Origin of the sequence: Candidatus Pelagibacter sp. HIMB1587 (genome assembly GCF_052047775.1) — a bacterium.
Lineage (GTDB): Bacteria > Pseudomonadota > Alphaproteobacteria > Pelagibacterales > Pelagibacteraceae > Pelagibacter.
Genome location: NZ_JBNAJJ010000002.1, coordinates 295,771 through 353,441, shown reverse-complemented (window position 1 = coordinate 353,441; position 57,671 = coordinate 295,771). Strand labels below are relative to the sequence as shown.

Genomic DNA, 57,671 nt, shown 5'->3' with positions numbered 1-57,671 from the left:
CAACACTTAATCCTAACTTAGGTGTTGCTAGCTATGATGATAAAGAAATCACAATAGCCGATATACCAGGATTAGTAGAAGGTGCCCATGAAGGTGTTGGACTTGGGATACAGTTTTTAAAACATATAGAAAGATGCAAATCTTTATTACATTTAATTGATATTACTAATCTTGATCTTAAGGAATCTTATGATCAGGTTAAAAATGAACTTAAAAATTACAGTTCTAAAATGCTTGAAAAGAGAGAGTTAATTGTGTTTAACAAAATAGATTTAATTGATGAAGACACAGCTAAAGATGTAATTGATGATTTCTCTAAAGATAAAAATTGTGAAATAATGACTATGACAACTTTAAATAAAGAGTCGGTTTCAAAAATTAAGGCAAAATTATTATCCTATGTATCTTAAAAACTCGAAAATTATTGTTATTAAAATTGGTTCATCTTTATTAGTTGATGAAAATAAAAAAATTAGAAAAAAATGGCTTTCAAGCTTTGCGAGGGACATCAAAAAACTAAAAGATAAAAATCAAAAAATAGTCATTGTTAGTTCAGGTGCTATCGCTCTTGGATGTAAAAAAATGAATTTTAACAAAAAAAATATTAAGTTAGATAAAAGTCAAGCAATTGCCTCTATTGGCCAAATTGAACTAATGAATTTATTCTCTCAGACCTTCTCAAAATTCAAATTAAATATTTCACAAATTTTGTTAACTCTAGAAGATACGGAGGAACGAAGAAGATCCTTAAATGCCAAAAGAACATTCGAAAATTTATTCGAACTTGGATTTATCCCAGTTGTTAATGAGAATGATACAATTGCAACAACTGAAATAAAATATGGAGATAATGATAGATTGGCATCTAGAGTAGCTCAAATTACAAACGCCGATACATTAATTTTACTTTCAGATGTAGATGGCCTTTTTACAAAAAATCCAAAAATAAATAAAGACGCTAAACTAATAAAAATAGTAAATGATATAAACAAAGACTTAAAAGAAATTAATATCAAAGGAATTAATGAATATGGAAGTGGAGGAATGCAAACAAAAATTGAAGCTGCTAAAATTTGTCAATTAGCTGGCAGCAGTATGATTATTGCAAACGGACTGTATTCAAATCCTATTTCAAAAATTATTGAAAAAAATAATTGTACATGGTTCAGCCCAAAGGTCTCTAAACTTCATGCTAGAAAAAAATGGATAATTAGCTCAATTGCACCTAAAGGAAATATTGTAATTGATGATGGAGCCAAAAAAGCGTTAAAGCTTGGAAAAAGTTTACTAGCCGCAGGTATTAAAAATGTATCAGGAAGATTTAACAAAGGTGATCATATAAAAGTTTTAGATAAAAAAAATAATGAATGTGCTAGGGGTTTAAGTTCTTTTTCTTCTGATGAAGTAAAAAAAATTATGGGACACCATTCAAATGAAATTCAAAAATTACTTGGGTATGTTGCAAAATCTGAAGTTATTCATAAAGATGATATGGTAGAAGTATAAATGAATAATTATATGAATTTAATCGGTAAAAGAGCAAGAAAAGCAAGTCAATATAAAATAGACACAAAAGTTAAAAATAGTGTTTTAGCCTACTATGCTAAAATGCTTAACGAAAACAAAGGTTTAATAATTAAAGAAAATACTAAAGATATTAATTACGCAAAAAAAATAGGATTAAAAGAAAATTTAATTAATAGACTTCATTTAAATGAGAAAAAAATAAACGACATCAGAAATTCTATTATTAGTATTATTAAATTTAAAGATCCCATTAATCATGTTCTAGAAAAGTGGAAAAGACCTAATGGATTAAATATTAGTAGAGTATCAATTCCAATAGGAGTTATTGGTGTAATTTATGAAAGTAGGCCAAATGTTACATCAGATGTTGCGGGTTTATGTTTCAAATCAGGTAATGCAGTAATCTTAAGAGGAGGTTCTGAGGCAATTAATTCAAATAGAATTTTATCAAAACTTTTTAGAAAAGCGCTCAAAAAAAATAAAGTAGATGAAAACTTTATACAATTTATAGACTCTAAAAACAGAAAGATGGTTGATGTAATGCTTTCCAAAATGAAAGAATATATTGATGTTATAATCCCACGTGGTGGAAAAAATCTTGTAAGAAAAGTTCAAGAACTTTCTAAGGTTCCTATAATTGGTCATCTTGAGGGTATTTGTCATACATATGTCGACAAAGACGCTGAATTAAAGATGGCAAATAGAGTTGTTACTAACGCAAAATTAAGAAACACCAGCATATGTGGGGCGACCGAAACCATTATTCTACATAAAAATATTGTTAAAAAATTTAGCAATACAATCCTGGGTAATTTAGAAAAAAATGGTTGTAAAATTTATGGAGAAAAGACTTTGGCTAAATTTTATAAAGGTAAAATTTTTAAAGCTACTGAAAAAGATTGGTCTACAGAATATTTAAGCTCAGCAATTTCTGTTAAAATAGTAAACAACCTCAATGAAGCTATAAGTCATATTAATAAGTATGGAACAATGCATACAGACTCAATAATTACAAAAAACAAAAAAACAGCTAATCAATTTTTAAAAGAAGTCAAAAGCTCTATTGCTATGCATAACACTTCAACTCAATTTGCAGATGGAGGTGAATTTGGGTTCGGAGGAGAAGTTGGAATTTCTACCAATGTACTACCACCAAGAGGGCCTGTAGGACTTAATCAACTTGTTTCATACAAATATCAAATTACAAGTAACGGTAAAATAAGAAATTAATTTGAAATCAAATAAGACAAAAATAGGAATTTTAGGAGGATCATTTGATCCTGCTCACAGAGGTCATCTAGCAATTTCAAAAGAAGCAAAAAAAAGATTTGAGCTTAAAAACATTATTTGGGCAATCACAAAAAAAAATCCTTTTAAAAACCAGAGCAAAACCTCAGTTACTGAAAGAATAAAATTCTGTAAAAAAATTATTGGTAAAAATTCATTTATAAAAGTGAGATTTTACGAAAATAAAATTAATTCAAATAAAACAATCGATTTAATTAATCATTTGAAAAAAAATAAAAATATTGAAATCTATTTTTTAATGGGAGCAGATAACTTAATAAATTTTCACAAATGGTATAAATCAAAATCTATTTCACAAAAGTGCAATATTTTAGTTTTCGATAGACATGGCTATAAAAAAAACTCATTAAAATCAAAGACATTTAAGGCTCTCAGTAATACTACCCTCAAATTCGTAGAGTTTAATAAAGTCAACATTTCATCTTCTCAATTAAGAAAAATTTGATAGTCTAAATTTAATTAATGGATAAAATTTCAGATCTCAAAAAAATTGTAATTACCACATTAGATCTTAACAAAGCTGAGGACATAGTAACTATTGATCTTAAAGATAAAAGTTCGATGGCAGATTATATGATAATAGCAAGCGGTACATCATCTAGACATATACAATCTTTATCTGAACAAGTTTTAGAAAAGCTTAAAGATAATGGAATTAAAGACTCTAAAATTGAAGGTAAAGAAAGTGGTGAATGGAAATTGGTAGACGGTATAGATCTAATTGTTCATATTTTTCATCCAGAGAAAAGAAAATTTTATGAATTAGAAAAAATCTGGTCAGAATTTATTCCTAAAGAAAAAGTAATGATATGAAAATAATTAAATATTACTCAATTATTTTTTTATCATTTTTTTATTTGAGTTCAGCAAACTCTTCTGAAGTAGATATTTACAAAAAGATAGATTTATTTGGTGAGGTTTTAGAAAAAATAAATAGAGAATATATTGATGAGATCAACCAATCTGAGAGTATGGACTCTGCTATCAATGGCTTACTTCAATCTTTAGACCCTTATTCATCTTATATGTCTCCAGAAATTCTGGAGGAGATGCAAACTGAAACTAGCGGTGAATTTGGTGGCCTTGGAATTGAGGTAAGTATGGAAGCAGGAGTTGTTAAAGTTATTTCACCTATTGACGACACACCAGCGTCAAAAGCTGGATTAAAAGCTGGTGATTACATTGTGAAAATTAATGATACTCAAGTTCAAGGAAAATCTCTAAGTGAAGCTGTTGATTTAATGCGAGGCCCAGTGGGTTCAAGTATAGAATTAACAGTTAGACGAAGGGGAGAAAAAAAAGCATTAACATTTAATATCACTAGGGAAATAATTGAAATTCAATCAGTAAAGTCAGAGCTATTAGAAGAAAATATTGGCTATATTAGATTAACTTCATTTAATGAAAACAGTGGTGATCAAATAGAAAAGCAAATAAAGAAATTAAAAAAAAATAAAAATCTTAATTCGTTTATTTTGGATTTAAGAAATAATCCAGGTGGGTTACTAAACCAAGCAATAAGAATATCTGATTTCTTTTTAGAAGATGGTGAAATTGTCTCCACAAAAAGTAGAAAAAAATCTGATAATAGAAAATGGTTTGCAAAAAAAGGAGACATAACTGATGGAAAAACATTATTGGTACTGATAAATTATGGATCAGCTTCAGCATCAGAAATTGTTGCAGGAGCTTTAAAAGACCACAAAAGAGCAATTGTTGTAGGTGAGAACAGTTATGGCAAAGGTTCAGTTCAATCTATTATTCCTCTTAAAAATAGAGGTGCAATACGTTTAACTGTTGCAAAATATTATCTTCCATCCGGAAAATCTATATCTGAAGTTGGTGTACGTCCAGACATTGAAGTGAATGAAGAAGGTGATGATTTTAAAATAAGAACCGACACTGATAATCAACTAAATTACGCAATTAAATTACTCAACGGATAAAATGAAAAAAGATTTACATAATCTTCCACTAAGAAGTGGGGTAGGAATTGTTGTGTTAAATAAAGAGAACAAAGTATTTGTTGCTAAAAGAATAGATAACCCTAAAAATTTTTGGCAAATGCCTCAAGGCGGTGTAGATGAGGGTGAGGATTTTTTAAAAGCTGCTTACAGAGAACTTGAAGAAGAGACCAGTATTAAAAATGTTGAATTAATAAAAGAATTAGATGGGACTATAACTTATGAACTTCCAGATAGATTACTTGGTTTGATTTGGAAAGGAAAGTACAGAGGTCAAAAACAAAAATGGTTTTTAATGAAATTTGTCGGGTCAGATAGTGAAATAAATATCAAAACTAAACACCCTGAGTTTTTAGAGTGGAAATGGGTAGAGCTAGACAAAATCACAGACTTAGTGGTTGATTTTAAACTACACGTTTACAAAGAAGTTAAAGATAAAGTAAAAAAAATTCTTAATTAAGAGTTTTTAAAACTTCAATTTTTTGATCTACTAAATATTTAGCTTGATCATTAATATCTGATTTTCCTGCCTCTTCTTCAGCTTTTTTCAGTAAATCCTGTTGAACAGATTTATCCATATCAGACAAATTATAAATTGAGCTTGTTAGAATAGATAAATTATTATTTTTAAACTCTACTATACCATCCTCAACGTAATAATTTTCATCACCAGATTTTGAACTTACTTTAATAATACCTGGTTTTAAAAATGAGATAATTGAAATGTGATCTTTTAATATCCCCATTTCTCCCTCAAAAGCAGGTACTACTACTTCCGATACATCTTCTTTGACCAAAAAAGATTTTTCGGGATTTACTATCTCAATTTTAAATTCTTCGCTCATTAAGCTGCAGCTTCTTTTTCCATTTTTTGAGCTTTTTCAATAGCCTCTTCAATTGTACCGACCATATAAAAAGCTGCTTCTGGCAAGTGATCATATTCACCCTTACAGATTGCATCAAATCCTTTGATTGTGGATTCAAGATCAACTAATTTTCCTGGTGAACCTGTAAATACTTCCGCAACAAAGAATGGTTGAGATAAAAATCTTTGAATCTTTCTTGCTCTTGCTACAACTAATTTATCTTCCTCAGATAATTCATCCATACCAAGGATAGCAATAATATCCTGAAGTGATTTATAAGATTGTAAAATTCTTTGTACATCTCTCGCAACTCTATAGTGCTCATCACCAACTATTCTTGGATCTAAAATTCTTGAAGTAGAATCTAATGGGTCTACTGCAGGATAAATACCAATTTCAGCTATTTGCCTTGAAAGTACAGTGGTAGCATCCAAGTGAGCAAATGATGTTGCGGGTGCTGGATCAGTTAAGTCATCAGCTGGAACATAAATCGCTTGCACTGAAGTAATTGATCCTTTGTTTGTTGTTGTAATTCTTTCTTGAAGATTACCCATATCAGTAGCTAATGTAGGCTGATATCCTACAGCTGATGGAATTCTACCTAATAAAGCAGATACCTCTGAACCAGCTTGAGTAAATCTAAAAATATTATCAACGAAGAATAAAACGTCTTGTCCTTCTTGATCTCTAAAATATTCTGCAACTGTTAATCCAGTTAAAGCAACCCTTGCTCTTGCTCCTGGGGGTTCGTTCATTTGTCCATAAACCAATGCAGCTTTAGAACCAGGGCCATCTTGCTTGATTACTCCAGATTCCATCATCTCATGGTAAAGATCATTTCCTTCTCTAGTTCTTTCTCCAACTCCAGCAAAAACTGAAAATCCACCATGTGCTTTCGCAACGTTGTTAATCAATTCCATAATTAAAACTGTCTTACCAACACCAGCACCTCCAAATAGTCCAATTTTTCCTCCTTTGGCATATGGTGCTAATAAGTCGATAACTTTAATACCAGTAACTAATATTTCAGTTTCAGTTGATTGATCATTAAATTCAGGCGCAGCTCTGTGAATAGGCCAGCTTTCTTTAGTTTTAACCTCACCTCTTTCGTCAATTGGCTCACCAATTACATTAATAATTCTACCTAGTGTTTCTGGTCCAACAGGTACCTGGATAGGAGCATTCGTATTTACAACTTCATCTCCTCTTTTTAATCCTTCAGTAGCATCCATTGCAATAGTTCTTACAGTTGTTTCTCCTAAGTGCTGAGCAACCTCTAAAACCAATCTATTGTCACCATTTTTACATTCTAATGCTGTTAAAATTTCCGGTAATTCTCCTTCAAATTTTACGTCTACTACCGCTCCAATAACTTGTGTGATTATTCCTTTGCTCATAATTATAAACTTTCTGCTCCTGATATGATTTCTATTAGTTCTTTAGTAATTGCTGCCTGACGACTTCTATTATATTCGATAGTAAGTTTGTCAACCATTTCACCTGCGTTTCGGGTTGCATTATCCATTGCACTCATTCTGGATCCTTGTTCGCTAGCTGAATTCTCTAACATTGCCTTAAATATTTGTGTTGAAATATTTTTTGGCAACAAATTGCTTAAAATTTCGTCTTCATCTGGTTCAAATTCGTAACTTTCATCTGAACTATTTTCGTTACCCTCATCATTTAAAGGAATTATTTGTTGAGCCTGTGGGATTTGTGTAATTACATTTTTAAATTTATTGAAAAAAATTGTACAAACATCAAATTCACCTGCTTCAAATTTTTCAATAATAATTTTTCCTACTTTATCTGCATCAAAATAATTTGCATTTTTCGACTCTTTAAAAGAAATATTTTCAATTATTTTATCACCATAAATTCTCTTAAGCTGGTCATTGCCCTTTGAACCTACAGTGATAATTTTAAGCTCTTTATTCTCATCTAAAATTTTAGAAAAGTAACTTTTTGCTTTCTTAATTATGTTGGAATTAAACCCACCACATAGACCTCTATCTGATGTCATAACAACACAAAGATGAACTTTGTCTTCTCCTGTACCAGCTAATAACTTTGGTGCATTTTCTTTATCTGAAATTCCACTAGAAAGGTTTAAAATTACATTGTTCATTTTTTCTGAATAAGGTCGTCCTTTTTCAGCACTTTCTTGTGCTTTTCTTAATTTTGCAGCTGCAACCATTTTCATAGCCTTAGTAATCTTTTGTGTAGATTTTACACTGGCTATTCTTTTTTTTAGGTCGTCTAAACTTGCCATATCAAATTAAGATTTAAGGGTTTCCTTTAATTGAGTAATCAGTTCAACTAACAACTTTTCTTTATCCTCTTCAATTTTTCCTGAACTTTGTATCGACTCGATAATCTCAGGTTTTTCTGATTTACATTTTTCAATGATTTTACTTTCAAAACCTGCGACATCCTTTAAATCAATATCATCAAGATATCCTTTAACACCACAGAAAACCGAAATTACTTGTTCAGCAACTGTCATTGGAGAATATTGCTTTTGTTTTAGAAGCTCAGTTAATTTTGATCCTCTATTCAATAACTGTTGAGTAGAAGCATCTAAATCTGAACCAAATTGAGCAAATGCTGCCATTTCTCTATATTGAGCAAGCTCAAGTTTCATAGATCCTGAAACTTTTTTCATCGCCTTAGTTTGTGCGGATGAACCTACCCTTGAAACTGATAAACCAACATTAATTGCAGGTCGTATTCCTTGGTTGAATAATTCAGTTTCTAAGAAAATCTGACCATCCGTAATTGAAATTACGTTTGTTGGAATAAATGCAGATACGTCTCCACCTTGAGTTTCAATAATTGGAAGTGCTGTTAAAGATCCTCCACCATGTTCATTACTCAATTTCGCAGCTCTTTCTAGTAATCTACTATGTAAATAGAATACATCTCCTGGATAAGCTTCACGTCCTGGAGGTCTTCTAAGTAAAAGTGACATTTGTCTGTAAGCAACTGCTTGTTTTGATAAATCATCGTAAATAATCAATGCGTGCATTCCATTATCTCTGAAATATTCACCCATAGCACAACCAGTATACGGAGCTAAAAACTGAAGTGGTGCTGAGTCAGATGCTGTCGCTGCAACAATTGTTGTATATTCCATTGCACCAGCTTCCTCTAAAGTTTTTTGAATTTGTCTAACAGTTGATCTTTTCTGACCTACAGCAACATAAATACAATATAATTTTTGTTTTTCGTCACCTGATTCATTGATTTTTTTTTGATTTATGATCGCGTCGACTGCAACAGCAGTTTTTCCAGTCTGTCTATCACCAATAATTAATTCCCTTTGCCCTCTTCCTATTGGAACCAAACTATCAATTGATTTTAAACCTGTTTGCATTGGTTCATTAACTGATTGTCTAGGGATAATTCCAGGAGCCTTAACCTCTACTCTGCTCTTTTGTACACTTTTATCTAATGCACCCTTGCCATCAATTGGATTTCCCAAACCATCTACTACTCTACCTAGTAACTCTTTTCCAACTGGCGTATCAACAATTTTTCCAGTTCTTTTTACAACATCACCTTCTTTAACATTTCTGTCATCACCAAAAATTACAACACCAACATTTTCGCTCTCTAAGTTTAGGGCCATACCTTTAGAGCCATCAGAAAATTCAACCATCTCTCCAGCCTGAACATTGTCAAGACCGTAAATTCTAGCGATACCATCACCAACTGATAAAACTTGACCTACCTCAGTAACCTCTGCTTTATCTCCAAAATTTTTTATTTGTTCTTTTAATATTTTTGTAACTTCTGAAGGATTTATTTCCATTTATGCCTCTATCATTCTATTTTCGATTTGTTGTAATTTACTTTTAATTGAGGTGTCAACCATAGTACTCCCTACCTGTACTACTAAACCTCCTATTAAACTTTCATCATGTTTGTAGTTTAATTTTATTTTTGAACTAAAATTTTTAGTTAATTCTTCCGTAATTTGTTTAATTTCTTCATTAGATAATTGTTTAGCAGATCTTAATTCAGCTTTTAGCTCACCTCTTTTTTCTGAACAGATCTCGATGAAACTTTTAAGAATTCTTTCTACAAAAAAGAACCTTCTTTTTTGAATTAAAAAACTTAAGAAGTTTTTTAACAATTGATCAAATTTATAATTTTCTGAGATTGTATTAACTACTTTTAATAAATCATCTTGGCTTGTAGTTGGATCTTTTATTAAATTGGAAAAATCTTGGCTTTCTTCTAGCAATTTTAGAACTGAGAGTGACTGCTCTTCTATTTGGGATGTAACATTACTTTCAGTAGATAATTCATAAAGCGCAAGTGAATACCTTTCTGCTGAAGTAATTGAAAATCCTGTGTCTTTGCTCAACTTGATACCTCTAAAATGTTGAAGATTATTTAAAAATCACGCTCTAATTAGCATATGACCTTTATGTCTTCAAGTGACTGATTAACGAAAAAGTCCTCTTTTTTGGGCCTAATTGAAGTTAATTGGATCAACATCAACTGAAAGTTTTATTCCTTTAGAAAATTTGTATTTTGGAACTGATTTTGCAATAGCATTTTGTAGTTTCATAGATTTTGAGCCTCTAATTAAAAATCTGACCCTAAAATTTCTTTTTAGTCTAAATATAGGTGCTTCAACTGGACCTAGTATATTTCCCTCAATATTATTTTCTAAATATTTTTTAAATTCATAAGCTTCTTTTTCTAATTTTTTTTGATTTTCACCAGTCATAATCAAGGAAATAAATCTTTGATAAGGTGGAAGTTTATTTTTTTTTCTAATTTCTAGTTCTCTTTTTAAAAATATATCAGGATTATTATTTGTAATTTCTAAAATCATATTCTTATTATTGTTATAGGTTTGAAAATATACTGTTGCAGGTTTTCCTGTTCTTCCAGCTCGTCCTGATAATTGATGATATAACTGCAAATTTTTTTCTGCACCTCTCAAATCATTCCCATTAGATGACAAGTCAATATCAACAACAACAATACAATTTAAACTTGGAAAATGAAATCCTTTAGAAATTAATTGTGTACCAACTAATATCTCAGTTTGATTATTTATAATTCTTTCTAATTTATTTGACGAGTCTTTTTTATTCATTGTATCACTCGAGAAAATTTCAACTTCCTTATTAGGGAATTTTTTTTTAACTTCCTCAGATATCCTCTCTACACCAGGTCCGCTAAATACAAAATTACACTCACCCTCTTTTGAACAATCTCTTTTTAAATCAGTTTTAAAACCACAATAGTGGCATAATAAATTATTTTTATTTTTATGATAAACAAGGTTGATAGTACAATTTGGACAAGAATAGCTAGTTAAACAATTTTTGCACAACGCATGAGGTGAAAAACCTCTTCTATTTAAAAAAAATAAAACCTGATCTTTTCTTTCAAGGTGAAAATTTACTTTTTCAATTATTTTATCTGATAACCATGATTGTTTTTCAAGTTTAGTTTTATTAAGATCTATAATTTCATAATTAGGTAATGAAGCATTCTTATATCTCTCTGTAAGTCTTGATAAGGAATATTTTCCTTTTTGAATATTTTCAAAAGTTTCAATTGATGGAACAGCTGTTACTAAATTAACTGGTATATTTTCAAATGAAGCTCTAGAGATTGCCATATCTCGTGCATTATAAGTTACACCTTCATCTTGTTTAAACGATTGATCGTGTTCTTCATCTACAATTATAATACCTAGATTTTTAAAAGGTAAAAATAATGATGATCTTGCTCCTATAATTACTTTAACTTCTCCATTTGATATTCCGCTCCAAATTAATTCTTTCTTTTTTTTTGAAACTCCTGAGTGCCACACTGCTGCGTTAAAACCAAAATATTCATTAAATTTTTTTTCAAATTGACCTGTTAAACCTATTTCAGGTAACAAAATTAACCCCTGATATCCTTGTTTTATAAGGTTTTTTAAAGCCTCAAAATATACAAGAGTTTTACCTGATCCTGTTGTTCCTTGTAACACGTGCACTCTAAAATTTTGGTTAGTACGTTCCATTTCTTCATAAGCTTTGATTTGATCTTTTGTTAATTTTATAGACGTATTTTTGATTTCACTTTTAAAATTATTATAAGAACTTAGTTCCTTATTTTCTATCGCATGATTACTTAATAAAATAAGCTTTAGCGCCATTCCTTTAGGAATAATATTGTAATCTGAAAACCAATTTAAAAATTTAATGGTATTTTTTTTTAGGGGTGTCACATCTAACTTTCTCAAAACTTTTTTTATTTTAAATGTTTTTTTGCTATTTTTTTCAAATTCATCCCAAACGACACCTGTAATATTTGATTTACCAAAAGGGACTTCTACGTAGTCTCCTAATTTAAGATCAATACTACTTTCGTAAGTAAATGGATGATTAAAAATATTTGGTAAAAGAATCGGAAATTTCATTTTTTAATAATATGAAAAAAAACTAATGGTGTATCTATATTTTTTAGTTCTTTTTAAAAAATAATATCAAATTATAGAGCAAAAAAATAATACTTAGCATAAAGGACATAAAACTAATATAATCAGAAATAGTTTGAAATGTATTTTTATTAAAATTCATTTGTTTATAATTTAATAAATTAATTAAATTTTCTTTATTATTTTTTTTAAAATTTTTATTAATCTTACAATCATTATTTTCTGGGAAAAGTAAGCAAGATGGGTTTATGAAATTGTAATTACCATCGTTATCTAAATGAAGTGGATCACCAATTTGTAGAAATTGAGTATTCGCAATTTGCAGTGTTCTAGAGAAAAATAAATCCTTTTGAGGTCTAGTTTCCAACTCATAACCATATATCGGCTGGTAACATGCAAACGATGAAAGATTTAAATTAAAATAATCATTTCTTTGTATCATTATTGATTTATTTTCTTCGTTGATAATCATTGATTTAAAAATTATTTCATTATTTTTATCTGTGACTGCAGCAAAACTCTTTATTTCTAAATCTTTATCATCATTATTTTCAATTTTGTAATATAAAACTCTCATATTATGAGGATTGAAATTTTGATTACTGTAATACTCTTCAGTATAAAAATTATATAATTTTGATTGAACAATTATTATGAACATCAAAAATACATAAAGATATTTGATTTTACGTGATATTTTAATCGAATTTAATATTGATACTGAAAAGAGAATGATAGGAATTATGTAAATTATATTCCATCTAATATGAAGCCAAGAGTTTCCAATTAAAGGAAAATCATTCCAAAATTTGTTAATTGAGAATAGATTTGCATTTAGAATAAAAGGAATTATTAAAATCAGAATTAAAGAAACTAGAGTCGACTTATTAAATTTAAAATTTAGATAATTTTTAAAATTAAAAAGAAAAATTAGGATACAAAATAAAGGAATTATAGAGATTCCTACTTCAATTTCATGAACTCCAATAGCACCATCAGAATCATCAAATAATATAGAATTATTAAAAAATTCTGCATCTGAAAATAAAAAGAAAGATTTAATTGTGTGTAATATGTAACTTAAAGAATTTTCGAAATAAACAGGCTCTAGTTTCCTGCTAAAATTTTTTAAAAAATAGAATGATGCAGATATCTTTGATATTGAAATTAAAAAAGCTAACGAGGAAGATATTAAAAAATGACGAAAAGTAATGAAAAATTTTTCAAATTTTAGATTAAATATAAGCAATATAGAAATTATACTAATTACAATCATTACAATTGTGTAAGAAGCGCCTGAATAAATTATTGAAGCTAAAGTCAAACTAGAAAGAACAAGATGAACTATACTTAAATTCTTTTTTTTATTTTTTAAACTTGATAATAAAAAAAAACAATACAATGGTACAAAAGCTAAACCTGCATATCCTATATGCCCAACAATCAGTCTGTATGTTATAAATCCATTAAATAAAAATATAGTTGAACCAACAAGAGAAGAATAACTATCAAATTCGAAATTTTTTCTTAAAAGAAAAAACATTCCAAGATAAGAAATTAATGAATAATATAAAAATAATACTTGGGTAGCAAAGACTGGTTCAAAAATAATATAAAAAATTTGCTGAATAGAAAAAAACATTGTTTGGGGATCGGGATAAAATGGTATACCGCAACAAAAACTTGGCGAAAACCATGGAATATTTAAAAAATTTTTTTCAAACCAGATTTTTCCAAATATAAAATTTGGCATAAAATATTCAAAGTCATGACCCAATAAACCATTTTCATTTGGAAAAAAATTTAAATAAGTATTTTGATAAATGAAAAAAATAAAAAATAATAGAAAGTAAATAAAATTTTTTTTTATAATTTTTAACATTTTGTAGAATTTAATATTTTATTAACTATAAAATATTAAATTATGAATATTAATCAATATGATGGTTGGGAATTAGAAAATTTTGACAAGGCATATAACTTCAGAAAATTACAAATTAATAAAATTAAAAAATATATAAAAAATTCAAAAATCCTTGATGTTGGATCTGGCACTGGTGGATTAATTGCTTACTATTTAAAAGAGACAGAGGATTTATCTATTATAGAGCCTTCAGAGAAACTATTAAATAAAATAAAAGATAAGTACGATACATTTCCTTTAAAAGTTTATAGTCACAAAAAAAACATAAATGAAAAATTTGATGCAATCTTATACATGGATGTTATCGAACATATAGAAAATTACAATCTAGAAATAAAAGAAATTTTAAAATATTTAAAAAAAGATGGTGTATTGATTTTAAATGTACCAGCATTTAATTTCCTTTTTACTCAATTTGATAAAGATGTTGGGCACACTAAAAGATTTGAGAAAAAAGACTTAATAAAACTATCTCTAGAACATGAATTGAAAATACAAAAAATTGAATATTATGATTCAATTGGTTTCATATTAATATTTTTTTCAAAATATATTTTTAAATTTTACCTAAAATCTAAAAATGTCACGAATAATATAAGAATTTGGAATTTTCTAATACCATTATCTAAGTTCATAGATAGAATTACATTTAATTTTTTTGGCAAATCTTTAATTTGTGTTTTAAAAAAAAATTAAGAGTGTATTGCTCTTTTATCTACTGATAATGCAGCTTCTTTTACTGCTTCTGAAAAAGTTGGGTGTGCATGACATGTCCTTGCTATATCTTCTGAACTTGCACCAAATTCCATAGCGACACCAATTTCTGCGATTAATTCTCCTGCATGAGGACCTATAATATGAGCTCCTAATACTTTGTCTGTTTGCTCATCAGCTAATATCTTTACAAATCCCTCGGCATCATCAATTGCTTTAGCTCTTGAATTTGCCATAAATGAAAACTTACCAACTTTATATTTTTGATTGAGTTCTTTTAATTGTTCTTCTGTTTTTCCTATAGATGCAACTTCTGGAGTTGTAAACACAACACCTGGAATTGTATCATAGTTAACATGTCCAGATTGCCCTGCAATATTTTCAGCAACTGCAATTCCTTCATCTTCAGCTTTATGAGCAAGCATTGGTCCTACTATTACATCACCAATAGCAAAAATATTTTCGACATTTGTTTTAAAAGTTTTATCAGTTTTTATTCTCTTTCTTTCATCTAAATCAATTCCTACTGTATCTAAATTTAATCCATCAGTATTTGGCTTTCTTCCAACTGAAATTAATACCACATCACATTCAAAATTGTTTTTATTGCCATCTTTATCTACTGTTGAAACAACTGTACCGTTGCTATTTTTCTGAATTGTTTCAACTTTGTTTTGCATATTAAATTTAATGCCTTGTTTTTTTAAAATTTTCATAAACTCAGATGAAATTTCTTTATCCATTCCAGGTGTAATATGATCTAAAAATTCTACAACCTGAACTTCTGAACCTAATCTTGACCAAACTGAACCCATCTCTAAACCAATGTAGCCACCTCCAACCACAACCATTTTATTTGGTACTTTTTCTAATTTTAAGGCCCCTGTAGAAGAAACAATTACTTTTTCATCAATATCAATTCCAGGTAATGAAACTGGCACAGAACCAGTTGCAATTACCGTTTTTTCTGACTCAATAATTGTCTCATTATTCTTATCATCTTTAATTAAGATTTGATTTTTTGATTTAAAACTTCCGTGACCTTTAAAATAAGTAACTTTGTTTTTTTTTAAAAGAAATTCAACACCTTTGGTCAATATTGTTACAGCTTTATCTTTGCTTTTCATCATCTTTTCAAGATTAAGTTTCACCTCACCTATCTCGATACCCTTATTGGATAAATTTTTTACTTTATGAAATTCTTCAGAAAGATTTAATAAACTTTTTGAAGGTATGCAGCCAACATTTAAGCAAGTTCCTCCTAGTGAACCCCTAGACTCTATACAAGCTGTTTTTAAACCTAATTGTGCAAGCCTAATTGCACAAACATAACCACCAGGCCCTCCTCCAATAACTACAGCTTGAAATTTTTCTGACATTTAAATATCCAAAAATAATCTTCTAGGATCTTCTAGATTTTCTTTAATCATTTTTAAGAAAGAAACAGATTCTTTACCATCAATAATTCTGTGATCATAAGAAAGAGCTAAATACATGATAGGTCTTATTTTTATTTCACCTTCTACTACCACTGGTCGCTCTACAATGTTGTGCATGCCTAGAACACCAGATTGGGGTAAGTTTAGAATTGGAGTTGATAACATTGAACCATACACTCCACCATTACTGATGGTAAATGTTCCTCCTTGTAGATCTTCAATTGTTAGTTTTCCATCTCTAGCCTTTTCAGAAATATCTTTGATATTTTTTTCAATATCTGCAAATGAAAGCTCATCTGCATTCCTTAAAACTGGAACAACTAAACCTTTATCCGTACCTACAGCAAAACTAATATTATAATAGTTTTTATATATAATTTCATCGCCATCAATTTCAGCATTAACAGCAGGGAAATGTTTCAAGGCCACTACACATGCTTTAACAAAGAATGACATGAAGCCTAATTTAATTCCATATCTACTTTGAAAGTCTTGTTGATTTTCTTTTCTCATTTCCATTATATTTGTCATGTCAACTTCATTAAAAGTTGTAAGTAATGCAGCATTTTCTTGAGCTTGTTTTAATCTCTTAGCAATTGTCTGTCTTAGTCTGGTCATTTTAATTCGTTCTTCTTGACCATATTGAATTTTTCTCTCTGATGGTTTTGGATTTGCTCCCATTAGACCAATTAAATCTCCTTTTAAAACCTGACCATTTTTTCCTGAACCTTGAACTGAATTAACATCAATATTATTTTCAGTAACAATTTTTCTGACAGCAGGAGACAAAGTATCATTTTTATTATCTATTACTGGCGCTGGTTTTGGTGCTACTTCCTCAGTTAAAACTAAGGGCTTAGGTTTTTGAATTTCTGTTTTTTTATCTTCAAAAATTTCTGGTTCTTTTTTATTTGTATCTAATTTTATTACATTGTTTTCAGGAGGAGCTTCTTCAACTTGTTTGGGTTCCTCTTTTTTTTCAGTTGGTATCACTTTTGCTGAACCATTTTCTGAAACAGAACCTAATAAAGCCCCAACTTCCACTGTGGAGCCATCTTGTGAATTAATTTCTGTTAAAACACCAGTTATTGGTGATGGGACTTCTAAATTAACTTTGTCAGTTTCAAGTTCAACAATTGGTTCATCAGCTTCAACTGCATCTCCAGTTTTTTTTAACCATTTTGCAACCGTTGCTTCTGTAATACTCTCACCAAGTACTGGAACTACTATTTTTTCACTCATTATAATTTAATCAAACACCTTATTAATTATTTCTTGTTGCTGAGAATTATGCCTCTTTGCATATCCAGTTGCTGGAGTTGCATCAGGGCTTCTTCCTATATAAGAAATTTCATTATATTTAGCCTTTAAAGTATCTAATGTCCATTGAATATAATCTCTCACTGAAAACCATGCTCCCATATTCTTTGGCTCTTCTTGACACCAAAAAAATTCAGCATTTTTGGCATAAGGTTTAAGTTCGTTTACTAAAGCTTTTGCTGGGAAAGGATAAAGTTGTTCTATTCTAAACATAATTACATCATCTCTTTTTAATTTTTCTCTAGCGTCAAGTAAGTCAAAGTAAACTTTGCCTGAGCACAAAATAACTTTTTTAATCTCAGAGCTTTCTTTAAGTTTAATAAAACCATTTGATTTTGGATCGATCGCATGATCCCACAAAACTCTATGGAAAGTATTTTGTTTGTTAAAATCCTCTAAGTTAGAAACACAGTATTTATTTCTGAGTAATGACTTTGGAGTCATTATAATTAGTGGTTTTCTAAAATCTCTATGCATTTGACGTCTTAATGCATGATAATAATTGGCTGGAGTTGTACAATTCATAACTTGCATATTGTCGTTTGAACATAACTGTAAAAATCTTTCTAATCTAGCAGATGAATGTTCAGGGCCTTGACCTTCGTATCCATGAGGTAACAACATTACAAGGCCTGATGCTCTATTCCATTTTCTCTCACCTGATGCTATAAACTGATCAATCACAACTTGAGCTCCATTTGCAAAATCTCCAAATTGAGCTTCCCAAATCGTTAGAGTGTTTGGTTCAACTAAACTGTAACCATATTCGAAACCTAAAACTGCAAGTTCAGATAAAAAACTATCTACTACTTCAAATTGTTTTTGACCTTTGACAATATTATTTAATGGAATATATCTCGAATTATCAATTTGATTTCTTAGTACAGAATGTCTTTGACTAAAAGTTCCTCTACCGGAGTCTTGTCCAACTAAACGAACTGGATATCCTTCAACTAACAAAGATCCAAACGCAAGAGCTTCTGCTGAAGACCAATCAATTCCCACTCCTTTTTCAATCGAGTCTCTTCTCGCATTTAATATTTTACTAATAGTTTTATGAATATTTTTTTCTGATGGTACTGTATTTATTTTTTTTGAAATTATTTTTAATTTCTCCTCATCAAAACCTGATATTCCTCTTTTATCTTTTCCTTTCTCAGGTTTATATCTTGACCATGTACCCTCAAACCATTCTATTTTAGGCTTGTAGTCTTTTGCACTTTTATATTGATCATCTAATAAATCTTTAAATGATTTAACATTTTGATTTAATAATTCTTGAGTAATTGATTTTTCATTAACCAGTTTATTCCCATAAATTTTATATACACTTGGGTGAGATTTAATTTTTTGATACATCAATGGCTGAGTAAACGATGGCTCATCTCCCTCATTATGACCAAACCTTCTGTAACAAATTAAATCTACTACAACGTCTCTATTAAATTTTAATCTGAATTCTGTAGCTATTCTGGTAGCATAAACAACTGCCTCTGGATCGTCTCCATTAACATGTAAAATTGGAGCCTCAACCATTTTTGCAACATCAGAAGGATAAGGTGACGATCTTGCAAATCGAGGACTCGTTGTAAAACCAATTTGATTATTTACAATTATATGAATAGTTCCACCAGTGTTATGTCCTGGTAGACCTGACATAGCAAAACATTCTGCTACCACGCCCTGTCCAGCAAATGCTGCATCACCATGAATTAGTATTGGGATAACTTTGTTTCTTTCTTTATCTTTATGAAAAAATTGTTTTGCTCTAGTTTGTCCTAAAACGACAGGATTTACTGCTTCAAGGTGAGATGGATTATCTGTCAAACTAACATGAACAGAATTTCCATCAAATTGTCTGTCAGAAGATGCACCAAGATGATATTTTACATCTCCAGCACTATCCTCAGAGTCATCACTATATTCACCAGCAAATTCATTAAATATTCTTTTATAAGATTTTTGTAAAACGTTAGCCAAAACATTTAATCTGCCTCTATGAGACATTCCAATTTTAACCTCTTTAATTTGTTGTTGACCACCAATTTTAATTATTTGTTCAAGTGCAGGAATTAAACTTTCTCCTCCATCTAATCCAAATCTTTTTGTACCAACATACTTGGTTGCTAAAAATTTTTCAAAACCTTCTGCCTGAACTAATTTATTTAGAATTGCTTCCTTACCATTTTTAGTAAACTGAAGAGCTTTATCGTCTTGCTCAATTCTATCTCTAAACCATTTTCTTTCGTCGGGATTAGAAATATGCATAAACTCATAACCTATTTTTCCACAATAGGTTTTTTTCATAAATTTTAAAATTTCTTTAATATTGGCATACTTTTTATTAATCACGCCATTTAAGAAAATTTTTCTTTCATAGTTTTCTTTCTTAAAACCATAAAACTCTGGATGAAGTTCATCTAAATATTCAGACTCTCTCATTCCCAAAGGATCAAGATCAGCTAGCAAATGCCCCCTTAATCTGTAGGCTCTGATTAACGCAACAGCACTTATTGAATCTTTGTTAGAGTCTGCAAGTAATTGAAAATTAAATTTTTCTGAAGTATCTATTTTTTCATTATTTAAATTAGTAATTTCATTTTCATCTATTTTCTTTTGAAGCTCATCAATATTTATTTTTGTTTTTTCTGGTCCCCATGATGGTCCATTTATTTCATTAGCAATAACTTTTATTTCATCACCAATTCCTTCAAAATAATTTAACCAACTTTCAGGGAGATCTTTATCTTTGTTGATGAATTTTAAGTACATTTGTTCAATAAATGCACTATTTGATTTATGTAAAAATGAATTTTTTTCGAAATCGAGATTTTTTGATGATGACATCTTTTTTATTTAATATATCCCTCTAAAAAATATTTTTCAATTAGACAGTTTATCAAATAAAGTTTTACCAATTATTGATGGTGATTTTGCGACTGTAATTCCACATTCTTCCATTTTTTTTATTTTATCTTCTGCACCACCTTTGCCTCCAGAAATAATTGCACCTGCGTGCCCCATTCTTCTACCTGGTGGCGCAGTAATTCCAGCTATAAATCCAACTGTTGGTTTTTTAATTTTATGGTTTTTCAAAAATTCTGCCGCTTCTTCCTCTGCAGAGCCCCCTATCTCGCCAATCATTAAAATTGATTGTGTCTCTTCATCATTTAAAAATAGATCTAAACAATCTATGAAATTTGTACCATTTATTGGATCTCCTCCAATTCCAATGCATGTTGATTGCCCTAATCCATTTTCAGTTGTTTGAGCAACTGCTTCATAGGTTAAAGTTCCAGATCTAGATACAATTCCAACTGAACCTCTTTTATGAATATTACCAGGCATAATTCCAATTTTACATTCATCAGGAGTTATAATTCCTGGACAATTTGGACCTATAAGTCTGCTATTAGACCCATCTAATTTTTTTCTAACCTTAAGCATATCTTGAATTGGGATACCTTCAGTAATGCAAACGATCAATTCAACAGATGCATCGATAGCTTCTATAATTGCTGCGGCAGCAAATTTTGCAGGCACATAAATCATAGTGGCATCTGCCCCAACTGCATCTTTAGCTTCAGCTACAGAATTAAATACAGGTCTGTCTAAATGCTTTTGACCTCCTTTTTTAGGAGTAACACCTCCTACTAAATTTGTTCCATATTTTATTGCTTGCTCTGAATGGAAAGTTCCATGTGCACCTGTAAAACCCTGACAAATTACTTTAGTTTCTTTATTAACTAAAACTGACATTTATTTAATAGCCTCAACAATTTTCTTAGCAGCATCATCTAAGTTCTCTGCTGAAATTAATTTTAAACCTGAATTATCTAAAATTTCTTTTCCTTCTTTAAAATTTGTCCCTGCAAGTCGAACTACTAAAGGTACACTAATATTAATTTCTTTTGCAGCGTCCACTACTCCTTGTGCAAGCACATCACATCTCATTATTCCCCCAAAAATATTTATCAAAATTCCCTTCACATTTTTATCTGAAAGAATAATTTTAAATGCTGCAGAAACTTTTTCTTTTGAGGCTCCACCTCCTACATCTAAGAAATTAGCTGGCTCTTTACCATATAATTTGATTATATCCATAGTTGCCATTGCTAACCCTGCACCATTAACCATACATCCAATACTTCCATCTAACTTGATATAAGCTAAATCATGTTTGCTAGCTTCAATCTCAGTTGGATCTTCTTCATTTAGATCTCTTAATTCTAAAATTTCAGGGTGTCTAAATAATGCATTAGAGTCGAAATTAACTTTCGCATCTAAACAAACAATCATTCCCTCTTTTGTTAAAATTAAAGGATTTACCTCAACCATATTAGCATCTGTACTAATAAACATTTTATAAATCGATTTGATTAGTAAAATTGCTTGATCTTTTGCATCACTGTTTAAATCAAAAATTTTAATTACTGACTCACAATCTGCATCTGATATTTCTTCAGCTATATCAACTTTAGTTGTAATAATTTTTTCTGGATTTGAGCTTGCTACTTCTTCAATATCCATTCCACCTTGGTCACTTGAAATAAATGCGATCTTTGAGCTCGCTCTATCAACTAAACATGATAAATAGAATTCTTTTTCTATATTAGAGGATTCTTCAACATATAATCGCTTAACTTCTCTTCCTTCTGGTCCAGTTTGATGAGTTACAAGTGTTTTTCCAAGCAACTCATTTGCTGAATTTTTTAATTCCTCAAGTGTATTAAGAATTTTAACTCCTCCAGCTTTACCTCTACCACCAGCATGAATTTGAGCCTTTAAAACATACTTTTCAGTTTTTAAATTTTTTGCTTTTTCAATCAAGTCATCAACATTTGTTGAAAAAAATCCTGCTGGAACTATTGCTCCATATTTCTTTAAAATTTCTTTCGCTTGGTGCTCGTGAATATTCATTATTATTTTGAAAGATCTGGATCTATTTTAGAGGCAGCTTCCCAAAGAGCTTTTACAGCATCAATAGAGTGCATAAACTCTTTATTCTCTTTTTCATCTAAATCCACTACTTCAATTTTCTCAACTCCATCCTTACCAATTACAACTGGTACTCCAGCATAAACATTTTCTACTCCGTACTCACCATTTAACTGTACTGCGCAAGGTAATAATTTTTTTTCATCTTTTAAATATGATTCAGCCATTTGAACTCCCGATGCTGCAGGTGCATAAAAAGCAGAACCTTTTTCTAAATACTTAACGATTTCTGCTCCACCGTCTCTAGTTCTTTGATTAATTTCTTCAACTCTCTCTTGAGAAATCTTTCCCTCTTTCACAAGATCCAATAAAGGTTTGCCAGATACTTTTGTAAATCTTGGCATTGGAACCATAGTATCTCCATGACCACCCATAACCATTGCTTCAATCTCTCTCACAGGCACACCAAACTCTAATGATAAAAATAGTTTAAATCTTGAGCTATCTAAAATTCCTGCCATGCCGACAACTTTATTTGCTGGCAAACCTGAAAACTTTTGAAAAGCCATAACCATTACGTCTAAAGGGTTGGTGATACAAATTACGAAGGCGTTTGGAGCGTTTTCTTTTACTCCTTGAGCTACCTGCTTAATAATTTTTAAATTTATACCAAGAAGATCATCTCTACTCATTCCTGGCTTTCTAGGAACTCCTGCTGTAATTATAATAACATCAGAATCTTTAATATCTTTATAATCGTCTGTACCTGACAATTTTACATTAAATCCATCAACAGATGATGATTGAGCTATATCTAAAGCCTTTCCTTTAGCTATTCCACTTGCAACGTCAAATAAAACAACTTCATCAACAAGCTCCTTTATTCCGATTAAATGTGCTAATGTTCCACCTATTTGGCCTGCGCCAATTAAAGATATTTTTTTCATTTATTTCCTCTTATTTCATTGTTGGCATTACAAATTCTGCGTTTGTACGCACACCTGAAGGCCATCGTGATGTTACAGTTTTAAGTTTAGTATAAAATTTTATTCCTTCCATGCCATGCATGCCACTATCTCCAAATAATGATCTTTTCCAACCACCAAAACTATGAAAGGCCATAGGAACTGGAATTGGAACATTGATACCAACCATTCCTACTTGAATTTTACTAGCAAATGTTCTGCCTGCATCACCATCTCTAGTATAAATACTTACTCCGTTTCCGTATTCATGATCATTGATTAGTTTTGCAGCCTCTTCAAAAGTTTTAACTCTAACTACAGATAGAACTGGACCAAAAATTTCTTCTTTATAAATTCTCATGTCTTTATTAACGTGATCAAATAAACAACCACCTATATAAAATCCGTTTTCATAACCTTGGAGTTTTAAGTTTCTTCCATCGACAACTAATTTAGCACCTTCTTGAACTCCTAAATCAACATAACTTTTTACTTTTTCTAAATGTTCTTTTGTAACCAGAGGTCCCATCTCTGAAGTTTTATCCATACCAGGTCCTACTTTTAAGGCCTCTGCTTTTTTTGAAAGTCTTGAAACTAGTTCATCACCAATATCTCCAACAGCAACAGCAACAGATTGAGCCATACATCTCTCACCTGCAGATCCGTAAGCTGCACCCATCAATCCATTTACTGCACCATCCAAATCACAATCTGGCATGACTACTAAGTGATTTTTTGCACCTCCAAGTGCTTGTACTCTTTTTTCATTTTTAGCTGAATTTTCGTAGATATATTTTGCAATTGGAGTGGATCCGACAAAGCTTACAGCTTTAATATCTTTATTTTCTAAAATTGCATCAACAGCTTCTTTATCACCATTAACTACGTTAAATACTCCCTCAGGCAATCCAGCTTCACTAAGTAACTCTGCTAATCTAAGTGGACATGAAGGATCTTTTTCTGAAGGTTTTAATATAAATGTATTTCCACAAGCAATTGCTATTGGAAACATCCACATTGGTACCATTGCTGGAAAATTAAATGGAGTAATTCCAGCTACCACCCCCAGAGGTTGTCTCATTGACCAACTGTCAACATTTGTTCCAACATTTTCTGAATATTCACCTTTTAACAAATGAGGAATTCCACAAGCAAACTCAACTACCTCAAGCCCTCTTGTTAAAGATCCTCTAGCATCCTCAAAAACTTTTCCATGTTCTGATACTATTAGCTTTGTTAACTCATCAGAATTTTTTTCTATTAATTCCTTAAATTTAAATATTATCCTTGCTCTTTGTAAAGGAGGTTTTGCAGACCAAGTTTCAAATGCTTTTTTGGCTGCTTCTACAGCTTGATCTAAATCAGATTTACTTGCGAGTCTTACCTCGGACTCCTGTTCTCCAGTTGCAGGATTGAATACTTTTCCTTTTCTATCAGATGAACCTGGAATTATTTTTCCATTAACGAAGTGCTCTATTAATTTCATGAATACGGTCTTTTAAATCAAAAAAACTTAATAGTCTATTTAAACATTAGCCGTAGCTAACATTTTTTTAATTTCTGCAATTGCTTTTGCTGGATTTAGGCCTTTGGGACAAGCATTTGTACAATTTAAAATAGCATGACATCTGTAAAGTTTTAATTCATCAGCAACTTTTTTTAATCTTGCTTTTCTTTCTTCATCTCTACTATCAACGATCCATCTGTAAGCTTGTAGAAGGACTGCTGGACCTAAATATTTATCTCCATTCCACCAATAACTTGGGCAAGATGTTGAACAACATGCACACATAATACATTCATAAGCGCCATCAAGTTTTGCTCTATCTTCTTGAGATTGATAAATTTCTTTTGTTTCTACTTTTGAATTATTTTTTAACCAAGGTTCAATAGATTGATACTGTTTATACAAACCATCTAAATCACCAATTAAATCTCTTTTAACTTTCAAGTGCGGCAGTGGATATATGTCTATATCTCCATCAATTTCCGAATGTGGAGTTGTGCACGCTAAACCATTTTTGCCACCTATGTTCATAGCACAAGAACCACAAACTCCATGAGCACAAGATCTTCTATAAGCTAATGTTGGGTCAATTTCGTTTTTAATTTTATTTAAAATATCTAAAACTTTTGAAGGACAATTATCCATATCAACTTCATAAGTATCAATTCTTGGATTTTCTTCAGTAGAAGGGTCCCATCTATAAACATTTACTCTTCTAAGATTTTTAGAGCCTGTTTTATCTTTAAAATATTTACCTTTTTTGACTTCAGAATTTTTTGGTAAATTCAATTGTACCATTAGTATACCCGCTCTTGTGGTGGGAAGTATTGAACTTCATTAGTCAAAGTTGACTTGTGGACTGGCCTATAACTAATTTTTGTATTTTTTCCATCACACCAAGCAAGAGTATGTTGCATAAATTTATCATCATCTCTTTTTGGATAATCATCTCTTGCATGAGCTCCTCTGCTTTCTTTTCTGTGATATGCAGATTCTACTGTTGTTACTGCTTGTCTAATTAAATTATCAAATTCTAAAGTTTCAACTAAATCAGTATTAAATACTAAAGATCTGTCTTTAACAGAAATGGAGTCCATTCCATCATAAGTTTTTCTAATATCATCAACACCTTCTTTTAAATTTTTTTCTGTTCTAAATACTGCACATTTAGATTGCATTGTTTTTTGCATTGAAAGTCTAAGTTCTGCAGTACTATTATTTCCATCTGCATTTCTTAACTTATCAAATCTATCTAAACATTTTTGTGTCTCTGACTCAGGTAGCTCTTCATGAGGAGTTCCGGGTTTAACTAATTCTGCTGCTCTTTTTGCTGCTGCTCTTCCGAATACTACTAAATCAATTAATGAATTAGAGCCAAGTCTATTCGCACCATGAACAGATACACATGCTGCTTCTCCTATAGCCATCAGACCTGGAACAGTTTTTTCTGAACCATTAACAGTTAAAACTTCTGCTTTGTAATTTGTTGGAATGCCACCCATATTATAATGAACTGTTGGGACAACAGGTATAGGCTCTTTAGTTACATCTACATTTGCAAATAATCTTGCAGCATCAGTAATTCCTGGAAGTCTACTTTCAATAATATCTTTATCTAAATGACTTAAGTTTAAATGAACATGATCTTGATCTTTTCCAACTCCTCTTCCTTCATTTATTTCAATAGACATTGATCTACTAACAACATCTCTTGATGCTAAATCTTTTGCATTTGGAGCATATCTTTCCATAAATCTTTCGCCCTTAGAGTTAGTTAGATAACCACCCTCACCTCTAGCACCTTCTGTTATTAACGTACCATGACCATAAATTCCTGTTGGATGAAATTGAACAAACTCCATGTCTTGAAGAGGCAATCCAGCTCTTAATACCATTGCATTTCCATCTCCAGTACAAGTATGCGCAGATGTAGCTGAATAATAGACTTTCCCATATCCACCTGTAGCTATAATTACAGTGTGTGCTCTAAATCTATGGATTGTTCCATCATTTAAATTCCATGCAATTAATCCCTTGCACGCTCCATCTTTCATTAAAAGATCTAATGCAAAATATTCTATAAAAAACTCAGTGTTATGTTTTAAGGCTTGTCCATAAAGCGTGTGAAGAATTGCATGACCAGTTCTATCCGCAGCAGCACATGTTCTTTGTACAATTCCATTTCCATAATTTTTTGTCATTCCACCAAAAGGTCTTTGATATATTTTTCCCTCTTCAGTTCTGCTAAATGGAACTCCATATTTTTCTAATTCTAAAACAGCTTTTGGAGCTTCTTTACATAAATACTCAATACTATCTTGATCACCTAACCAATCTGCACCTTTAACCGTATCATACATGTGCCATCTCCAGTCATCTTCTCCCATGTTACCAAGTGCAGCTGAAATACCTCCTTGTGCAGCAGATGTGTGGCTTCTAGTTGGAAATACTTTTGAAATACAGGCTGTTTTCAATCCAGCTTCGCTTAATCCAACAGCGGCTCTCAAGCCAGATCCACCAGCTCCTAGAACAACTACATCATATTCATGATCTATAATATTATAAGCGCTCATTATTTTAGATTAAGTAAAATTATTATTGTTAATAATGGAATGATTATAGCAGAAATATAGAGAAGTCTGTTTGCGACATATTTGGTTTTTTCATTAGAAATATAGTCCTCAAAAACCTCACTAATACTTAGGGCAGAAAAAAAATAAGCAAAAATTAAAAACATACTAAATAAAAACTTATTTGTTTTGTTTGAAAAAAAACTAACTACTTCAGAATAATCTCCATCATAAACTGATATGAAATTAATTATAAACCAAAACATTAAAGGGACTAAAATTATTGATGATAATTTTAAAAACACCCATTTTTTTGTAGCTAAATTCATATTAAAAAAAGTTTTTTCCAATTAAGTAAAATAAAATAGTTAAAATCAATGAACCAAAGATCACTATCAAACCTGTTAGACGTGTAGTCTTCAGTTCATAACCATAACCCATATCCATTATTATATGTCGGATTTCACTAAGTATCTGAAAACTAAAAGACCACGTTAAACCTATTGCAACAAATTTTCCAAGAAATGAATTAAAAAAAAAGTTTATCAAATCATATTTTGGTTCTCCTAAAATTAGCCATGAAACCCAAACGCAAACTAAAGTTATTGCCAAGATATTTATTATTCCAGTTATTCTATGAGAAATAGATACTAGTGAGGATATGTGCCATCTATAAATTTGTATGTGAGGAGAAAGAGGTCTTTTACTTTCCATAAAGATTATTTTTTATTAATGTTTCTGCAATTTCAACTGCATTTAAAGCTGCACCTCTAAGTAAATTGTCTGAGACAATCCACATATTTAAGCAATTCTTTTTAGTCTTATCTTCTCTAATTCTTGAAATGAATGTCTCATCTTTTCCAGCCGCTTCAAGTGGTGTTGAATATCCACCATCTTGTCTCTCATCAATAACTTTACAGCCTTCCATTTTCTCAAGACATTCTTTAATTTGATCAATTGTAAATTCTTTTTCTAATTCTAAATTTACCGCTTCAGAATGAGAAACTAAAACTGGTACTCTTACACAAGTTGCTGATAATTCAATATTTTGATCTAGAATTTTTTTAGTCTCATTGGTCATTTTTAATTCCTCTTTTGTGTATCCGTCATCAGCAAATACATCAATATGTGGAATTAAATTAAATGAAATTTGTTTTGTAAAATTTTTTGATTCAATTGCTTTGTTTTCTAGTGCTAACTTAGTCTGTTCTACTAATTCATCCATTGGTGCTTTACCACCACCAGATACTGATTGATATGTAGCTACAACTACTCTTTTTATTTTAAATAAATCATGGATTGGTTTTAATGGTAAGACTAATTGTGCAGTTGAGCAATTAGGATTAGCAATAATATTTTTTTTTATATTTTTTAAGTCATCCGCATTTACTTGAGGAACAATTAAAGGAACATCAGGGTCCATTCTATAAAAACTAGAATTATCTATTACAATACTGTGACTTGCTGCTTTTGAGGCATAAGCTTCTGAAATTTTTCCACCCGCTGCAAAAAAAGTAATTTTTGCTTTTGAAAAATCAAAAGTTTCTAAATTTTCAACTTCTATGTCTTTACCTTTAAAATTAATTTTTGAACCAGCACTTCTTGCAGATGCAACAAAAAAAATTTCTGTAATAGGCAAATTTTTCCTCTCAAGTACTTCTAGTACTTTTCTTCCAACATTGCCTGTGGCTCCGACTATAGCTATATTCATGATGGGGTTGTTATACTAAATGAAAGGTAAATCGCAAACTTTTCCAGCGCAATTATGTCCATTTACAACAACTTTTACATTTTGCTCAGAATTCCAGTATCCTTTTTGCATCATAGCTATACCAATTACTTTTTTGAAGTGAGGTGAATAGCAAGCAGATCTTAATTCTCCAATTAAGTTGTTATTTTCGTCTGTCAAATCTAGAGAACCTGTTACACTGATTTCATTAATATCAATTTTTATACCCATCAATTTTTTGGTAATTCCGTCCTCTTTTATTTTTATTAATTTTTCCTTACCCAAAAACTTTGCATCACTATCTAAGTTAACATACTTGTCAAAACCACACTCAAACGGGTTATCATTGTTATCCATATCGTTTCCAAATGATAAAAGAGCACTTTCAATTCTCTCTATTAAATTAGGGCATCCAGGCTTAACATTAAATTCTTTACCAGCTTCAAATAAATGATCATATAACTTTTGACCAGACTCAGTATTTTGAACATAAATTTCATAGCCACCTTGCTTAGACCAACCTGATTGTGCAATTAAATGGTCAATTCCTTCAAAATTAAAATAATCAAATCCAAAAAATTTCAATTTAGTTATTTTTTCACCAAATACTTTTTCCATTAACTTAAATGATTTTGGACCTTGAACAGCCATGATGTCTACATTTGGTTCAAAGATTTTAACATCAAATTTATTTCCAATTGCTAATCCTTTTGCAAATAAAATTACATCAGAGTCTGCAATGGATATCCACCATTTCTCCTGACTTAATCTCAGCACTACAGGATCATTAATTAATCCACCCTGGTCATCTATAATAGGACAATAATAACATCTACCATCTTTAGATTTAGATAAATCTCTACAAGTCATTAATTGAACTAATTTAGCTGAGTCTTTTCCTGAAATTTCAACTTGCCTTTCTGCTGCAACATCCCAAATTTGAACATGTTCTTTTAAGTGATGATAAGAATCTTCTACGGATCCAAATGCTGCTGGAAGCAACATATGATTATAAATTGTATAAGCTGTTACACCTTGTTTTTCTATTCTTGATGTATATGGTGTACTTCTAAGTCTTCTAGATTTTGCTATTGAATAATTTTTCATTTATTTAAAAATTCTAAAACCTTGTCTCGCATTTCAAATGCTTTTTCAATCATAATCATATGCCCACATCCTTCTATTACATGAATAGTTGAATTTTTGATTAATTGAGAGAATTTTTTTCCAGATTCTAAATTAACCATTTTATCTAAAGAACCAAAAACAAACATTGATGGAACCTCGATGGATACAGCTGCAGTTGAGCCATTTTTGTAATTATTACAAGCTATAAGATCTACAGCAAGTATTTCACTAATATCTTTTGGAGATTGAATAATTCTTTCAACTGGATTTCCACCTATAAATTTTTTTGAGCCTTCATATCCCCACTTCATCATTAACTTTACTGCATCAGAATCTCCATTTTCCGCAAGTTCAATCAAATCAGGATGAACAGGCATTTTATTAGATCCACCTACAAAGATTATTTTTTTTAGTCTATCTTTGTATCTATGGGAATACTCAAGTATTTCTAAACATCCTTGTGAATGACCAACTAAAATTAAATTTTGAAGATCTAAGGCATCAAATACAAGTTCCAACCATTCTGCTATTTCCTCAATAGTTTTTAAACATGGTCCCTCAGAATTTCCATGTCCTGGTAAATCAATAGATAATACATTGAAATTATTATTTGAAAAAAATTGCTCACTTAATGACCAAACAATATGGGATAAGCCACTTCCATGAAGAAAAACAATGGTATCCTTGTTTTTATCTATACCTTTGCCATTGTCTGAAGCAAAAATACTTTTATTTTCGATTTCAAAATTCAATTATATACCTAAACTTTTTTTCTCAGTTCGAACTTCTGTATTTTTCCAGTTGATGTCTTAGGTAGTTCGCAAAAAACGACCTTTTTGGGAACTTTAAATCCAGCCAAAGTTTCTTTACAAAAATCAATTAATTCTTTTTCAGTAACAGGCTTATCTTGAACCATCTCGATGAAAGCACAAGGTACTTCTCCCCATTTTTCATCTGGTTTAGCAACTACTGCTGCTATTGAAACTGAAGGATGTTTAGATAAGGTATTTTCAATTTCTATTGATGAAATATTTTCTCCCCCTGAGATAATAATATCCTTAGATCTATCTTGAATTTTTACATATCCATCAGGAAACATAACTGCCAAGTCGCCACTATGAAACCATCCATCTTTCATTGCTTTATCGGTAGCTTCTTTGTCTTTAAAGTAACCTTTCATTACTACGTTTCCTCTAATCATGATCTCACCGATGGTTTTTCCATCTTTAGGAACTTCTTTCATCGTTTCTGGATCTAAAACTGTTACTCCTTCTGTATTAGGATACCTTACTCCTTGTCTTGCTTTAATCTCATTTTGTTTATCTTCATCTAAATCATTCCATCCATCATTCCACGCACATTGTGTAACATGACCATATGTTTCTGTAAGACCGTAAACATGCATAACTTCAAATCCAAGAGATTTCATTTTTTTAAAAATAATACTTGGCGGAGGTGCTCCAGCAGTTAAGACATAAACTTTATGCTTTAATTTTTTTCTATCACTTTCGGGAGCTCCGGTTATCATATTTAAAACTATTGGTGCTCCTCCAAAATGAGTAATGTCATATTTATCAATAAGCTCAAAAATTTTCTTAACATCAATATTTCTTAAGCAAATTGTTCTTCCATTTAACATTGGAACTGTCCATGGATAGCACCAGCCATTACAATGAAACATAGGCACAACTGTTAAAAAGTTTAAACGATTAGGCATGTTCCAGGCAACAGTACTTCCCGTAGACATTAAATACGCACCTCTATGGTGGTAAACAACACCTTTAGGATTGCCAGTTGTACCTGAAGTATAACTTAAAGATATTGCCTGCCATTCATCATCAGGCATTTTCCAATCAAAATTCTCATCTCCAGTATTTAAAAAACTTTCGTATTCTAAATCTCCAATTTTTTCCAATTTCGATTGATCAGCATGTTTGTCGTTAATATCTATAACAGTGATTTTTTTATTTAAATTTTTTAAAGCTTTTTTTACTTCTACATGTAATTGTCTATCTACAACCAATACCTTCGCATCACTGTGATTTAAAATATAATTAATTGTATTAGCATCTAATCTTATATTAATTGTGTTTAAAACAGCTCCTGTCATTGGAACTGAGTAGTGTGCCTCAAAAATTTCAGGAGTATTAAAAGCTAAAAAAGATACTGTATCTCCTTTTTGAATACCAATTTTAGAAAGTGCACTGGCAAATTTTACTGCTCTTTTATAAACTTCATCCCAAGTATAGCTTCTATCCTCATAAACTATAGCCTCATAATCAGGATAAATATCTTTAGCTCTTTGTAAAAATGTTAGAGGTGTTAATGGAACATAATTTGCATTATTTCTATCCAGATTAATATCGTAATGATTCATTATTAATTAAATTTAAATTTCATTATATTTGAGCTACCTGAAACTGCAGATTTATAATGATATTCTGCTCTTGGTAACACTTTTTCAAAGTAGAATGTAGCTGTATTAATTTTGTCTGAATAAAACTCTTTATTTTCTTCATAATCTTTAAAACTAATTTCTAAGATTTTTATCCATGAAAAAGCAATTGAAACATAACCAAGTGTTTTTAAATAGTCATTTGCAGCTGCAGACACATCATCTTTTTCGATTTTACTTTTATCTACAATCCAACCAGTGAACTTTGACAAAATATCAAGATAATATGTAAGATTTTTTGTAAAAGATTTTACCTTTTCATGTTTGTTTTCACATTCAGATTTTATCATTTCTAAATATTTAGAAATTACATCTCCATTTCTGTTTATTAATTTTCTAAATACTAAATCAGCGGCTTGAACTGAATTGGTTCCTTCATATATCGGTGTTATTCTATTATCTCTATATAACTGTTCAATACCTTGGTCTTTAGTGTAACCGTACCCTCCATGAATCTGCATAGCATCGCTCGTAATCTCCATGGCTAAATCGGTAAATAAAGATTTAACTACAGGTGTCATCAAAGAAACATAATCAGAAGCTTCCTGTTTAATTTTTTCATCTGGATGATGAAGACTAACTTCAGTTTGTTGAGACAACCAAAAGCATAAAGCTCTTTCTCCCTCAATTATTGATTTCATGTTTAATAAAGTTCTTCTTATGTCTGCATGATCAATAATAAAATTTGCACCATTTGTAGATTTAGAATTATTAGTTTTTCCTTGTTTTCTCTCTTTTGCATAAGCAAGTGAATTTTGGTAAGCAATTTCTGAAATACCCAATCCCTGAATACCGACTACAATTCTCTCAAGATTCATCATGGTAAACATTGCATTTAAACCTTTGTCCTTAGGACCAATCATGTATCCTGTTGCATCATCAAAGTTTAAGACACAAGTTGCCGAACCTTTAATTCCCATTTTTGTTTCAATAGATCCTGTTGAAATACCATTTCTTTGTCCAACCGATCCATCTTGATTTACTAAAAACTTGGGTACTAAAAATAAACTTATTCCTTTTGTTCCAGGAGGAGAGTCGGTAGATCTTGCTAGGACTAAATGGACAATATTTTCTGTTAAGTCATGATCACCTGATGTGATAAAAATTTTTTGGCCAGTTATTTTATAAGTTCCATCAGATTGACTAACTGCTTTTGTTTTAAGTAAACCTAAATCGGTACCACAAACAGGTTCTGTTAAGCACATCGTGCCACTCCATTTACCTTCTACAATTTTAGGTAAATATTTATCTTTTATTTCATCAGTAGCGTGATGATTAATACAATTGTATGCTCCAATACTTAATTCGCTATAAAGTTTAAAAGATAAACTAGCTGAAGACAGCATTTCGTCAAAAAAAGCACTAACTGTTTTTGGCATTCCTTGACCACCATATTTTGGATCGCATGATAATGAAGTCCATCCATCCTCAATATATTTCTGATAAGCTTCTTTGTATCCTGGTGGTGTTCTAACTACACCATTTTCTAAAATTGCCGGATTTTCATCGCCAGCTTTAGCAAGTGGTAAAATTAAATTTTGATTAATTTTAGCTGCTTCTTCTAAAATATCTTTAACCAAATCTGAGCTAACTTCATTATATCTTTCAAGATCATTATAATTTTTATTATCTCTTAATTTTTCATAGAGAAACATCATATCTTTAACAGGTGCAGAATAACTTGGCATTTGAAAAGCTTAGAATACTTAGAGGTTTATTGCAATTTTGAAATTATCGCGTCGCCCATTTGCGAAGTAGATACTTCTTTCATACCCTCAGAAAGGATATCTTTCGTTCTTAGACCATCATTTAACACAGCTTGTACTGCATTTTCTAAAGCATCAGCTTCATTATCAAGATCTAAAGAATATCTTAAAGCCATTGCAAAACTTAATACTGTTGCTATTGGATTTGCTAGCCCTTTTCCTGCAATATCAGGAGCTGAACCATGTATGGGTTCATACATTGCTCTCATTTCACCATCTTTATTTTTTGCACCTAAAGATGCAGAAGGTAATAATCCTAAAGATCCTGTTAACATTGAAGCTTGATCTGAAAGCATATCACCAAATAAATTATCAGTAACAATTACGTCAAATTGTTTTGGATTTCTAAGTAATTGCATTGCACAGTTATCTGCAAGCATATGGCTTAGCTCAACATCTTTGTATTCTTTTTCATGAAGTTCCTGAATTTCTTCTTTCCATAGTTGTCCAGCTTCCATTACATTAGATTTCTCACAAGAGGTAACTTTGTTTGATCTTTTTCTAGCAAGATCAAAAGCAACTCTTGCAACTCTAGTAATTTCACTAGTAGTATAAGTATGAGTGTTTATTCCTTTTCTTTCACCATTTTCTATTGGTTTAATACCTCTTGGTTCACCAAAATAAATTCCACCTGTTAATTCTCTTACAATCATTATATCTAAACCAGAAACCACCTCTGGTTTAAGTGTTGATGCGCCAACTAATTGTTCAAAACATATTGCAGGTCTCAAATTTGCAAATAATTTTAATTCTTTTCTTAATTTTAATAAAGCTCTCTCAGGTTTTTTTGAAAACTCAATATTATCCCACTTGGGACCTCCCACTGCACCAAGCATAACAACTTCACTCTCTAAAGCTTTATAAAAAACTTCATCTGTTATTGGTGTACCGTGTTTATCGTAAGAACATCCACCAGCAAGATCTTCATCTATTTCAAAGTCTAAGGATTTTTTATCATTGAACCAGTTAATTATTTTTTTAACTTCTCCAATTACTTCAGGTCCAATACCATCTCCTGGTAATAATAGAATTTTTCTTTTTTTAACTTTAATCATTAAAAATCCAAGGTTTTTTATCTTTTAATTGATTTTCAAAATTTTCAATTTTGTCAGATTTTTTTAAAGAAAGAGCAATGTCATCTAATCCTTCTAGCAAACATTTTTTCTTAAATGGATCTATTTCAAATTTAATTTCATTGTTTCCATAAATAATTTTTTGATCATTTAAGTCTACAGAAATTTCCTCTTTTCTATTTGCGTATTCAGAAAGTTCTTTTATTTTTTCTTCTTCGAGAATTATTGGTAAAATTCCATTTTTAAAACAATTACTATAAAAAATATCAGCATAACTTGAACTAATCACACAAGTAATTCCAAAATCTAACAATGCCCATGGAGCATGCTCTCTTGATGAACCACATCCAAAATTGTTTCCTGCAATTAAAATTTTTGAGTTATTAAATGGTTCCTGATTTAATACAAAATCATTAATTTCTTTTCCATTATCGTCATATCTCATTTCAAAAAACAAATTTTTTCCAAGTCCAGTTCTTTTTATTGTTTTTAAAAATTGCTTAGGAATAATCATATCTGTATCGATATTTACGATTGGTAAATAAGCTGGAATACTTTTTAATGTATTAAATTTTTGCATTTAATTTTGATACTTTCTTACATCATCTAAATTACCAGAGATTGCAGCTGCAGCTGCCATCCCAGGGCTTACTAGATGCGTTCTGCCGCCTCTTCCCTGTCTTCCTTCAAAGTTTCTGTTTGAAGTAGATGCGCATCTTTCCTCTGGTTTTAATTTATCTGCATTCATTGCTAAACACATAGAACAGCCTGGCTCTCTCCATTCAAATCCTGAATTTACAAATATTTTATCTAAACCTTCTTGCTCAGCTTGTTCTTTAACTAATCCTGACCCGGGAACTACAATAGCATTTACATGGGATGATATTTTTTTGTCCTTTAAGATTTTGGCAGCTTCCCTTAAATCTTCAATTCTTCCATTTGTACAGCTTCCAATAAATACTTTATCTATCTTGATATCAGTTGCGGCCATATCAGGTGTTAATCCCATATATTTTAGTGCTCTTTCAATTGAGTTCTTTTTATCCTCATCTTTTTCATTTTGAGGATTAGGTACTTTTCCATCAATTGTAATTACGTCTTGAGGTGATGTCCCCCAAGTAATCATTGGTAAAATCTCATTTGCATTAAGATTTATTTCTTTGTCAAAACTTGCATCAGCATCTGTTTTTAAACTGTTCCAATATACCAATGCGTTTTCCCAATTTTCTCCTTTTGGAGACATGGGTTTACCTTTTAAATATTCAAATATTTTTTCATCTGGAGCAATTAATCCAGCTCTTGCACCACCCTCAATAGTCATATTGCAAATGGTCATTCTCTGTTCAACACTTAAAGATGTTATTAAATCTCCAGCATATTCAACTACACAACCTGTTCCGCCTGCTGTACCAATCTTGCCAATGATTTGAAGAATTACATCTTTGGATGTTACTCCTAATGGAAGTGTTCCATTAACATTAATTCTAAAATTTTTTGCTTTCTTTTGGACGAGTGTTTGTGTCGCTAAAACATGTTCAACTTCAGATGTTCCAATACCAAAAGCTAATGATCCAAAAGCACCATGAGTTGCAGTATGACTATCTCCACATACAATAACTGTTCCTGGTTGAGTAAAACCTTGTTCTGGTCCAATAATATGAACAATTCCTTGTCGTTTATCATCCATACCAAAAAGCTGTACACCAAATTCCTTACAATTTGATTCTAATGTATCAACTTGTATTTTTGATTCCTGATCTGATATCCCTTTAGTTCTATCTGTCGTTGGAACATTATGATCAGCAACAGCTAAAGTTAAATTAGGATGACGAACTTTTCTATTTGAATTTCTTAAACCTTCAAAAGCTTGTGGACTAGTAACTTCATGAATTAAATGTCTATCGACAAACAATAAAGCTGTTCCGTCTTCTTGCTGATCTACTAAATGATCATTCCAAATTTTATCGTAAAGAGTAGTGGACATTGAAAAAAAAATTATTTTTTTTCTGAAGTACTTTCTGTTGATTGTTCAGCAGTAGCTTCTTCTGTCTTAGGGGCTTCTTCTTTTGGAGCTTCTGCAGCTGGTGCTGCTTCTACTTTAGGAGCCTCTTCTTTTGGAGCTTCTGTTGGTGGTGCTACATTTTCTTCAGTAACTGTTTCAGGTTTTGCATCAACATCAATACCAATTTTTTTTCTGATTTTTTCTGCAATCCTTGCTGATTTACCTGTTCTATCTCTTAGATAGTATAATTTTGCTCTTCTTACTTTTCCTGATCTAATAACTTTAATTGAGTCAATTAGAGTTCCATAAAGTGGAAATGTTCTTTCAACACCTTCACCAAAAGAAATTTTTCTGACTGTGAAAGACGAGTTTAAATCTCTGCTTTTTTTTGCAATACAAACGCCTTCAAAATATTGAATTCTCTCTTTTTTTCCCTCTGTAATTCTAACACCTACTTTAACTACATCTCCAGGGTAGAATTCAGGTATCTTTTTTTCTGAAAGTATTTTTTTAACGTTATGTTGATTTATCTCTTCAATTGTTTTCATAGTTATATTTATCAAATTAATTCTTCTTATATTTTTCCCATAAATCTGGTCTTCGGACGCGTGTTATAGCCTCAGATTGAGATAAACGCCAGTGTTTAATTTTACTGTGATCTCCTGACAAAAGTACTTCTGGAACCGCTTTTTCCTCCCAAATTTGAGGTTTTGTGAACTGAGGATACTCTAATAATCCATTTTCAAAACTTTCGTTTACTGTAGAATTCTCATTTCCCAGAACACCGGGTAAAAGTCTCAAAATACTATCAATCACCACAAATGCTGCTGACTCTCCTCCTGATAAAATAAAGTCTCCAATACTAACTTCTTCTATATTTCTCGTGCTTAACACTCTTTCATCAACTCCTTCGAAGTGTCCACAAATTATCGAAACCGATTTTTCCTTTGATAGTTCTTTGGCATAATTTTGATCAAATTTTTTTCCTCTTGGAGATAAATATAATATTTTTTCTCCCTCATTTTTATTTTGATCTAATGATTTTGCTAATACATCAGCTTTCATCAACATTCCTGAACCACCTCCATAAGGAGTATCATCTACAGTTTTGTGTTTATCCTCAGCAGCATCTCTAATGTTTACTACTTTTAAATTCCAAATATTTTTAGACATTGCTTTTCCATATAGACCTTTAGACAAAGGACCAGGAAAAATATCTGGATAAAGTGTAAACACTTGAGCTTGCCACATAGATTATCTTTAGTTTATTTTTTTTCCTCAGCTGGAGCTGCTTCTGCTTTAGGAGCTTCTTCTTTAGGAGCTTCTGCTGCTGGAGCTTCTGCTGCTGGAGCTGCTTCTGCTTTAGGAGCTTCTTCTTTAGGAGCTTCTGCTGCTGGAGCTGCTTCTGCTGCTGGAGCTTTAGGAGCTTCTGCACCATCTTCCTCTTTTTTATTTCTTTCTTTCTTAGGGACAGCTTTATTTGGATTATTTCCAGCTGCTGGCATAGGGATTAAATCATTTTCACCTAAAATTCTTGCAACTCTTGTTGTTGGTTTAGCACCTTGACCTAGCCAATATTTAATTCTTTCAGCTTCAAGACCTACTCTTTCTTTTTTATCTTTAGGAAGTAGTGGGTTAAAAAAACCAACTTTTTCTATAAATCTTCCATCTCTTGGGAAACGACTGTCAGCTACAACAACTTTGTAAACTGGTCTCTTTTTAGAGCCTCCCCTTGATAATCTAAGTTTTAACATTTGTTCTCCTTATTTTATTATTTTAGTTTATTAAATAGCTCTGGTGGTATCCCTTGATCAGACATACCTTTCAGATTTCCTTTTGACATCTTTTTCATCATTTCAGACATCATTTTAAATTGCTTAAGCAATTTATTGATAGTGGCTGGATCTGTGCCAGAGCCATTAGCAATTCTTTTTTTTCTTGAACCATCAATTACTTTTGGATTTTCTCTCTCTTTTTTTGTCATTGATAAAATGATAGCTTCGTTTTTTGTTATAATACTTTCGTCAATCCCTGCTGAATCCATTTGAGATTTAATTTTAGATACTCCTGGCATAAAAGACATGATCCCCTCAATGCCTCCCATTTTTTTCATTTGTCTTAATTGAGAAAGGTAATCTTCCATAGAAAATTGACCCTTTTTTAAATTTTCTTCAGCTTTTTTAATGTTCTCTTCGCCTAAATCTTGAGCAGCTTTTTCTACAAGAGAAACAATGTCTCCCATTCCTAAAATTCTATTTGCTATTCTATCTGGATGAAATACCTCAAAATTTTCTATTTTTTCACCTATACCCAAAAATTTTATTGGAACATTTGATACATATTTCATACTCACTGCAGCTCCACCTCTGGCATCACCGTCAGCTCTAGTTAATATTATTCCAGATAAGTTAACTGTGTTTTTGAACTCTTTTGCAACTGAAGCAGCCACTTGACCTGTAAGAGAGTCCGCTACAAGAAAAGTTTCTGCTGGATTAATAATGCTCTCAATTTGTTTGATCTCGCTCATCATTTGTAAATCAATTTGAGTTCTCCCAGCTGTATCAAACAAAATTATATCTGCTCCATTTAGATTTGCTGCACTCATGGCTCTTTGGCAAATATCAGTTGGTTGTTGACCTTCAATAATTGGAAGTGTCAAAATATTATTCTGTTCACCTAAAGATCTAAGCTGTTCTTGTGCTGCTGGCCTATAAATGTCCAAACTGACCATCATCACTTTTTTCTTTTTATTATCTTCTAAATATTTAGCTAATTTTGCAGTAGAAGTTGTCTTACCCGAACCCTGCAAACCAACCATCATCATAGGAACTGGTGGTACAGCATTTAAATTTATGTCTGCATTGCTAGAACCTAGTAAGTTTACTAGCTCATCGTAGACAATTTTTACAACCATATCTCCAGGAGAAGTTGATCTTATAATTTCTTGTCCTAAAGCTTTAGGTTTTACGTTTTCAACAAATTCTTTTGCAACATCTAAAGAAACATCTGCCTCAAGTAATGCTTGTCTAATACTTCTCAAACCCTCATCTACCTGAGCTTCATTCAGAGAGGGTGCTTTTTTTAAAGAAGAAAAAATTTCTTCAAATTTATTTGTTAAATTTTCAAACATATATTTTTTTATTACGCATAGCAGTAACGCACTAGTGGGCGAACTCTCGCTGACTAGTGTCGATCTCTTTGTTTCCAAAGACACCGCAAAGTTAATGTTTTTGCGGAAACGGCAACAACCTATAATAGAGGTTCAAAAAGTCAATAAATAAGTTAAATATCTAATTATGAATATTAAAGCATTTAAAATGGACGGTTTAGGCAATGATTTTGTAATTATTGATAATAGAGAAAAAGTTACAAATCTTACCAAAGACCAAATAATTAAAATTTGTGACAGAAACTTTATAGGATGCGACCAACTTATATTAATTAATAAAGACCAAGATTACGATGCTTCAATAGAATTTTTTAACTCTGATGGCGGGGTTTCTGGTGCATGTGGAAATGGTACAAGGTGTGTGGCTGAGCTATTAGGAAAAGAAAAAAATAAAGACACGATTATTTTAACAACTTTATCTGGCCATTTAAAATCTCATATTTTAGGAGAAAAATTAGTATCTACTGAAATTGGTTTGGGCAGAACTAAATGGAATGAAATTCCATTATCTCAAGAATTAGAAACTAAAAACTTAAATATTAAAATTGTTGATTCAAATAATAATGAATTTTTTGGAGGAACGGCCGTCAATGTGGGAAATCCTCATATAATTTTTTTTGTGGAAGACAACGAACAATTCAAAATAGAAAAAGTTGGCCCAGAAATAGAAAACCACAAACTGTTTCCAGAAAAATGTAATGTCACAATAGCCACAATAGTAAACAAAGAGTTAATAAAGGTAAAAGTTTGGGAAAGAGGAGCTGGTTTGACAAAAGCATGTGGAACTGCAGCTTGTGCTACTGCCTTTGCTGCTAAGCAGGCAGGACTTGCTAGCGATAAAGTTAACATCGAATTTTCTACTGGAAGATTGACGATATCTATAGATGAAAACAATAGTATACACATGAAAGGTCCTGTTTCTGATATAAAAGAAATCGATATAGAAATTTAATGGGAATTTTCGAAAAATTTAAATCAGGATTTAAAAAAAGTGCTTCAGCTTTTACATCGGGCCTAAGAGATATAGTTGTCAAAAAAGAAATTGATGACAAAACTTTAGACAGAATTGAAGATTATTTAATTCAATCAGATGTTGGGGTAGCTTCTGCCTCAGAAATTAGAGAAATAATCTCAAAAACAAAAATAGATCCAAACAAAGATTTAACTGCTGAGATAAATAATATTCTTAAAGACTACATTATCTCAGTTATGAAACCTCTAGAAAATAATGAATTTTTTAAAAATAAAGAAAAACTTAATGCCATTTTAGTTTCTGGAGTTAACGGCGTTGGTAAAACAACAACTATTGGGAAAATTAGTAAAATATTAAAAGAAAATGGTAATAAAGTTATGTTGGCAGCATCAGATACATTTAGAGCTGCTGCTATAGAGCAATTAGAAAATTGGGCAAAAAAAATTAATGTTGAAATTACAAAATCTTCACAAGGATCTGATCCTGCATCTGTAGCTTATAAGGCAATAGAAACTTCTATATCAAACAATTTTAATCAAGTTTTAATTGATACTGCTGGAAGACTGCAAAATAAAAAAAACCTAATGGAAGAATATAAAAAAATAGCAAACGTTACAAAAAAAATAGATGAAAGTGCACCTCATGATGTGATTTTAGTTTTAGATGCAACTTCAGGTCAAAACGTTTTAAATCAAGTTGAAGAATTTAATAAAATTATCCCAATTACAGGCTTAGTGATGACAAAATTAGATGGAACAGCTAAGGGAGGAATACTTCTGGCTGTAGCCAAAAAGTATAAAATACCAATTATTGCACTTGGTTTAGGTGAAAAGGAAGATGATCTGCAAATTTTTGAAGCTAAAAAATTTGCTGATGCGTTTACACAAATTACTTAATTAAATTACTAGATATTAAAGGTTTATAGAAACTACATCTGTAATTATCCTTAAATTTGTAGTGTCCGCAGTCCTTTGCAATAGAGGAAATAATGAAATCAAACTTTCCATTAGTTGGATATAAATCTAATTTCTTTTCAACAATATCGTATTTGAAATTTACTTTTAAACTTTTAACAGCACTAATCATTACCAATGTTTTGTTATCCTTTAATAGATAATAAGCAAAATCATCTGGAAAAACTGGAAAATTATATTCCTTTAAAAAATTTTTTGCTTTTCTTGGAAACCATTCATAAGAAATCAATGGTGATGATACTTCTGTTTTATAATCATATATATAAAGATCTTTAGGGTAATCATTGATGTAATTACTTACTTCCCCTTTTGCTAATATAGCCTTTTCTCTTGGTTTAAAATACAAAGCAAAATTTTCATCATGCGAGTTCATTTGATCAATAAAAAATAAATTTTCAATTGAAGACAAATTTTCTTTAGAAAAAGAAGTTCCTGAAATAAGAAAAGTCAAAAAAATATAAATGAATAATTTCTTCATGATTAGAAATTAATTAGAATTTTTGGAATAAAATTGTTTTGATTGTGGCTTAATTTAAACTTTTTATAAATGAACCTAGTTGGAAAACCATATTATTATCAAATTCCATCATATGATCGTCATGTTTGGTAAAATAAGAGGACTTTGGATCATTTGCTAAATCAAACATCTTCTTTCCCATTGAAAAAGGAACAATTTGATCTTTTTCGCCATGCATAACTAAAACTGGAATATTAATATTTTTTATTTTTTCATCATTTTTATATTTATCTTTCAATATTAGAGAGACAGGAATGTATGGATAAAAATTCTTAGCTGCAGCAATCATTGAAGTGAAAGGTGTTTCTAAAATTAAACCAGCATATCTTTTATTTTGAGAAACTTCAGTTGCAATTCCTGTGCCAAGTGACTCTCCATAAATGATTAAATCACTGTCACTCAAACCTTTATTTTTAAGCCAGTTAATTGCACTTTTTCCATCCTCATATAAAGCATTTTCAGATGGTTTTCCTAAATTTCCACTAAATCCACGCCAAGCGATTATTAAAAAATTTACATCCATATTTTTAAAATGATTTAATTTATGAATTCTATTTTCTAGGCTTCCTGCATTTCCATGAAAATAAACAACAGTCTTAAATTTTTTCAAATCTTTTTCATGAAACCATCCTAAAAGGCTAATGTTATCTGCTGTTTGAATTTGAACTTTTTCTATTTCTACTTCTATTTTATCTCCTGAATAATTATTTTCCTGGGGATGATACATTAGATTTCTTTGAAATATAAAAAGATAAGCTAGTAAAATAAAATATATAACTAAGATCCAAAATATAATTTGCAAAATTAATTTCCTAGGTTTTGGTATCATAATTTTTCTTTGCTAAGTAAACTCCAACAAAAACAAGTGCAGTACCAATATAATGAAATGTTTCTAAATTTTCATCAAACAATATAAATCCGTAAATTGCTGCATAGATAGTAAATACATATAAGGTAAAGCCAGTAAGTGAAGCTCCTAAGCTTTCTTGAGCTTTAGTATATAAAGTAAATGCTATAATTCCTGGTGAAACGGCTGCAAATATAGTCCACAATAAAAAATCAGAATTAAATATAGTTTGTTCAAAATAAATTTCTTCCGCCAAATAAAATGGAAATAAACTTACTGCACCAAAAAACGATATCATAGAAAATCTAGTAAAAATCGATAATTGAGATTTCCAGTAAAATAAATAAATCGAATATAAGGCCCAGCCAATCGCAGCTGCTAACATCCATAAATCTCCAATGGTGAAATTTAAATTTAAAAGTAAATTTAAATCTCCTTTAATAATAATTGCTAAAACTCCAACTAAACACGAAATCAAACCAATAATTTTTAATAAATTAATTTTCTCTTTAAAAAATATTGCAGAAATTATAATTATAAAAATAGGAGATGAGGTATAAATAATTCCCATATTTGTAACAGTCGTTGTTTTACCTGCTAAAAAAGGAAAAGCCCCACAAACTCCACATCCCATTGCTCCTAGAAAAAATAATTTTGAATATTCATTTTTAATAACTTTGAAATTTTTTTTTAATGATGAATATGTGAAAGGTAAAAGAAGTAAAAATACAAACGTCCACCTCCAAAAAGCTAATGAAATTGGGGGCACAAACTCAACACCACCTCTAGCAACAATTAAATTAGATGCCATAAATATTGGTTGAATAAATAAAAGAGATAAAGCTAATAAATTTTTATTTTGACTAGACAATTGTATATTAAGAAAAATTATTTTTTATCGAAAAACGCTTCGTAAACCATCATAAAAATTGCTCCACCCATTAAAATATAAACAGGAAGAACATCAAAAAATCCAATCATCGATGATCTAGTCAACGTTGTTGCAAGTCCTACTAAAAAAGCAATTGCGAGAAGAGAACCTAAAAATGTTGTAAATTTTTGCATTTAATTATTACATTCCTTTTCTAACCAATTAGCAACACCTAAAAATCTTTGATCATCATATTTTGCGCCAATTAATTGTACACCTAAAGGTAAATTGTTTTCACCTTGAAGTATAGGTAATGATATACAAGGTGTACCTAAATAAGACCATACTTTATTAAATTCTGCCGTTCCTGTGCTTTTTAAACCTTTCAGTGCAACTCCAGGGCTAGATGGGGATAAAACTCCATGATAATCCTCAAAAACTTCCTTATAAGATTCATAACTTCTTTTCATAAAATCTATAGCTTCTGCATATTCTTTTGCAGAATGTTTGTTACCTTTTGAAATTGCATCTTGCATATACTTGGATAATTTTTTCTTATACTTTTTATAATAGAGTGAAAAATTATTAGCTAAATCTGTCTCATGAATTATTTGATGGTATTTATGAATATCTTTAAAGTACGAAGGAGTATCAAAAACTTCGATATTATTTTTGAATGATTTTATGAAGTAATCAAATGCTTCTCTTGATTTTTTTCCAAGAAGCTTCCAATGATCAGTTTTGTAAAAAATAAATTTAGGATCAAACAAAGGTCCTTTTTTTGTTTCTGCTAACATTTCATCACTAGAGTAATGAACTGTTGCTGTATCATAATTATCTTTTTTGATTAAAATTTTAGCAAGAAGAGCAACATCTTCTACCGATCTTCCAAAAACACCAATGTGATCTAATTTTTCAGAGGTTTTTAGAACACCATTTCTACTAATCAAACCATAACTAGGCTTATAACCAACAACTCCACAATAAGATGCAGGTCTTATAACTGAACCTCCTGTTTGAGATCCAATTGCAAGCGGAGCCATAAAAGAAGCTACTGCTGCTGCAGATCCACTAGATGATCCGCCTGGGGTTCTGGAATAATCATGAGGATTTGTAGTTTTTGAAGGACCTAAAAATGCCAATTCCGATGTTGCTGTTTTACCCATTATAATTGCTCCAGCAGATATTAATAGATCAACTATTTCAGCATTCTGAGAATATGATTTCCCTTTTCTTATTGATGTTCCACATTCTGTAGGCATATCGACAGTTCCAACAATATCTTTTACCGCAACAGGTATTCCATGAAGTGGACCGAGTGGTTTGCCTGATTTCCTATGTTCATCAGCTTCTGATGCCTTTTCTAATAAAAGTTTTTTATCTAAATGCGCCCATGCTTTTACGTCTTTTTCAAATTTATTTACTCTGTCTATATAAATTTTACATAACTCTACTGATGTAATTTGTGCTTCTTTAATTTTTACAGCAAGTTCTTCAACTTTTAATGAAAAAACATCTGTCATTTTCTTTTATTGTGCAAATAAAGTTTCCGGTAACCAAAGCGCTATTCCTGGGAACATATACATTAAAAACATCGCAAATATTACAATTGCTAAAAATGGCATTATTCCTCTGAATATATCCATAAGTTCAACATTAGATTTTTGAACTCCTTTTAAATAATAAGCCGACATAGCCATGGGTGGGGTTAAAAACGATGTTTGTAAATTTAAAGCAATTAACATTGCAAAGAAATATGGATTAACACCAAATACTTCTAACAAGGGTAAAAATATTGGAACAAAAATAATTAAAATTTCAGTCCATTCTAAAGGCCATCCTAGAAGAAAAATAATTATTTGAGTGATAATTAAAAACTGCCAAGTCGTAATATTTATAGAAGTAAAGAAGTGTTCAAAAACCTCGTGTCCTCCCAAATAAGAAAACACCGATGAAAAAGTCCAGGAACCAATAAACAGCCACATGATCATTGCAGTTGTTTTAGCTGTTAAAAAAACAGACTCTTTAAAGTTTTGCCATTTAAGTGTTTTATAAAACCAAGATAAAAGTATTGCCCCAAAAGCTCCTGCTGCAGCTGCTTCTGCTGGAGTTGCAATACCTGCCAAAATAGTACCTAATACAAGCATAATTAAACCAAACAGTGGAACGAAAGAAACCAAAACTTCTTTTAAAATTTCACCAGTTGGTGGAATATCTTCTTTTGGAGGTCTAGGTGCAATAGATGGATTTAACCATGCTCTAAATACTGCATATGCAATGTAAAGACCTGCTAAAAGTAGACCTGGAAATATTGCTGCTGCAAAAAGTCTTAATGGTGATAGTTGGGCTATTACTGAATAAACAATAAGCATGATACTCGGTGGAATTAAAATTCCTAAACATCCACCAGCGCAAATAATTCCTGACGCAAATTTTTTATCATAACCTGCTTTAACCATTGCAGGCCATGCTAACAGTCCCATCAAAGTTACAACAGCACCAATAATTCCTGTAGCTGTCGAAAATAATGTACACGTAATTAATGCAGCCACCGCCATTGAAGCTGGAAGTCTATGTGCGGCCAATCTAATTGCAAAAAATAGTTTAGCTACGATCCCTGCTCTTTCAACTAGATATCCCATGAATAAAAATAAAGGCACAGCCGTAAGAACGTTGTTGTCCATAACAGTATAAGTATTTTGAACAAACAATTGGAATATACGATTATCAAAAATGTGCTCCATCATTGTTGCATCGTAATAAGCAAAATATCCAAAGCCTATTCCCATAGCCATTAAAGTGAAAGCAATCGGGAAACCTAAAAGAACTGCAAACAAAAACATACCCATCATTAAAATTGCAATTTCTGGATTTGTTAAACTAAATAACATTTTTTTTGTCCTCTTCTTGAGCTGTTCTCATTAAAACTTGTTCTGTTTCTTCAGCAACGACCATTCGTGCTGGCCATTGTCCTGTTTGAATACATATAATAGATCTAAATACTTCACTGATGCCTTGAATAATTAATAAAACACCTGCAGCTGGTATCATCGATTTAACCATATAAATTTGGATTTGAGCTGGACTACTCCAACTAGTCTCTTTTATTTTCCAAGCAAGCGCAGCATATTCATATCCATAAAAAGCTAACGCGATCACACCTGGAAAAAAGAAAATAAAGTATAAAACTAAATCAATCCAAGCCTGAGTTTTTTGACTAAATAATCTGTAAATAACGTCACCTCTAACATGTGATTCTGTTGCTAAACAATATGCTCCTGACATCATTAAAATTGCACCATACATCTGCATACTAAAATCAAAGTTCCAAAGTGTAGGTGAATTAAAAACATAGGCCATAACTACTTCATAAACAGTTCCTCCCATTAAAACTACTATGCACCAAGAAAAAGCTTTCCCCATTGATGTGCTGAGAGTATCTGCAAATTGTATAAATGGCTTCATATCAAAGAAATATATTAAAATACGTGTAAAAAAAAGGGGGTTTTTCAACCCCCTTTTAAATTTATTTTAAAGTTAATTAGATTTTAACTTTTTCGATTGGACCAAACTCATTTTCATAAGCTAATTTGTAGTTCGGTTGATTCATCAACAGATACTTCATAGTTCTCTTAGCGTATGCTTTTTGTGAGTCTACTACTTTTTTGAAGAAAGCATCTTTAGCAGAAAACTCTCCTACAACTTTATCCCAACCTTTTAATTGTTCTGCTAGGATAGCATCAGACGTTTGGTAAACATTAACCTTATGCTCATTCATCAACTTAGCAAGGTCAGTTGAATATCTAACCAATGCTTTAAAGTAGTTATCTGAGTTTGCAGCATAAGCAGCATTTCTCAAGATAGCTTGATGTTCAGGTGAAAGGCTGTTTAGTCTCTTAGTGTTCATAGGAATTTCAAACATTTCCTGAGATTGGTGGAAACTTCCTAAGTGATAGTGTTTAGAGACGTCTTGCATTCCAAACTGTGAGTCTGATGTTGGGTTGTTAAACTCAGCAGCATCAATCAAACCAGTTTTCATTGCTGGTTGGATTTCACCACCTGGTAACTGTCTTACAACCATTCCCATAGCAGTTAAAACGTTAGTCGCTAGACCAACAGTTCTATACTTCATACCTTTAACATCAGATACTTTAGTTACGTTCTTTTTGAACCAACCAAAAGGCTGTGCAGGCATTGGCATATGGAAGAAACCTGTGTAATTAAATCCTACACTTTTTACAGCTTCTTCATATAATGCTCTTCCTCCACCATACTCCATCCATCCCATAACTTCTTGAGACGACATTCCGTATGAGGGACCTGTTCCAAAAAGAGATGCAGCAGGGTTTTTTCCGTACCAGTATGCTGTCACCCAGTGACCCATATCTACTACTCCAGAACTAACTGCTTGACCAATTTCAGAAGTTTTTACAACTGCTCCAACTGGTTGCACATCAATTTTTAATTTACCACCTGACATGTCACTAACCATTTTCGCATAGTCTGAAGCCATTTCGAAAAATATGTTAGCACCTGATGGCCAAGCAGCTTGCATTTTTAAAGTAACGTGACCGTCACCTAAAGCAATGTTTGGCATAGCCACTGCTGCTGCTGTTGCTGCACCAGTTGCTGCCGCTGCTTTGAAGAACTTTCTTCTTGAAGGAGTTTTAGAACTCTTCAAAGATTTCTTATTCTTAATCATTTATTCTCCTCTAGTTAATTAACTTGGCGAGCACTAAAACATATTTTCACATTAGAGTCTTTCTAAAAAGTGACCTAGAATGGGTTAGATAGGGTTTTTTTACAATTATAGGTAGAATTTAAAACTTAAATTAATTTATTATTTTCGTAAATACAGCACTTTTCAGCTGGAATATGAAGTTTAATTTTTTCACCTGAAATTTCGGTTTCTCTATTAACTTTGGATTTAATTTCAAAATTATCCATTCTCGCAGTAATCAATTTGTAATTACCAAAATCTTCAACCTTTTGAACATTCACATCAACAAGATTTTCACTTTGATTTTTTGCAATTTTAATAAACTCAGATCTAATTCCTAATTTTATATTTTTATTTTTTAAATTAGACAAATTTGTATTCGTTTTAATTATTGTATTATTTATTTTAACAGTATTTTCTGAAGTTGCTTCACTATCAAATAAATTCATAGCAGGTGAACCAATAAAGTAACCAACAAAAGTTGTATTAGGTCTTTCAAATAATTCTTTGGGCGAACCTGTTTGTACAACTTCTCCTTCGCTCATCACAATTATATTATCTGCAAATGTCATGGCTTCGTTTTGATCATGTGTTACATAAACTAACGTTGTTTTGTATTGTTCGTTTATTTCTTTTAGGTTTCTTCTTAATCTAAATTTTAGATCAGGATCAATAACAGTTAAAGGCTCATCCATTAAAACTGCAGCAACATCTTCTCGTACCAAACCTCTTCCTAAAGATATTAATTGTTTTTGATCTGCTGTTAATTTTCGCGCAAGAGAGTTTAAAAAAGATTTTAAATTTAAAGTTTCTGCAACAGAGTTGACTCTTTCATCTATTTTGGCTTTTGAAAAATCTCTGCACTTTAATGGAAAAGCAAGATTTTCAAAAACTGTCATGGTGTTATAAATTACTGGAAACTGAAAAACTTGAGCAATATTTCTTTCTTCTGTTTTTAAATCTGTAACATTCTTATCATCAAATAATATTTTTCCAGCTGATGGTCTTACCAATCCAGAAACAATATTTAACATCGTTGTTTTTCCACATCCAGAAGGACCTAAGATTGCATATCTATTTCCGTTCTCCCAAGTCATCGAAAATGGATTTAATGCATAAACTGGATTTGGATCATTTGGATTGTAAGAATGTGAGATATTACTTAAATCAATTTTAGCCATTGTTTCCTCCAAATGGTGAGGATGCTAATTTACCATCAGCAGCAAAGGCATAAGCTCTATCTATTTTAAAATCTATTTTAATCTTGTCATGAATTTTAAAATTCAAAACCTCTTCTATAGAAATAATAATTTTTATAGTTCCTCTTTTTAAATGGAGTAAAGTTTCAGAACCACTAATTTCAGCAAGCTCAACTTCAAATTCGTGACCATTTTCATTAAGTTCAATGTCTGAAGATCTTAAACCAATCTTTAATCCGCTATCTGTTAACTTTGATAAATGATTAGGCGCTTTAATTTCAATACCTTCAAATCTTATTTGCTCATTAGATATTTCTGCTTCAATAATATTCATAGGTGGGTCGTTAGAAATTTCAGCAACTTTTAAAGAACTTGGGTTCTCAAATATTTCTTTTGCTGGACCTACTTGCAGCACTTTCCCCTCATCTAGAACAATTACTTCTCCATTTAGTTCCATGGTCTCTCTTGGGTCTGTAGTAGAATAAATTAAAATAGTTTCATCAGCTAAACCCTTTGAAAACAAACTCTTAAATTCCTCTCTAAGCTGTTCTCTCAATTTGTAATCTAAATTAACTAAAGGTTCGTCTAGCAATAATATTTTAGCATTTTTAACTAATGATCTTGCTAGAGAGACACGTTGTTGCTGACCACCAGATAACTCCTGTATTTTTCTGTTTTCATAGCCAACTAACCCAACTGATTTTAAAGACTCCATTACTTTATTTTTGATTTCTTCATTATCGATTTTTCTTTGTCTTAGAGGAAAAGCAATATTTTCAAATACATTTAAATGAGGGTAATTAATAAATTGTTGATACACCATAGCTACATTTCTTTGCCAAACTGGAACCTTTAAAAAATCCTTACCATCAAATTCAATAGCACCGCTATCTGGAGTTAAAAGACCAGCTATAGTTTTTAGTAAAGTTGTTTTACCTGACAAAGTTCTTCCAAGAATTGTGTATAAATTCCCCTCTTTAAAATTAAAGGACACTTCATTTAAGTGATATTCTTCACTTGGTTTATAGGTTAAGTTGTTAGCAATTAAATTCATTATTTAATTGCTCCTGATAAGTTTCCTTTAGATAGATATCTCTCAACTATGAAGGCTACTATAATTAATGGTGCAACTGAAACCAGGGCAGATGCTGATAAGCTCCACCATGGAGTAACAGATGAGTTCAAAGCAACAATTTTTACTGGTAATAACTGTACTTCTGTGAAAGTTAAAATGAATGCAAAGAAAAAGTCTATCCATCCAAAAATAATACAAAACATACCAGCAACAATTAATCCTGGTATTGAGTTTGGTAGCACCACTTTTAAGAAAGCTTGATAAGGATTACATCCATCAATCAAAGCTGTTTCATCAATCTCTCTTGGAACTTTATTAAAGAAATCAACCATAATCCAAACTGCAATAGGCATCAGTAAAACAATATAAACTACAATCAATCCTACGAGGCTATCTAATAAATTAATTGAACTTAGAAATAAGAAAAATGGAATTGACAAAACAATTGGCGGCATAATTCTTTGAGAAATAAAGAAAAATGTAATGTCATTATTTTTTACAAAACCTGCTTTAAAGGTGTATCTGGATAAAGCATAAGCTGACAATGTGCCAAGAATTATACTAATTAAACTTGCAGTACAGGTTACAAATAAACTATTGAAATAAGGTTCTACTATATCAACTCCACCTTTAGCTGGAGATTTTATCAAAACTTTCCAACCCTCTAAATTAGGTTCAAAATCTACCCATGGTATATACGTAACTCCCCCATTTACAGATTGAAAATCTTTAAACGATGTAGTTAAGGCCCAAAGAAAAGGAGCAACAACAAAAACTGCCCAAAAGACAATAAAAAAATATTTTAAAAATGTATAAAGCTTGCTCATAATTTATTCTTTTAAAAGTAATTTAGTTAAAACCTTTGCAATAATTGTTAAACTTATGATCATAATAATTAAGTAAGTAAAAGACATCGAAGCTGCGTATCCCATTTGAAACTCTCTCAATCCCTTAATAAAAATATAAAAACTTGATGTTTCTGTTGAGGTACCTGGACCTCCTGATGTTAGGACATATACCGTATCCATAATTTTAGATGCCTCAATTAATCTTATAATTATTGCCCCAATTGATATAGGTGCCATTAGCGGAAAAGTTACATAAATAAACTTTCTAACTGGACTAGCTCCATCAATTGCAGCAGCTAAAAATGGTTCTTTAGGTAATGACAATAAACCTGCTAATAAAAGTAGAAACATAAACGGTGTCCACTGCCAAACCTCAACTATAATTACTGTAAATTTAGCTAAAGCTGGGTCTGTTAACCATTTCGGAGATAAACCAAAATTAGATAAAATATCATTAACAGGTCCTAAAGACTCATGAAAAAAAGTTCTCCAAATAACAGTCATAATTACTGGAGTTGTCATCATTGGAACTAAAAATAATACTCTAAAAAATCTTTTAAATTTGATGTCTTTCCAAACCATATGTGCAAGAGCAAATCCAATTACATACTGGAGAATTACTGTTGTAACAGATAAAAAACTTAATCTAAAAAAAGATTCCCAAAATCTTGGGTCGTCTGTAAATAGACGGATATAGTTTTCTATACCTATAAAATCTAAACCTGGATTATAACTATTCCATCCAGATAAACTTAATCTAACAACAAAAATAATTGGAAAGATTAAAATTCCAATCAACACAAATAGACCTGGAAACAGAAAGAAATATTTATGCTTAAAGTTCATTTGTAAAATTGGATTATATTATGTTTTTTATATGTGGCCATTTTAATAAACGGCCACATAAATTAAGTATTATTATAGTTGGTTATCTTCCATTTTAACACCAACAGCGTAGGCATCTCTTACTGCTTTTTTACCTACTCTGCTTACAATTGCTTCCCACTCTTTAGCAACTTCGTCTAATGCTTCTTGAGGAGACAATTGTCCTGCTAAAGCTTTAGAAGTTCCTGTAGCAACAGCACTTGTAAACTCAAATACACCTGGAACTCTTAGAGGGAAAACTCTATTTTGACTTTTCTCCATATCTAAAAGTGTTTGAGTGTAACTGTTAGCGATCTCTGGATCCCAACCCATACTATTAATGTAAATATTAGGGTCGAAGTCAGAGTTTTTGAAAGGGTTAACACCAAATCTACCAATTGCTAAGTCAGCTTGGTGGTTTGCTCCATTTGAGAAGAAGCAAAGATAATCAAACGCCATATCTTTTACTTTACTTTTCTTAGCAACACCAACTGCCCAACCCCAAACAATGTAAGGAGCTTGGTTGTATTGGTTTTCCCAGCTATTTGAAACTCTGTTCCAAACTTTGTTAGCACCTGGAAGAGGAGCTGCACCTACTTTATTTTTAATAGGGCTATCATCCTGCATCGCTGCAATAAACGCATCATCCCATGAAAAACTAAATAAAGTTTGTCCACCACCAAATGATCCAATTTCGTCACCTAGACCAAAGTTAGTTCCCCCTGGAGGAACATATTTAGTAGCTTCAACCCAATCAGTTAAAGCTTCAACGAAACCTGGATTATTAATGTTTGGTTTCATAGTTTCTAAATCAAAAAAGAAACCACCTGGGGTTCTTGGATTTTTAGCATATGCAACTGATCTGCTGAAAAAAGCTGCGAACATTAAGTCGTCTTTTTTCATAACTTCAGCTGAACCATATTCTAACTCACCATCTCCATCCCAGTCCCAACCATTAAAGAATTTTGCCATCTCAGCATATTCTTTCCAAGTTGTTGGAACTTTTAGATCTTTTCCTGTTTCTGCTTTATATTTTTTTTGCATTTCAGGATTATCAATGACGTCTTTTCTATATTTTAGATAGTGTCTGTCACCATCAACTGGATACTGGTACATAGTTCCATCCCAAGATGATACACCCATATGAGATTTAGTTACGTCTTTCATCTCTGTTGAGTTCATATACTTCTTAGGAACTGGTGCTAAATATCTTTTCCAGTCATTGATAAAGTTAGAAAATCCAAACACAATATCGTAAGGTGCTTGTCCAGCTTGAAAAGGAACCATTGCTTTAGAATACAAATCACCCGCTGGTGTATGAGTAACTTCAACTTTAGCTCCAGTTAATTTTTCAAACTGTTCAGCATGAAGAGCTGTTGGCTCTCCCATTACTGGAATTGCGTGAGTATTTATTTTAAGAGTTTTTCCTTTGTAATTTTTCTTAGACATTTCCTCATAAGAACAATCACCTGGAATATCTCCTGTTGCTTTGATATGTGGGAATTGATCACTCCACTTATCAGCATATGCCATAGGGCTAAATATCATCATACTTGATATTACAGCCGTTAAGCAGGTTTTTATTATTTTCATTATCACCTCTCTTTTTTTTTATGGAACTAAAACAGCTCGTCCCTTAACCTTACCATCGTTAAGATCATGAAGCGCTTTATTAGCATCGTCTAAACTATACTCCTGCATAGAGAGCTTAACTTTACCTCTGTCAGCTAACTCCATTAATTCATATAATTCAGACCACGTTCCCACTAAATTACCTACAATTGTTTTCTCAGAAATAATTAAATCAACTGCAAGTGATTTAATTTCTTCTCCATATCCAACTATGTAGTAAAAACCACCATTAGAAGTCATTTGAATTCCCATGGCAGTAGATCCTTTTTCACCTACGAAATCAATTACAGCTTCAGAACCTTTTCCTTTTGTTAGTTCTTGAACTTTTTCAATTTCGTTTCCATCAATTAAAACTCCGTGGTCACCACCAAGTTCCATTGCATGTTTCAATGCTGCTTCAGATTTTTCAACAATAATAATATCTGCTGCACACATAGCTTTTAAACATTGAATAGCGATGTGACCTAAACCTCCTGCGCCAATAATTGTACAGCTCTGACCAGGTAGCAAATGTCTTGTTGCTTTTTTTACCACTCTATAAGCTGTAAGACCTGCATCTGAAAAAGGTGCAACATCTTTAGGCGCTAATACTTTTGGAAGTTTAATTAGATTTCTAACGCTAGTTTTTAATAGTTCAGCGTAGCCACCTTCTTTAATACTTAATCCAGGAAATGCTCCTGCTTCAGCATGCATATCATTACCTCTTCTACAATCTAAACAAGTTCCTCCTGTTCCAGAAATAAGTGGGTGTAATATTACAGGATCACCCTTTTTAAATTCAGTAACGTCTGAACCTACATCCTCTACCCAGCCAGCATTTTCATGTCCCATTACACATGGTAATAATTTTCCATCTGGATCTTGGATATGTTTCCATACTCCTTCAATAATATGTAAATCAGTTCTGCAAACTCCTGCAGCACCAATTTTAACTATAACGTCTGACGCCTTTTCAATTTTAGGATCTGGCATCTCCTCACCTGTGACCCAGACCTTTTCTTTCATTTCAGGGTCATATTTATGCAAAACCTGTGCTTTCATTATTATCTCTCCTTTAATATTTAAGTAACACTATTAAAATTCTGATATAGAATGGAGTCAACGGCATCTTTATATGTACAAAAAGTTAACAATTACAACCTGTGGTTGGTTGTTGTATCTAGAAAAACAAATAAACTTTTAAAATGTCAAACTTAAGTCACTCAAACAGCGAACTTAAAAATATCCTACACAAAAGGAATATGAGCTCTTATGAGATGGGAAAAGATATTAATGAAAGTTGGTTAAGATGTATCAGTGAAGGCCTTGATCCGTTTAATGATCCTAAACAAAGTGTAATTTCATCAATCGAATTAAAAGAGATAAAAGAGCGAAATGAAACTATCAGAAGAATAATTATTCCTGAACTAGAACTTTTATATTCCCAAATAGCAGGAACAAATTTTATGGTGGCTTACTCAGATGAGAAAGGATTAGTCTTGGATACAATTTATGACAAATCTTGTTTACAAACTGACGTTGGTAAAACAGTAATACCAGGTTCAATTTGGGCAGAAAAAATTTGTGGAACAAACGGTCTTGGATTATCTGTTGAACTAAAAAAACCAACTATCGTTTCAGGTAAAGAACACTTTTTTACTGCTCATGAAAATATTTCGTGCTTTGCAAGTCCAATCATAAATTATGACGGTAAAATTATTGGTATTATTGATGCTTCAACAGACTCAATGTCCAGAGAACAACATACGCTAGCTTTAGTAAGACTTGCAACTAGAAGTATCGAAACCAAATTGTTTATTAAAAAATTTGAAAATGAATTAATTATTTCTTTTCACCCAAGACAAGAATATCTAACTACAACTAGTGTTGGGATGCTGGCAATAAATGGGGATGGATTAATTGTGGGTGCAAACAACAATGCAAAAATTATGCTTAACGGACTAGTTGACTTGAAAAATGAAAATTTTAATAAAATTTTTACAACTTCATTTTCATCAATTGCATCAGATATCTTAAATAATAAAACTCTAAAGATAACAGATCATTTAGGTTCATCTGTTTTTGTGGTCAAAAGTCAAAATTTTAAAGAAAGTAAATTTATAGAAACTGGCAAACAAAACAAAACTTACGCTTGTAAAAATTGTGAGGATACAAAAATTAAAAGAGAAAAATGTATCTTAATTAGATCAACTTTTAGTGAGACTAATAATATTTCTGCAGCATCAAGAAAATTGGGTGTATCTAGAACTACAATTTATAAACATCTAAATTAATTATTTTTTAATAAAAAATATAAATAAGAAGTTAAAGACGTAACTAGTACAAAAGACATT

At 31.3% G+C, this 57,671-nt stretch carries 56 protein-coding genes (2 of these 56 only partly in view); 11 read left to right on the top strand and 45 right to left on the bottom strand.

What is annotated here, in order from left to right; genetic code table 11:
• The 7 genes in view from cgtA to ACTTBE_RS06340 are tightly spaced (at most 17 nt apart) and all read left to right on the top strand, a layout consistent with a single transcriptional unit that may run on beyond the window.
• Positions 1-410 carry the 3' portion of an Obg family GTPase CgtA gene (gene cgtA, locus ACTTBE_RS06370; RefSeq protein WP_262589877.1) on the top strand. It extends 574 nt beyond the left edge of the window, so the window shows 410 of its 984 coding nt (coding positions 575-984); its start codon lies off the left edge, out of view; its stop codon occupies positions 408-410.
• Positions 400-1,506 carry a glutamate 5-kinase gene (gene proB, locus ACTTBE_RS06365; protein ID WP_440634806.1) on the top strand — a complete coding sequence of 369 codons (1,107 nt, stop codon included), beginning with the start codon at positions 400-402 and terminating at the stop codon, positions 1,504-1,506. The genes cgtA and proB overlap by 11 nt, the downstream gene beginning before the upstream one ends.
• Positions 1,507-2,757 (top strand): glutamate-5-semialdehyde dehydrogenase, encoded by a 1,251-nt coding sequence (locus tag ACTTBE_RS06360; RefSeq protein ID WP_440677629.1) that lies wholly within the window; start codon positions 1,507-1,509, stop codon positions 2,755-2,757. It begins immediately after the preceding gene.
• Positions 2,753-3,280, top strand: coding sequence for a nicotinate (nicotinamide) nucleotide adenylyltransferase (nadD, locus tag ACTTBE_RS06355; RefSeq protein ID WP_440677871.1), 528 nt, complete (start codon positions 2,753-2,755; stop codon positions 3,278-3,280). Before ACTTBE_RS06360 ends, nadD begins: the two co-directional genes overlap by 5 nt.
• Before the next feature lie 17 nt (positions 3,281-3,297).
• Entirely contained in the window at positions 3,298-3,648 is a 351-nt protein-coding gene (gene rsfS / locus ACTTBE_RS06350) for a ribosome silencing factor (protein WP_440677628.1), read from the top strand.
• Positions 3,645-4,781, top strand: a complete 1,137-nt coding sequence (locus ACTTBE_RS06345) for a S41 family peptidase (protein WP_440653134.1) — start codon at positions 3,645-3,647, stop codon at positions 4,779-4,781. Before rsfS ends, ACTTBE_RS06345 begins: the two co-directional genes overlap by 4 nt.
• A 1-nt stretch (position 4,782) precedes the next feature.
• Positions 4,783-5,259 (top strand): RNA pyrophosphohydrolase, encoded by a 477-nt coding sequence (locus ACTTBE_RS06340; RefSeq protein WP_440677627.1) that lies wholly within the window; start codon positions 4,783-4,785, stop codon positions 5,257-5,259.
• On the opposite strand, the gene atpC is transcribed toward ACTTBE_RS06340, so the two are convergent.
• The 7 genes from atpC to ACTTBE_RS06305 form a co-directional block, all read right to left on the bottom strand.
• Positions 5,252-5,644 (bottom strand): ATP synthase F1 subunit epsilon, encoded by a 393-nt coding sequence (gene atpC / locus ACTTBE_RS06335; RefSeq protein ID WP_440633077.1) that lies wholly within the window; start codon positions 5,642-5,644, stop codon positions 5,252-5,254. The two genes, ACTTBE_RS06340 and atpC, sit on opposite strands and share 8 nt — an antisense overlap.
• Positions 5,644-7,062: a F0F1 ATP synthase subunit beta gene (atpD, locus tag ACTTBE_RS06330; protein ID WP_262589885.1), complete on the bottom strand. Its 1,419-nt coding sequence runs from the start codon at positions 7,060-7,062 to the stop codon at positions 5,644-5,646. The genes atpC and atpD overlap by 1 nt, the downstream gene beginning before the upstream one ends.
• A 2-nt stretch (positions 7,063-7,064) precedes the next feature.
• Positions 7,065-7,937 (bottom strand): F0F1 ATP synthase subunit gamma, encoded by an 873-nt coding sequence (locus ACTTBE_RS06325; RefSeq protein ID WP_440677626.1) that lies wholly within the window; start codon positions 7,935-7,937, stop codon positions 7,065-7,067.
• A gap of 6 nt (positions 7,938-7,943) precedes the next feature.
• Entirely contained in the window at positions 7,944-9,479 is a 1,536-nt protein-coding gene (atpA, locus tag ACTTBE_RS06320; RefSeq protein ID WP_440677625.1) for a F0F1 ATP synthase subunit alpha, read from the bottom strand.
• Entirely contained in the window at positions 9,480-10,037 is a 558-nt protein-coding gene (gene atpH, locus ACTTBE_RS06315; RefSeq protein ID WP_440677624.1) for an ATP synthase F1 subunit delta, read from the bottom strand.
• A 108-nt stretch (positions 10,038-10,145) separates the two neighbouring features.
• Complete coding sequence (gene priA, locus ACTTBE_RS06310) at positions 10,146-12,101, bottom strand: replication restart helicase PriA (RefSeq protein ID WP_440677623.1); 1,956 nt, start codon at positions 12,099-12,101, stop codon at positions 10,146-10,148.
• Positions 12,102-12,144: 43 nt separating this feature from the next.
• A complete protein-coding gene (locus ACTTBE_RS06305; protein ID WP_440677622.1) occupies positions 12,145-14,001 on the bottom strand; it encodes a hypothetical protein in 1,857 nt (618 codons plus the stop codon).
• 42 nt (positions 14,002-14,043) lie between these two features.
• On the opposite strand from ACTTBE_RS06305, the gene ACTTBE_RS06300 reads away from it, so the two are divergent.
• Entirely contained in the window at positions 14,044-14,739 is a 696-nt protein-coding gene (locus ACTTBE_RS06300) for a class I SAM-dependent methyltransferase (protein ID WP_440677621.1), read from the top strand.
• On the opposite strand, the gene lpdA is transcribed toward ACTTBE_RS06300, so the two are convergent.
• Genes lpdA through ffh form a run of 23 tightly spaced genes read right to left on the bottom strand, consistent with a single transcriptional unit; the run spans position 14,736 to position 40,779 of the window.
• Entirely contained in the window at positions 14,736-16,136 is a 1,401-nt protein-coding gene (gene lpdA / locus ACTTBE_RS06295; protein ID WP_440677620.1) for a dihydrolipoyl dehydrogenase, read from the bottom strand. The genes ACTTBE_RS06300 and lpdA overlap by 4 nt on opposite strands.
• Positions 16,137-17,438 (bottom strand): 2-oxoglutarate dehydrogenase complex dihydrolipoyllysine-residue succinyltransferase, encoded by a 1,302-nt coding sequence (gene odhB / locus ACTTBE_RS06290; RefSeq protein WP_262589891.1) that lies wholly within the window; start codon positions 17,436-17,438, stop codon positions 16,137-16,139. It lies immediately after the preceding gene.
• Between the two features lie 6 nt (positions 17,439-17,444).
• Positions 17,445-20,363 carry a 2-oxoglutarate dehydrogenase E1 component gene (locus ACTTBE_RS06285; RefSeq protein ID WP_440677619.1) on the bottom strand — a complete coding sequence of 973 codons (2,919 nt, stop codon included), beginning with the start codon at positions 20,361-20,363 and terminating at the stop codon, positions 17,445-17,447.
• Between the two features lie 36 nt (positions 20,364-20,399).
• Entirely contained in the window at positions 20,400-21,275 is an 876-nt protein-coding gene (sucD, locus tag ACTTBE_RS06280) for a succinate--CoA ligase subunit alpha (protein WP_075506079.1), read from the bottom strand.
• On the bottom strand, positions 21,276-22,436 hold the full coding sequence (gene sucC, locus ACTTBE_RS06275; RefSeq protein ID WP_440677618.1) for an ADP-forming succinate--CoA ligase subunit beta: 1,161 nt from the start codon (positions 22,434-22,436) through the stop codon (positions 21,276-21,278). It abuts the gene before it with no gap.
• 2 nt (positions 22,437-22,438) lie between these two features.
• Positions 22,439-23,401 carry a malate dehydrogenase gene (mdh, locus tag ACTTBE_RS06270; protein ID WP_440635423.1) on the bottom strand — a complete coding sequence of 321 codons (963 nt, stop codon included), beginning with the start codon at positions 23,399-23,401 and terminating at the stop codon, positions 22,439-22,441.
• 10 nt (positions 23,402-23,411) lie between these two features.
• Positions 23,412-24,905, bottom strand: coding sequence for a CoA-acylating methylmalonate-semialdehyde dehydrogenase (locus ACTTBE_RS06265; RefSeq protein WP_440677617.1), 1,494 nt, complete (start codon positions 24,903-24,905; stop codon positions 23,412-23,414).
• A 39-nt stretch (positions 24,906-24,944) separates the two neighbouring features.
• On the bottom strand, positions 24,945-25,724 hold the full coding sequence (locus ACTTBE_RS06260) for a succinate dehydrogenase iron-sulfur subunit (protein WP_440677616.1): 780 nt from the start codon (positions 25,722-25,724) through the stop codon (positions 24,945-24,947).
• Positions 25,724-27,499 (bottom strand): succinate dehydrogenase flavoprotein subunit, encoded by a 1,776-nt coding sequence (sdhA, locus tag ACTTBE_RS06255; protein WP_440613691.1) that lies wholly within the window; start codon positions 27,497-27,499, stop codon positions 25,724-25,726. Before sdhA ends, ACTTBE_RS06260 begins: the two co-directional genes overlap by 1 nt.
• Positions 27,499-27,825, bottom strand: coding sequence for a succinate dehydrogenase, hydrophobic membrane anchor protein (gene sdhD, locus ACTTBE_RS06250; protein ID WP_440677615.1), 327 nt, complete (start codon positions 27,823-27,825; stop codon positions 27,499-27,501). The genes sdhA and sdhD overlap by 1 nt, the downstream gene beginning before the upstream one ends.
• A 1-nt stretch (position 27,826) precedes the next feature.
• Positions 27,827-28,210 (bottom strand): succinate dehydrogenase, cytochrome b556 subunit, encoded by a 384-nt coding sequence (gene sdhC / locus ACTTBE_RS06245; RefSeq protein WP_440677614.1) that lies wholly within the window; start codon positions 28,208-28,210, stop codon positions 27,827-27,829.
• Positions 28,200-29,207: an aspartate-semialdehyde dehydrogenase gene (locus ACTTBE_RS06240; RefSeq protein WP_440677613.1), complete on the bottom strand. Its 1,008-nt coding sequence runs from the start codon at positions 29,205-29,207 to the stop codon at positions 28,200-28,202. Before ACTTBE_RS06240 ends, sdhC begins: the two co-directional genes overlap by 11 nt.
• A 15-nt stretch (positions 29,208-29,222) precedes the next feature.
• Complete coding sequence (locus tag ACTTBE_RS06235; RefSeq protein ID WP_440677612.1) at positions 29,223-30,332, bottom strand: dimethylsulfoniopropionate demethylase; 1,110 nt, start codon at positions 30,330-30,332, stop codon at positions 29,223-29,225.
• Positions 30,329-31,105 carry an alpha/beta fold hydrolase gene (locus tag ACTTBE_RS06230; protein WP_440677611.1) on the bottom strand — a complete coding sequence of 259 codons (777 nt, stop codon included), beginning with the start codon at positions 31,103-31,105 and terminating at the stop codon, positions 30,329-30,331. The genes ACTTBE_RS06235 and ACTTBE_RS06230 overlap by 4 nt, the downstream gene beginning before the upstream one ends.
• Before the next feature lie 8 nt (positions 31,106-31,113).
• Positions 31,114-32,730 (bottom strand): acyl-CoA synthetase, encoded by a 1,617-nt coding sequence (locus ACTTBE_RS06225; RefSeq protein ID WP_440677610.1) that lies wholly within the window; start codon positions 32,728-32,730, stop codon positions 31,114-31,116.
• Between the two features lie 2 nt (positions 32,731-32,732).
• Complete coding sequence (locus tag ACTTBE_RS06220; protein WP_440677609.1) at positions 32,733-34,496, bottom strand: acyl-CoA dehydrogenase family protein; 1,764 nt, start codon at positions 34,494-34,496, stop codon at positions 32,733-32,735.
• Positions 34,497-34,522: 26 nt separating this feature from the next.
• Positions 34,523-35,629, bottom strand: a complete 1,107-nt coding sequence (gene leuB, locus ACTTBE_RS06215; protein ID WP_440677608.1) for a 3-isopropylmalate dehydrogenase — start codon at positions 35,627-35,629, stop codon at positions 34,523-34,525.
• Positions 35,622-36,227, bottom strand: coding sequence for a 3-isopropylmalate dehydratase small subunit (gene leuD, locus ACTTBE_RS06210; RefSeq protein ID WP_440613682.1), 606 nt, complete (start codon positions 36,225-36,227; stop codon positions 35,622-35,624). Before leuD ends, leuB begins: the two co-directional genes overlap by 8 nt.
• The gene (gene leuC, locus ACTTBE_RS06205; RefSeq protein WP_440677607.1) at positions 36,228-37,631 is read right to left on the bottom strand and encodes a 3-isopropylmalate dehydratase large subunit; all 1,404 of its coding nucleotides are present in this window, start codon (positions 37,629-37,631) and stop codon (positions 36,228-36,230) included. It abuts the gene before it with no gap.
• An 11-nt stretch (positions 37,632-37,642) separates the two neighbouring features.
• A complete protein-coding gene (rplS, locus tag ACTTBE_RS06200) occupies positions 37,643-38,197 on the bottom strand; it encodes a 50S ribosomal protein L19 (protein WP_262589909.1) in 555 nt (184 codons plus the stop codon).
• A 16-nt stretch (positions 38,198-38,213) separates the two neighbouring features.
• Positions 38,214-38,900: a tRNA (guanosine(37)-N1)-methyltransferase TrmD gene (gene trmD / locus ACTTBE_RS06195; protein ID WP_075506095.1), complete on the bottom strand. Its 687-nt coding sequence runs from the start codon at positions 38,898-38,900 to the stop codon at positions 38,214-38,216.
• A gap of 14 nt (positions 38,901-38,914) precedes the next feature.
• Positions 38,915-39,403 (bottom strand): 30S ribosomal protein S16, encoded by a 489-nt coding sequence (gene rpsP / locus ACTTBE_RS06190; RefSeq protein WP_440677606.1) that lies wholly within the window; start codon positions 39,401-39,403, stop codon positions 38,915-38,917.
• A 17-nt stretch (positions 39,404-39,420) separates the two neighbouring features.
• Complete coding sequence (gene ffh, locus ACTTBE_RS06185) at positions 39,421-40,779, bottom strand: signal recognition particle protein (protein WP_262589911.1); 1,359 nt, start codon at positions 40,777-40,779, stop codon at positions 39,421-39,423.
• A 166-nt stretch (positions 40,780-40,945) separates the two neighbouring features.
• On the opposite strand from ffh, the gene dapF reads away from it, so the two are divergent.
• Positions 40,946-41,770, top strand: coding sequence for a diaminopimelate epimerase (dapF, locus tag ACTTBE_RS06180; RefSeq protein WP_440648350.1), 825 nt, complete (start codon positions 40,946-40,948; stop codon positions 41,768-41,770).
• Entirely contained in the window at positions 41,770-42,687 is a 918-nt protein-coding gene (gene ftsY / locus ACTTBE_RS06175) for a signal recognition particle-docking protein FtsY (RefSeq protein WP_440677605.1), read from the top strand. Before dapF ends, ftsY begins: the two co-directional genes overlap by 1 nt.
• Here ftsY and ACTTBE_RS06170 read toward each other — a convergent pair.
• From ACTTBE_RS06170 to ACTTBE_RS06105, 14 genes are all read right to left on the bottom strand, one after another.
• On the bottom strand, positions 42,680-43,243 hold the full coding sequence (locus ACTTBE_RS06170) for a hypothetical protein (RefSeq protein WP_440613676.1): 564 nt from the start codon (positions 43,241-43,243) through the stop codon (positions 42,680-42,682). The two genes, ftsY and ACTTBE_RS06170, sit on opposite strands and share 8 nt — an antisense overlap.
• Positions 43,244-43,292: 49 nt before the next feature.
• On the bottom strand, positions 43,293-44,009 hold the full coding sequence (locus ACTTBE_RS06165) for an alpha/beta hydrolase (RefSeq protein ID WP_440648354.1): 717 nt from the start codon (positions 44,007-44,009) through the stop codon (positions 43,293-43,295).
• Positions 44,010-44,094: 85 nt separating this feature from the next.
• Entirely contained in the window at positions 44,095-45,000 is a 906-nt protein-coding gene (locus ACTTBE_RS06160; RefSeq protein ID WP_440648356.1) for a DMT family transporter, read from the bottom strand.
• Between the two features lie 17 nt (positions 45,001-45,017).
• Complete coding sequence (locus ACTTBE_RS06155; protein ID WP_179850415.1) at positions 45,018-45,194, bottom strand: hypothetical protein; 177 nt, start codon at positions 45,192-45,194, stop codon at positions 45,018-45,020.
• Positions 45,195-46,523, bottom strand: coding sequence for an amidase (locus ACTTBE_RS06150; protein WP_440648358.1), 1,329 nt, complete (start codon positions 46,521-46,523; stop codon positions 45,195-45,197). It abuts the gene before it with no gap.
• 6 nt (positions 46,524-46,529) lie between these two features.
• Positions 46,530-47,891, bottom strand: coding sequence for a TRAP transporter large permease (locus tag ACTTBE_RS06145; protein ID WP_262589918.1), 1,362 nt, complete (start codon positions 47,889-47,891; stop codon positions 46,530-46,532).
• Positions 47,881-48,465 carry a TRAP transporter small permease subunit gene (locus ACTTBE_RS06140; protein ID WP_440648360.1) on the bottom strand — a complete coding sequence of 195 codons (585 nt, stop codon included), beginning with the start codon at positions 48,463-48,465 and terminating at the stop codon, positions 47,881-47,883. The genes ACTTBE_RS06145 and ACTTBE_RS06140 overlap by 11 nt, the downstream gene beginning before the upstream one ends.
• A 76-nt stretch (positions 48,466-48,541) precedes the next feature.
• Positions 48,542-49,702, bottom strand: coding sequence for a TRAP transporter substrate-binding protein (locus ACTTBE_RS06135; RefSeq protein WP_262589921.1), 1,161 nt, complete (start codon positions 49,700-49,702; stop codon positions 48,542-48,544).
• Between the two features lie 125 nt (positions 49,703-49,827).
• A complete protein-coding gene (locus ACTTBE_RS06130) occupies positions 49,828-50,901 on the bottom strand; it encodes an ABC transporter ATP-binding protein (RefSeq protein ID WP_440677604.1) in 1,074 nt (357 codons plus the stop codon).
• Positions 50,894-51,973: an ABC transporter ATP-binding protein gene (locus ACTTBE_RS06125; protein ID WP_440650846.1), complete on the bottom strand. Its 1,080-nt coding sequence runs from the start codon at positions 51,971-51,973 to the stop codon at positions 50,894-50,896. Before ACTTBE_RS06125 ends, ACTTBE_RS06130 begins: the two co-directional genes overlap by 8 nt.
• Positions 51,973-52,821, bottom strand: a complete 849-nt coding sequence (locus ACTTBE_RS06120; RefSeq protein WP_075505838.1) for a carbohydrate ABC transporter permease — start codon at positions 52,819-52,821, stop codon at positions 51,973-51,975. The genes ACTTBE_RS06125 and ACTTBE_RS06120 overlap by 1 nt, the downstream gene beginning before the upstream one ends.
• 3 nt (positions 52,822-52,824) lie before the next feature.
• Positions 52,825-53,688 carry a carbohydrate ABC transporter permease gene (locus ACTTBE_RS06115; protein WP_075505839.1) on the bottom strand — a complete coding sequence of 288 codons (864 nt, stop codon included), beginning with the start codon at positions 53,686-53,688 and terminating at the stop codon, positions 52,825-52,827.
• A 72-nt stretch (positions 53,689-53,760) separates the two neighbouring features.
• Positions 53,761-55,299, bottom strand: a complete 1,539-nt coding sequence (locus ACTTBE_RS06110) for an extracellular solute-binding protein (protein WP_440635396.1) — start codon at positions 55,297-55,299, stop codon at positions 53,761-53,763.
• Positions 55,300-55,317: 18 nt separating this feature from the next.
• Positions 55,318-56,379, bottom strand: a complete 1,062-nt coding sequence (locus ACTTBE_RS06105) for an NAD(P)-dependent alcohol dehydrogenase (protein WP_262589926.1) — start codon at positions 56,377-56,379, stop codon at positions 55,318-55,320.
• Between the two features lie 200 nt (positions 56,380-56,579).
• On the opposite strand from ACTTBE_RS06105, the gene ACTTBE_RS06100 reads away from it, so the two are divergent.
• A complete protein-coding gene (locus ACTTBE_RS06100; protein ID WP_256998077.1) occupies positions 56,580-57,611 on the top strand; it encodes a sigma-54-dependent Fis family transcriptional regulator in 1,032 nt (343 codons plus the stop codon).
• Here ACTTBE_RS06100 and ACTTBE_RS06095 read toward each other — a convergent pair.
• On the bottom strand, positions 57,608-57,671 hold the 3' portion of the coding sequence (locus ACTTBE_RS06095) for an MFS transporter (protein ID WP_440677603.1). Its footprint extends 1,142 nt past the window's final position; only the last 64 of its 1,206 coding nucleotides appear in the window; the start codon falls outside the window, past its right edge; its stop codon occupies positions 57,608-57,610. The two genes, ACTTBE_RS06100 and ACTTBE_RS06095, sit on opposite strands and share 4 nt — an antisense overlap.

Excerpts from the sequence above, each read along its gene's own strand:
- proB (WP_440634806.1), top strand. The coding sequence starts at position 400 with ATGTATCTTAAAAACTCGAAAATTATTGTTATTAAAATTGGTTCATCT.
- ACTTBE_RS06360 (WP_440677629.1), top strand. The coding sequence starts at position 1,507 with ATGAATAATTATATGAATTTAATCGGTAAAAGAGCAAGAAAAGCAAGT.
- rsfS (WP_440677628.1), top strand. The coding sequence starts at position 3,298 with ATGGATAAAATTTCAGATCTCAAAAAAATTGTAATTACCACATTAGAT.
- ACTTBE_RS06345 (WP_440653134.1), top strand. The coding sequence starts at position 3,645 with ATGAAAATAATTAAATATTACTCAATTATTTTTTTATCATTTTTTTAT.
- ACTTBE_RS06340 (WP_440677627.1), top strand. The coding sequence starts at position 4,783 with ATGAAAAAAGATTTACATAATCTTCCACTAAGAAGTGGGGTAGGAATT.
- atpC (WP_440633077.1), bottom strand. The coding sequence starts at position 5,644 with ATGAGCGAAGAATTTAAAATTGAGATAGTAAATCCCGAAAAATCTTTT.
- atpD (WP_262589885.1), bottom strand. The coding sequence starts at position 7,062 with ATGAGCAAAGGAATAATCACACAAGTTATTGGAGCGGTAGTAGACGTA.
- ACTTBE_RS06325 (WP_440677626.1), bottom strand. The coding sequence starts at position 7,937 with ATGGCAAGTTTAGACGACCTAAAAAAAAGAATAGCCAGTGTAAAATCT.
- atpA (WP_440677625.1), bottom strand. The coding sequence starts at position 9,479 with ATGGAAATAAATCCTTCAGAAGTTACAAAAATATTAAAAGAACAAATA.
- priA (WP_440677623.1), bottom strand. The coding sequence starts at position 12,101 with ATGAAATTTCCGATTCTTTTACCAAATATTTTTAATCATCCATTTACT.
- ACTTBE_RS06305 (WP_440677622.1), bottom strand. The coding sequence starts at position 14,001 with ATGTTAAAAATTATAAAAAAAAATTTTATTTACTTTCTATTATTTTTT.
- ACTTBE_RS06300 (WP_440677621.1), top strand. The coding sequence starts at position 14,044 with ATGAATATTAATCAATATGATGGTTGGGAATTAGAAAATTTTGACAAG.
- lpdA (WP_440677620.1), bottom strand. The coding sequence starts at position 16,136 with ATGTCAGAAAAATTTCAAGCTGTAGTTATTGGAGGAGGGCCTGGTGGT.
- odhB (WP_262589891.1), bottom strand. The coding sequence starts at position 17,438 with ATGAGTGAAAAAATAGTAGTTCCAGTACTTGGTGAGAGTATTACAGAA.
- ACTTBE_RS06285 (WP_440677619.1), bottom strand. The coding sequence starts at position 20,363 with ATGTCATCATCAAAAAATCTCGATTTCGAAAAAAATTCATTTTTACAT.
- sucD (WP_075506079.1), bottom strand. The coding sequence starts at position 21,275 with ATGTCAGTTTTAGTTAATAAAGAAACTAAAGTAATTTGTCAGGGTTTT.
- sucC (WP_440677618.1), bottom strand. The coding sequence starts at position 22,436 with ATGAATATTCACGAGCACCAAGCGAAAGAAATTTTAAAGAAATATGGA.
- mdh (WP_440635423.1), bottom strand. The coding sequence starts at position 23,401 with ATGAAAAAAATATCTTTAATTGGCGCAGGCCAAATAGGTGGAACATTA.
- ACTTBE_RS06265 (WP_440677617.1), bottom strand. The coding sequence starts at position 24,905 with ATGAAATTAATAGAGCACTTCGTTAATGGAAAAATAATTCCAGGTTCA.
- ACTTBE_RS06260 (WP_440677616.1), bottom strand. The coding sequence starts at position 25,724 with ATGGTACAATTGAATTTACCAAAAAATTCTGAAGTCAAAAAAGGTAAA.
- sdhA (WP_440613691.1), bottom strand. The coding sequence starts at position 27,499 with ATGAGCGCTTATAATATTATAGATCATGAATATGATGTAGTTGTTCTA.
- sdhD (WP_440677615.1), bottom strand. The coding sequence starts at position 27,825 with ATGAATTTAGCTACAAAAAAATGGGTGTTTTTAAAATTATCATCAATA.
- sdhC (WP_440677614.1), bottom strand. The coding sequence starts at position 28,210 with ATGGAAAGTAAAAGACCTCTTTCTCCTCACATACAAATTTATAGATGG.
- ACTTBE_RS06240 (WP_440677613.1), bottom strand. The coding sequence starts at position 29,207 with ATGAATATAGCTATAGTCGGAGCCACAGGCAATGTTGGAAGAAAAGTA.
- ACTTBE_RS06235 (WP_440677612.1), bottom strand. The coding sequence starts at position 30,332 with ATGAAAAATTATTCAATAGCAAAATCTAGAAGACTTAGAAGTACACCA.
- ACTTBE_RS06225 (WP_440677610.1), bottom strand. The coding sequence starts at position 32,730 with ATGAATCATTACGATATTAATCTGGATAGAAATAATGCAAATTATGTT.
- ACTTBE_RS06220 (WP_440677609.1), bottom strand. The coding sequence starts at position 34,496 with ATGCCAAGTTATTCTGCACCTGTTAAAGATATGATGTTTCTCTATGAA.
- leuB (WP_440677608.1), bottom strand. The coding sequence starts at position 35,629 with ATGATTAAAGTTAAAAAAAGAAAAATTCTATTATTACCAGGAGATGGT.
- leuD (WP_440613682.1), bottom strand. The coding sequence starts at position 36,227 with ATGCAAAAATTTAATACATTAAAAAGTATTCCAGCTTATTTACCAATC.
- leuC (WP_440677607.1), bottom strand. The coding sequence starts at position 37,631 with ATGTCCACTACTCTTTACGATAAAATTTGGAATGATCATTTAGTAGAT.
- rplS (WP_262589909.1), bottom strand. The coding sequence starts at position 38,197 with ATGAAAACAATTGAAGAGATAAATCAACATAACGTTAAAAAAATACTT.
- trmD (WP_075506095.1), bottom strand. The coding sequence starts at position 38,900 with ATGTGGCAAGCTCAAGTGTTTACACTTTATCCAGATATTTTTCCTGGT.
- rpsP (WP_440677606.1), bottom strand. The coding sequence starts at position 39,403 with ATGTTAAAACTTAGATTATCAAGGGGAGGCTCTAAAAAGAGACCAGTT.
- ffh (WP_262589911.1), bottom strand. The coding sequence starts at position 40,779 with ATGTTTGAAAATTTAACAAATAAATTTGAAGAAATTTTTTCTTCTTTA.
- dapF (WP_440648350.1), top strand. The coding sequence starts at position 40,946 with ATGAATATTAAAGCATTTAAAATGGACGGTTTAGGCAATGATTTTGTA.
- ftsY (WP_440677605.1), top strand. The coding sequence starts at position 41,770 with ATGGGAATTTTCGAAAAATTTAAATCAGGATTTAAAAAAAGTGCTTCA.
- ACTTBE_RS06170 (WP_440613676.1), bottom strand. The coding sequence starts at position 43,243 with ATGAAGAAATTATTCATTTATATTTTTTTGACTTTTCTTATTTCAGGA.
- ACTTBE_RS06165 (WP_440648354.1), bottom strand. The coding sequence starts at position 44,009 with ATGTATCATCCCCAGGAAAATAATTATTCAGGAGATAAAATAGAAGTA.
- ACTTBE_RS06155 (WP_179850415.1), bottom strand. The coding sequence starts at position 45,194 with ATGCAAAAATTTACAACATTTTTAGGTTCTCTTCTCGCAATTGCTTTT.
- ACTTBE_RS06150 (WP_440648358.1), bottom strand. The coding sequence starts at position 46,523 with ATGACAGATGTTTTTTCATTAAAAGTTGAAGAACTTGCTGTAAAAATT.
- ACTTBE_RS06145 (WP_262589918.1), bottom strand. The coding sequence starts at position 47,891 with ATGTTATTTAGTTTAACAAATCCAGAAATTGCAATTTTAATGATGGGT.
- ACTTBE_RS06140 (WP_440648360.1), bottom strand. The coding sequence starts at position 48,465 with ATGAAGCCATTTATACAATTTGCAGATACTCTCAGCACATCAATGGGG.
- ACTTBE_RS06135 (WP_262589921.1), bottom strand. The coding sequence starts at position 49,702 with ATGATTAAGAATAAGAAATCTTTGAAGAGTTCTAAAACTCCTTCAAGA.
- ACTTBE_RS06130 (WP_440677604.1), bottom strand. The coding sequence starts at position 50,901 with ATGGCTAAAATTGATTTAAGTAATATCTCACATTCTTACAATCCAAAT.
- ACTTBE_RS06125 (WP_440650846.1), bottom strand. The coding sequence starts at position 51,973 with ATGAATTTAATTGCTAACAACTTAACCTATAAACCAAGTGAAGAATAT.
- ACTTBE_RS06120 (WP_075505838.1), bottom strand. The coding sequence starts at position 52,821 with ATGAGCAAGCTTTATACATTTTTAAAATATTTTTTTATTGTCTTTTGG.
- ACTTBE_RS06115 (WP_075505839.1), bottom strand. The coding sequence starts at position 53,688 with ATGAACTTTAAGCATAAATATTTCTTTCTGTTTCCAGGTCTATTTGTG.
- ACTTBE_RS06110 (WP_440635396.1), bottom strand. The coding sequence starts at position 55,299 with ATGAAAATAATAAAAACCTGCTTAACGGCTGTAATATCAAGTATGATG.
- ACTTBE_RS06105 (WP_262589926.1), bottom strand. The coding sequence starts at position 56,379 with ATGAAAGCACAGGTTTTGCATAAATATGACCCTGAAATGAAAGAAAAG.
- ACTTBE_RS06100 (WP_256998077.1), top strand. The coding sequence starts at position 56,580 with ATGAGCTCTTATGAGATGGGAAAAGATATTAATGAAAGTTGGTTAAGA.